Origin of the sequence: Streptomyces sp. NPDC097640, from assembly GCF_040302705.1 — a bacterium.
In the GTDB taxonomy this organism is placed as follows: domain Bacteria; phylum Actinomycetota; class Actinomycetes; order Streptomycetales; family Streptomycetaceae; genus Streptomyces.
Window position 1 is genome coordinate 114276 of sequence record NZ_JBEOSB010000004.1, and the last position, 55731, is coordinate 170006.

Sequence of the window (55731 nt, forward strand, 5' to 3'; positions counted from 1 at the left end):
GTACGGGCCCAGCTCGATCCACTCGTAGCCCGCCTCGGCGACCTCGTCGAGAAAGCGCTGCCAGGGGACCTGCTGCGGGTCGTCGGGGAACCACACCCCCCAGGAGTCGGGGGCCGAGCCGACCCGGATGCGGTCCAGGGCGGGTACGGGGGAGTCGGCAGTCATGGAGGGGATCTCCTCTCACCGGTCGTCGGTGACCGGGGAAGGGGCGCGGTGCGGATTGCGTGCGGGCGGCGAGCCGTGGTGCGTGCCCGGGTGATGTTGTTTTCGGGCAGCTTCACGGCCCGGGTGGCCGTCCGTCAAGGGTCGTCAGGACATTCGGACGTAAGGTCAGGATGTCAAGGTGAACGTACCGTCGGCGCGCGGGTTCGGAAGACGGGGCGAAAGAGGTCAGGCAGACGGGGGTCAGGCGGACGGGTCAGGCGGACGGGGTCAGGCGGAGGGGGTCTGCACCGTCTCGGGGAGCTCCTCCACATCGACCCCGCGGACCTGCGCGAGCTCGTGTTTGAGGGCGGCCAGCTCGGCCCCGCCCGCCATGTGGTTGGTGAGCTCCTCCAGGGTGACGTCCGCGCGGGCGGCGTTCAGCTCCAGCGCGCCGAGCCTGAGCACCGAGAAGTGGTCGCCCACCATGTAGGCGTGGTGCGGGTTGTGGGTGATGAAGATGACGCCGAGCCCGCGCTCGCGCGCGGCGGCGATGTACTTGAGCACCACGCCGGACTGCTTGACGCCGAGCGCCGCCGTGGGCTCGTCCAGGATCAGCACCCGGGCGCCGAAGTACACGGCCCGGGCGATGGCCACCGACTGGCGCTGGCCGCCGGAGAGGGTGCCGATGGGCTGGTCCAGGTCGTCGAGGTGGATGCCCATGGCGGACAGCTCCTCGTCGGTGGTCCGCTTCATCCGCTCGATGTCCAGGCGGCGTACGGGCCAGGGGCCGCGGGTCAGCTCGGAGCCGAGGAAGAAGTTCCGCCACACCGGCATCAGCGGCACGGTGGCCAGGTCCTGGTAGACGGTGGCGATGCCGAGGTCGAGGGCCGCGCGCGGGTTGGAGAGCCGCACCGGCTTGCCGTCGACGAGGAACTCCCCGTCGTCGTGCTGGTGCAGCCCGGACACGATCTTGATGAGGGTGGACTTGCCGGCGCCGTTGTCGCCCAGGACGCAGGTCACCCGGCCCGGCCGGACGGTCAGGTCGATGCCGTGCAGCGCGCGGACGTTGCCGTAGAGCTTGCCGACGCCGTTCAGCCGGACCACCGGCTCCGGGTCCTGCCCCGGGGCGGCTTCCTTGATCTGGTTGGTGGTCATTGCCATCACCTCCTGGTCGCCTGGCGGCGCACCCACAGATTGACCAGCGTCGCGAGCAGCAGCATCACGCCGACGAAGAACTTGAACCAGTCGGGGTTCCAGTTGGCGTAGACGATGCCCTGGTTGACCATGCCGAAGATGAAGGCGCCGAGGACCGCGCCGATCGCCGAGCCGTAGCCGCCGGTGAGCAGGCAGCCGCCGATCACCGCCGCGATGATGTAGTAGAACTCGTTGCCCACGCCCTCGCCGGCCTGCACGGTGTTGTACTCGAACAGCAGGTGCATACCGACGAACCAGGCCGCGAAGCCCACGGTCATGAACAGCGCGATCTTGGTGAAGGTCACCGGGACGCCCACGGCCCGGGCGCTCTCCTTGGAGCCGCCGACCGCGAAGATCCAGTTGCCGAACTTGGTGCGCAGCAGCACCCAGGTGGCGATGGCCGCGAAGAACAGCCACCACAGCACGGTGATCTTCACATCGACGCCGCCGATCGAGACCTCGGAGGCGAAGACCGACTTGGCCTGGTCGAAGCCGTCCATGTCATTGATCGCGTCGGAGGCGACATTGTCGGTCAGCAGCTTGGTGACGGCCAGGTTGGCGCCCTGGAGCATCAGGAAGCTGGCGAGGGTGACCAGGAAGCTGGGCAGTCCGGTCTTGATCAGCAGCACACCGTTGATCAGGCCCACCGCGAGCGAGACGGCCAGGGCGACCACGACTCCCACCCACACATTGGTGGTGAGCTGGAAGCTGAGCATGCTCGCGGTCAGCGCCGAGGAGGTGACGGCGACACCGGCCGACAGGTCGAACTCGCCGCCGATCATCAGCAGGGAGACGGCCAGGGCCATGATGCCGATGGTGGACCCCTGATAGAGGACCGTGGCGAAGGCGTCGGCCTGGCGGAAGGTCGGGGCGACGGCGAAGAAGAAGAGGTACACGCCGACGGCCGCGACCAGCGCGCCGATCTCGGGGCGGGCCAGCGTCCTGCGGACCAGCGAGCGCTCGGTGGTGCGGGACGTGGGAACGGTGGGGGAGGCCGGCGGCGTGGCGGCCGCCGGCGTCGTGGCCTGGGTCATCGGGCGATCACCGGGTGCCCTTCTCGGCGAACTTGGCGATGGTCTCCACGTTGTCCTTGGTGACGAAGGCGGGCCCGGTCAGCACCGGCTGCTCGCCGCCGCCGCTGAAGTTGCCGTTCACCTTGTAGAGCCACAGCGAGTCGATCGACAGATAGCCCTGGAGGTATGGCTGCTGGTCGACGGCGAACTGCACATCGCCGCTCTTGACCGCGTTGACGAGGGTCTTGTTGAGGTCGAAGGTGGCGACCTTGGCCTTGCCGCCCGCTTCCTTGGCGGACTGCACGGCGGTGAGGGCGAAGGGGGCGCCGAGGGTGACGACGTAGTCGATGCTGGAGTCCTGCTTGAGCTTTGCGCTGATCGTGGACTTGACCGACGGCATGTCGGTCCCGTTGACGTAGAGGTTCTCCGTCTTGCCCTTGAAGGTCTTCTTCACGCCGGCGCAGCGGGCCTCGAGGGCGACATGGCCCTGATCCTGGATCACACAGATGTTGTGTTTGGCGCCGAGCTCGTTGAGACGCTTGCCGAAGGCCTGGCCGGCGATGGACTCGTCCTGGCCGAAGTACTCCAGCAGGCCCATGTCCTTCCAGTTGTCGAGTCCGGCGTTGAAGCCGACGACCGGGATGCCGGCCTTCTCCGCCTTCGCTATGACGCCCTTCATGGCGTCGGGCTTGGCGAGGGTGACCGCGATGCCGTCGACGTGCTGGTCGATGGCGTTCTGGATGTAGTTGGCCTGGTCGGCGGCGTTGGCGCTGCTGGAGTACACCAGCTCGACGTTGTCCTTGGCCGCCGCGGCCTGCGCGCCCTTGCGGATGGTGTCCCAGAAGGTGTCTCCGGGAGGGGCGTGGGTGATCATCGCGATCTTCAGCCGGGGGGTCTTCGCCTTGCCGCTGACGGCGATGTCTCCCGAGTCTTCCTGGGCCTTCTTGCCGCCTTGGCTGCTGCACCCGGTGGCGACGAGGACGCCTGCCGTGACCAGTGCGGCCAGGGCCGTCGCTCTGCGGGTTCGGTTGATTCTGAGGTCCATCTGTTCCAGCACCTCTCCAGCCGGGACCGTTGTTGACACGGCCGTTGCAGAAGGGGAGCCAACTCCCCGGGGCCGTGGGCTGTCAAGGGTTTGTCATGACAACATTTCATCTGGACGTAACGACGTGATAACGTCACCCCCCAGTGCGCATGGTAGGTCCGAATGTAAGGACAAATCCTTGACAGGGGGTGGGCGGCGCGTCTAGACCTGAAGGGCCACAGCCGCCCCGGCGTTCGTGGGCCATCAGTCTGAGCTGCGTCTTTCCTGAAGGGGTACGCATGAGTGAGCCGTACGACCTGATCACGATGGGCCGGATCGGGGTGGACATCTATCCCCTTCAAACCGGTGTCCCACTGCCGCAGGTCGAGACGTTCGGCAAATTCCTCGGCGGCTCCGCGACCAATGTCGCGGTGGCCGCCGCCCGGCTCGGCCGCCGCACCGCGGTGATCAGCCGCACCGGGGCGGACCCCTTCGGCGAGTACATCCACCAGGCGCTGCGCGAGTTCGGCGTGGACGACCGCTGGGTCACCCCGGTCGACGCCTACCCCACGCCGGTCACCTTCTGCGAGATCTTCCCGCCCGACGACTTCCCGCTGTACTTCTACCGTCGGCCCAAGGCCCCCGACCTGGAGATCCACCCCGGCGAGCTGGACCTCGACGCCGTGCGCGCCGCCCGCATCTTCTGGATGACCGGCACCGGCCTCAGCGAGGAGCCCAGCCGCACCTCCACCCTGGCCGCGCTGGAGGCGCGCGCCAAGGCCGGCCCGACCGTCTTCGACCTCGACTGGCGGCCGATGTTCTGGCCGGACCCGGCCGAGGCACGCGCCTACTACAAGCAGGCGCTGAGCCACGCCACCGTCGCCGTCGGCAACCTCGACGAGTGCGAGGTCGCCACCGGGGTGCGAGAGCCCGCGGCCTGCGCCGAGAGCCTGCTGGAGGCGGGGGTGGAGCTCGCCGTCGTCAAACAGGGCCCCAAGGGCGTCCTCGCCGTGCACCGCGACGGCACCACGGCCGAGGTGCCGCCGGTCCCCGTCGAGGTCGTCAACGGCCTGGGCGCGGGCGACTCGTTCGGCGGGTCCCTGTGCCACGGCCTGCTGTCCGGCTGGGACCTGGAGCGCATCATGCGGTACGCCAACGCCGCGGGCGCCATCGTGGCGTCCCGCCTCGCCTGCTCCTCCGCGATGCCCACCGAAGCCGAGGTCGAGGCCCTGCTCGCCGGGGACTGACACACCGGCGCCCAGCCATCCCCCTCTCTTGATCACCCGCCCCTACGGCCCCCGGCCGGCCCGGACCGCGCGGCCCGGGCGGACGGCGTGATCTCATGAACGCGACTGCGAGGAGCACAACGTTGAGCATCAGCATCTCCGACCTCGTCACGGTGCGGAGCCGGCACCCGGAGGCGATCGCCGAGGCGGCCGCCCACCGCGTCCGGCGCCCCCTCATCGGCGACAGCGGCCGTCTGATGATCGTCGCCGCCGACCACCCCGCGCGCGGCGCCCTCGCCGTCGGAGGCCACAAGCTGGCCATGGCCAACCGCGCCGAACTGCTGGAACGGCTGTGCGTCGCGCTGTCCCGCCCCGGCGTCGACGGAGTGCTCGCCACCGCCGACATCCTCGAGGACCTGCTGCTGCTCGGCGCCCTCGACAACAAGGTCGTCATGGGCTCGATGAACCGCGGCGGCCTGGCCGGCGCCTCCTTCGAACTCGACGACCGCTTCACCGGCCACCGCCCCCAGGACATCGCCCGGCTCGGCTTCGACGCGGGCAAGCTGCTGCTGCGCATCGACTACTCCGACGAGGGCTCGCTGGCCACCATGGTCTCCACGGCCAGAGCCATCGACGAGATGGCCGAGCGCCGGCTGCCCATCTTCGTCGAGCCCTTCATCTCCCGCCGGATCGACGGCAAGGTCACCAACGACCTGCGCGCCGAGGCCGTCACCAAGTCCATCGCCATCGCCTCCGGGCTCGCCGGAACCTCCGCGTACACCTGGCTGAAGGTGCCGGTCACCGACGACGCCGACGACATGGCGGCCGTCATGGAGACCTCCACGCTCCCCGCGGTGCTGCTCGGCGGGGACGTCGGCAAGAGCCCGCAGGACCAGGAGGGCGCGTACGAGAAGTGGCGCAAGGCGCTGCGCCTGCCCACCGTCCAGGGCCTGGTGGTCGGCCGCGCGCTGCTCTACCCGGCGGAAGGCAGCGTCGAGCAGGCCGTCGACACCGCCGTCGGCCTGCTGTGACAGCAGGGGCCAGGGCATAGCGCGGACGGGCACGGGCGAGCGCCGACAAGACGTGACAAGGCGGAGACTGACGACATGACCACTACGGACCCTTCCAGCTTCCATCTCCAGGCCGGCAAGGCGGCCGCCGGGCCGTACGCCGTGGACATCGACCCCGAGCGGGCCGGCTGGGGCCACTCCTCGCTGCGCGTCCTCGACCTGCCGCCCGGTGGCTCGCACCGGCTGGCCACCGGCGAGAGCGAGTGGATCGTGCTGCCGCTGAACGGCGGCTGCACCGTGGTGACGGAGGGCCAGACCTTCGAACTGCACGGCCGGGAGAGCGTGTTCAGCGGCGTCAGCGACTTCGCGTATCTGCCGCGCGACGCGCACGCCGAGATCGCGAGCGAGGCGGGCGGGCGGTTCGCGCTCACCGGCGCCCGCTGCGAGCGGCGGCTGCCCGCCCGCTACGGACCGGCCTCCGCCGTCCCCGTCGAGCTGCGCGGCACCGGCAACTGCTCTCGCCAGGTGAACAACTTCGGCGCCGCGGGCGTCTTCGAGTGCGACAAGCTGATCGCGGTCGAGGTCCTCACCCCCGGCGGCAACTGGTCCTCGTACCCGCCGCACAAGCACGACGAGTGCCGCCCCGGCGAGGAGTCCGAGCTGGAGGAGATCTACTACTTCGAGATCGCCGAGGCGCACGGCAGCGAGGGCGTCGGCTACCAGCGGGTCTCCCCCTCCGGGCGCGGCCGCGGCACCGATGTGCTCGCCGAGGTCCGCTCCGGCGACCTGGTCCTGATCCCCGACGGCTGGCACGGCCCGTCCATCGCCGCCCCCGGCCACGACATGTACTACCTCAACGTCATGGCGGGCCCCGGGCAGGACCGCGACTGGCTGATCTGCGACCACCCCGACCACGCCTGGATCCGCGCCACCTGGCCCGACCAGCCCGTCGACCCCCGCCTCCCCCTCTACGACGCCCCCTTGGGAGACCCACGATGAGCGGAGCCACCCGCAGGCTCACCACCGCCCAGGCACTGGTGGAGTTCCTGACCCACCAGTACACCGAGCGCGACGGGAGGCGACAGCGCCTCATCACCGCCTGCTGGGGCATCTTCGGGCACGGCAATGTGGCGGGCCTCGGCCAGGCCCTGCTGGAGACCGGCCAGGACGCCATGCCGTACCTCCAGGGCCGCAACGAGCAGGCCATGGTGCACGCGGCCGTCGGCTACGCCCGCCAGTCCGACCGGCTCGCCGCCCAGGCCGTCACCACCTCCATCGGCCCGGGGGCCACCAACCTGGTCACCGGCGCCGCCCTGGCCACCGTCAACCGGCTGCCCGTGCTCCTGCTGCCCGGCGACACCTTCGCGACCCGCCCCGCCGACCCGGTGCTCCAGCAGCTGGAGGTTCCCTTCGCGGGCGATGTGTCGGTCAACGACTGTCTGCGGCCGGTCTCCCGCTACTTCGACCGGATCGTCCGCCCCGAGTCGCTGATCCCGGCCGCGCTCCAGGCCATGCGGGTGCTCACCGACCCGGCCGACACCGGCGCCGTCACCCTCGCCTTCCCGCAGGACGTCCAGGCCGAGGCGTTCGACTGGCCCGAGGAGTTCTTCACCGACCGCGTCTGGCACGTACGCCGCCCGGCGCCCGAGCCGGCCGAGCTGGCCGAGGCCGCGCGGGCCGTGCGCTCCGCCCGGCGGCCGCTGATCGTCGCGGGCGGCGGCATCCACCACAGCGAGGCCGAGGAGGCCCTGCGCGCGCTCGTCGACGCCACCGGCATCCCCGTCGCCTCCACCCAGGCCGGCAAGGGCTCGCTGCGCCACGACCACCCCGCCGACATCGGCGGCATCGGACACACCGGCACCGCGGTCGCGGACGACCTCGCCCGCGCCGCCGACCTGGTCATCGGCGTGGGCACCCGCTACAGCGACTTCACCACGGCCTCCGCGACCCTCTTCTCGAACCCCGGCGTCCGCTTCCTCAACCTCAACATCGCGCCGTTCGACGCGCACAAGCTCAGCGCGACGACCCTGGTCGCCGACGCCCGCGCCGGCCTGGAGGCGCTCAACCAGGCGCTGGCCGGCCATCGCGTCGAGGAGGCGTACGAGGCCGAGTACGCCGCCGGGAAGGCGCGCTGGGAGCAGCGGGTCGACGCCGCGTACGCCGCCGGGGACGAGTCCGCCCGGCCCTCCCAGACCCAGGTCCTGGGCGCCCTGGACGCGACCGTCGGCGACGAGGACGTGATCATCAACGCGGCCGGCTCGCTCCCCGGCGACCTGCACAAGCTGTGGCGGGCCCGCTCGCCGCGCCAGTACCACCTCGAATACGGCTACTCCTGCATGGGCTACGAGATCCCGGCCGCCATCGGCGTCCGGCTCGCGGCGCCCGACCGGCCGGTGTGGGCGCTGGTCGGGGACGGCACGTACCTGATGATGCCGACCGAGATCGTCACCGCGGTCCAGGAGGGCGTCAACATCAACATCGTGCTGATCCAGAACCACGGCTACGCCTCCATCGGCGGCCTGTCGGAGGAGACTGGTGGTGAGCGCTTCGGCACCGCCTACCGCTTCCGCGCCGCCGACGGCACGTACTCCGGCGACCCGCTCCCCGTCGACCTGGCCGCCAACGCGGCCTCGCTCGGCATGGAGGTGATCCGCGCCGGGAGCGTGGCCGAACTGCGCGAGGCGCTGGCCGCGGCCCGCGCCTCGGACCGGCCCACATGTGTCTATGTGGAGACCGAAACAGCCGACACAGTGTCCGGCGCGCCCGCGGCGCAGGCGTGGTGGGATGTGCCCGTTGCCCAGACCGCGACCCGCGCGGCAGCCGTCAAGGCCCGTGAGGCGTACGACCGGCAGGCCGCGGCCCGCCGCCGCCACCTCTGACCGCCGACTTGTGACTGAAGAGAAAGGCTCCGCACCCATGAAGACCGTCAACCACTGGATCGGTGGCAAGCCCGTCGAGGGCGCGTCGGGAGACTTCGGCCCGGTCTACAACCCGGCGACCGGCGCGCAGGAGACCCGGGTGGCGTTCGCCTCCGTGGCGGAGGTGGACGCGGCCGTGGCCGCCGCCAAGGGCGCGTTCGCGTCCTGGGGCACCGTCTCGCTGGCCAAGCGCACCGCGATCCTCTACAAGTACCGCGAGCTGCTGGACGCCCACCGCGACGAGGTCGCCGGGCTGATCACCGCCGAGCACGGCAAGGTGCACTCCGACGCCCTGGGCGAGGTGGCGCGCGGCCTGGAGATCGTCGAGCTGGCGTGCTCCATCGCGGAGAAGCTGAAGGGCGAGCTGTCCACCCAGGTCTCCAGCGGGGTCGACGTCGCGTCGATCCGCCAGCCGCTCGGCGTGGTCGCCGGCATCACGCCGTTCAACTTCCCGGCCATGGTGCCGATGTGGATGTTCCCGGTGGCCATCGCCTGCGGCAACACCTTTGTGCTCAAGCCCAGTGAGAAGGACCCCTCGGCCTCCTGGCGGCTGGCCGAGCTGGCCGCCGAGGCGGGCCTGCCGGACGGCGTGCTCAACGTCGTCAACGGCGACAAGGTGGCCGTCGACCGGCTCCTGGAGCACCCGGATGTCGCCGCGGTCAGCTTCGTCGGCTCCACGCCGATCGCCCGGTACATCCAGGCGAAGGCCATCGAGCACGGCAAGCGGGTACAGGCGCTCGGCGGCGCCAAGAACCACATGCTGGTGCTGCCCGACGCCGACCTGGACTTCGCCGCGGACAACGCCATCAACGCGGCGTACGGCTCGGCCGGCGAGCGCTGCATGGCCGTGTCGGTCGTGGTCGCGGTGGGCGACACGGGCGATGAGCTGGTGAAGAAGATCGCCGACCGCGCGGCCAGGCTCCGCATCGGCCCCGGCGACGACCCGGCCTCCGAGATGGGCCCGCTCATCACCAAGGAGCACCGCGACAAGGTCGCCGCCTATGTGCACGGCGCCGCCGCCCAGGGCGCCGAGGTCGTGGTCGACGGGACCGGCTACACGGTCGAGGGCCACGAGAACGGCTTCTTCCTCGGCGTCTCGCTGCTGGACAAGGTGCCCACCACCGCCGACGCCTACCGTGACGAGATCTTCGGCCCGGTGCTGTGCGTGGTCCGCGCCGAGACGTACGACGAGGCCATCGAGCTGATCAACAGCTCGAAGTGGGGCAACGGCACGGCCATCTTCACCCGCGACGGCGGCGCCGCCCGCCGTTTCCAGCTGGAGGTGGAGGCGGGCATGGTCGGCATCAACGTGCCGATCCCGGTGCCCGTCGGCTACCACTCCTTCGGCGGCTGGAAGGACTCGCTCTTCGGCGACCAGCACATCTACGGCAACGACGGGGTGCGCTTCTACACCCGCGGCAAGGTCATCACCACCCGCTGGCCGGAGCCGTCGGAGGAGGTCGGGATCAACCTCGGCTTCCCGAAGAACCACTGACGGTGCGTCAGTGAGGTCCCGGGGCGCGGCAGGTCCGCTCGCGGGCCCGATCTGATCGACCACCCGTTCGAGTGAAGCCCCCCGCCGGTGCGGAACCGGTGGGGGGTTTCGCGTGTATCAGAGAAGGGGATCCCAAACGGACATTCGCGCACGGGGGAACGGCGCGCTGAGGAACTTGGGGGCGATCGCGGTGCCGATGAGCGGGCGTCAGGTCGGGGCGAGATTTCTGGAGGGGGAGGGCGCCGACGAGTTCATGGCGGCGTTCAAGCGGGCGGTGGTGCCGGCGGACCGGCGGGCCGCGGCGCGCGATGTGCTGCCGCCGGTGGTGCTGCTCGCCGAGGGCGGGGAGAGCGGCGAGGGTGACGGTGGGGGCGAGGATCCGGGCGGGCGGGCGCACCGGGCCATGCGCGGACTGGAGCGGTGTCTGCGCCGCGAGCGGGGCGGCAAGCTGGTGCCGTACGCGGCGCTGGGGGCGGCCGAGGCGGCCCGCGCCGTCCGGGGCCGCCGTCCATTGACGCTGGCCGTCGGGCAGCGGCTGGGTGAGGACGTTCCGCCCAGGACCGGGCGGCTGCGCCTGCCGGACTTCCAGCTGATGCGCGATGTCGTCGAGTGCGCCCTGGAGCAGGGGCCCGGGGCTCAGTCGCTCACCGGCGAGCAGATGCGCGACCGTTGTTACGAGGGGCGTCGCAGACGAGGCCCGGTGCTGCGGGCGCTGTGGCAGCTGGGCGGCGGTGATCCGCCGACGGCGCAGAGTGCCGCGCAGGGCCCCGGCTGGTTGGCGCTCGCGCTGGCCGCCGTCGCCCGCCCGGCGTTTCAGGTCTTACCGCGCTGGTGGTGGGCGCGCCGTTGCACCCGTCGGCTGCTGTGGTCGGGCACCACCGGCTGGTTCGCCGACTGGCGGGGGAGCGGCCATGGGAGGCGCTCCGAGGAGTTCTTCGAGAGCGCCGCGCAGCTGGTGGAGTTGGACGCGCCGGAGGGCGAGCGGCAGGACGAGAGCGAGGCGGGACACGGGCCGGAGGGGGAAGAGTGGCTCTCCACCGTTGAGCAGCTGCTGCTGCGCGCCCTGCTGGCGGATCTGAAGGCCGCGGCCGGGCCCGGGCGGGTCTCGCCGTGGCGGCGCCGGAGAGCCACGCGCTTCACCGTGCTGTTGGAGCGTGGCGCTGATGGCGGAAGTGGCGATCCGGCGGCGCGCTTTCTGAGCGCCTACGGGACCGCGGCCGAGGAGCTGGAGTCCGCGGCCACCGTCGTGGTGGCCACGAGCCCGGCAGGGGTGGCGGTCCCGGGGGAGCGCTGCGCCCGGCTGTCGGACGCCGCCACGGCGCTGGACCACGCCACCGGGGCGCCGGAGGGCGGCCTCGAGCCCCTGCTGGCGCCGCTGGTGCCGCTGCCGCCCGGGGTCAGGCCGGGCACCGCGCCCCGTTCGGGCCCGGTCTCTCCGCGGGACTTCCGGATGGGCCCGGTCGCCGAGGTGGTGCTGGAGGGGGTGGCCCTGGTGGCGGTGCTGGGTGTGCTGGGGGCGTGGCTGATCCCCATGACGAGGGCCGGCGAGGACGAGAGCTGTCTCGGCGGCGCGTCCGGTGGCCCCCTCTCGGGCCGGGCGGAGCTGGGTGCCACACCGCCCCGGCAGCAGTACGAGGCCGCGGCGCTCATGATCGAAGAGGAGAACAAGCGGGTCGACGAGGCGGTGCTGCGGCGCGGAGCCGAGGCCCGTACGGTCGTGCACATCGGCGCGGAGGTCGCCAAGGACCAGGAGGGCCAGCGGTACAACGGTGCCGTGCCGGAGCTGCGCGGCATCGCGCTGGCCCAGCGCGCGCTCAACGACGAGGCGCGGAACGACTCGCAGAAGGTATGGCTGCGCGTCCGGATGCTCAGCGCGGGCGAGGGGTACAAGGACGCCGAGCGCCGCGCGCGGCAGGTCGTCGAGGAGGCGGGGCGGAAGGGCTCCGGCATCATCGGCGTGGTGGCCTTCTCGCAGAGTCTGAAGCAGACCCAGGCGGCCGTCCGTGAGCTGGGCCGGGCGAAGATTCCCATGGTGGGCACCACGGCCACGGCCGACGCGATGAACGTGAGCCCCTACTACCGCCGGGTGGCGCCGACCAACAGCCGCGAGGCGCGGATCGAGGCCGACTTCGCCCATCGGGGAAACATCATGGACGGCGGCTCGGGCGGGTGTTCCCCGGCCGAGGCGGCGGTGGTGGTCCAGGACCCCGCGGACCTGTACAGCAAGGAGATCGGAGACTTTTTCGCCGAGCAGTTCGGCGGGGACTGGTCCAAGCTGGAGTACTCGCCCGGCGGCCGGTCCGGGGGCTCCGAGTCGGGCGCCCCGGGGTCGGGCGGCAACCGCGTCACGCACGAGGACAGCATCAAGGACGTGGCCGACGCGGTCTGCGAGCGGATCAAGGCCCAGCCCCGTACGGTCCTGTACTGGGCGTCCCGGGCGCGCGAGTTCACCGCGTTCCTCGATGTCTTCGGGGACGACACCTCCTGCGAGGGGCGGAAGCTCACGGTCCTGGGCGGCAATGAGCTGACCACCGCCGCCCTCTCCGGCGAGTACGAGGCCCGGCCCTGGCTGCGGCTCTATCACACGGCCCATGTGCTGCCCGCCGGGCATCCGCGCGGCAGCGACGTCACCCAGGAGTTCAACGCGGAGTACGCCGCGGCGTTCGGCGCCAAGGACCTGTGGCGCAACGACGGCCGGGCGGCGCTGGCCCATGACGCGATGCAGCTGATGGCCGCCGCGGCCAACGAGGCGTTTGCCAGCACCGGTGATGTGGAGCGGTCCAATGTGCAGATCAGCCTCGACAACGGCATCAGCAAGGAAGGAGCCAGCGGCTATCTGGAATTCGGGCGAGGCGCCAAGGTCTCGCGCGACAAGCCGCTGGTGATCCTGCATCACACGGCGAAGGGCTCCGAACCGGTCCTGTTCTGCGGCTCGTTCGCGCAGAACACCGGGCGGGTCGAACACTGGGGGCCGAAGGGCGAGTTCGCCTGCCCGAAGGACGGCTGAACCACCGATGCGCTGGACAGCGGGTGTTTAGCCCTTGGCGTTGATGAGTTGGAAGCTGTATCCGGTGACACGGACGCGCTTGCCGGAGGGCGGTACGACAGCCATGGTGAGCGACGAATCGGTGCGGGTCAGGAAGGTGGAGGTGTTCCTGCCGTCCAGGTAGACACCCGTGACCGTGGGCATGTTGTCAATCTGCATGACGGAGGTGCAGTTCACGCCATCGGCCTTCGGCCAGTTCAAGTAGTCGATGCCGAAACCGTAAAGAGCCACGGCGCCACCGTCGGCGGTCTTGAGCCCGTACACCGTGTCGTCCGCGGTGGGGGCGGCCTTGTACTTGCCGTTGACGCAGCCGTCGGGGAAGTCGGCGCGGTCCGCGTAGTCCTTCTTCCAGCCCTTCACGGCAGCGTTCTGCGTGAACGTGCTGTCCGCGCTCTTGCCGCCGGTCAGAAAGATGTCCTGGGACAGCCCATGCAGATCGGCGAGGGTGGTGCCGCCCACCTGGTCCGACTCCTTGAGTGCGGAGGCGAATCCGTCGCCGTCCAGCTGGATCTTCGGCAGTTTGGTCTTGCTGTCGAGGTTGCCGACGCCCACCGCCTTCCAGGCGGCACCCTCGTTGCCTTTCGTCTGTTTGAAGGCGATCAGCCGACGGCGGCCCTCGTCGATGTTCTTGCCGGTGATCCGGGTGTCGACGAAGAAGACATTCTCGGAGCCCTTGGGCGGAATGTAGAAGTGGGCGCCCTTGACCGGATAGTAGAAGGGGACTTTGTAGGAATCCTGTTCCTTCTCGGACAGAGTCTTGAATTGGGTGAAGGTCGCCAGACTCTGCTGCCGCAGGGCGCCGTCCTCGATCTCGGCGATCTTCTTCGGATCCCGGGCGGCGTTGGCTTCGTTGTTGACCTTCGCGTAGTTGAGCAGGACTTTCTGTGCCGCCTTGAGGGAGATGACGCCGACCGCGGCCGGCGGGGACGACGACTCGTCCTTGCCGCCCTTGGCGGAAGAGTCCGATCCACCGCCGGATCCGGAGCAGGCGGTGAGTACGACGGCGAGGGCGACTGCGGAGACAACCGTTCGCCCAGATCCGGAAATGTGGTGGCGCATGTTTACGAGTCCCCTGAGGTGGTTCCAGGACGATGACCGCCACAGGCTAACGGATGGGTTTTCTCCGTTGAATGGGGAGGCCACCTGTCGGGCACCTGTTGGGCGCGCGGAACCATCCGGCTCCGGCATCGAGTCGGGCCGCGGCCGTGCTGTTACACGCCTGTAGCGGAGCGGAGGAGCAACCATCCGATGTCCGTGCGGGTCTTTCTTGGTGTTCGACCGATCAATGGTCAGATGACCGCTCACCGATCGAAACAGCACTTCACGGGGGTATTTCTTATGCTTCGTACTCTGCGCCGCTCCGCGGCGCTCGCCGGGGGCTGCGCGGCCGCGCTCGGCCTCGGCCTCATTCTCGCGGCCGGCTCGCCCGCGGCCGCCTCCGCGCAGACCGACCCCAACAACCGCTACACCGCCGAGGAGATCCACCACTTCCTGGAGGGCTTCTACGGCAACCACGGCCCGACCGCCTGGGAGCGGAAGCACCTGGTCTCGGCACAGCTCAAGGAGAAGGCCGCCCAGAACCCGGACTTCGATGTGCTGCTGTGTGCGCAGAACACTCCGCGGGACATCGAGGTCGGTGAGGTCACCACCGCCCAGTCGGCGCGGGTGGGCTGGGCGACGATCACCACCACCTGGGGCGGCGAGCCGCGGACCGCGTCCTTCACGGCGTATGTGGACCTCGACGGCAGCAAGCCGATGAAGCTGCTGGACGTCTACTGCGGGGCGGAGGACTGAGTGATACGCGGACGCGGATCCGACGAAGCCATGCCGCGGGTGTGATGCGGCGGATGTGACGAACCAGTGCGGAACGGCTGGTTCAGCTCTGTGGATCAAAACCGTAGTCTCGGCGTATGACCTGGTCACACGCGCTGAAGGCGACCGCACGCGCCGGGCTTGCGATCGAGCGGACCCGGCTGGAACCGCTCGTCGCACTGCGCGGCGCGTGCGGGGTCGCCCTGGTCATCGGCCTGACCATGTGGCTCGGCTCGCCGACGCTCGCGGTGTCCTCCGCGTTCGGCGCCTTCTCCTCGGGGATCGCGACCTTCCAGCGCAGCTGGCGGCCGCGCCCCGCGCTCGCGCTGGCCGCCGCGGGCGGGCTGGCGGTGTCCACGTTCCTCGGCTATCTGGCCGCCGCCCACACCGTCACCTTCCTGATCATGCTCGCCGTCTGGACGCTGCTGACCGGCATGGCCTGGGCGGTCGGCCCGGTGTCCGGGCTGGTGTCCACCCAGATGGTCGCGGTGATGCTGGTGACCGTCACCCTCCCGACCTCGGTGCTCGGCGCGCTCCAGCACGCCGCCCTGATCGGGTTCGGCGGCGTGGTGCAGGCCGCGCTCATCGTGCTGTTCCCGGTCCGGCCGTGGGGGGTGCAGCGCGACGCCCTCGCGGACGCGCTCGCCGCGGTGGCCGACTACGCGCGCCGGCTGCGCTATGACCCGGTGGCGCCGTTCGACCCGCAGCCGCTGATGGAGGCCCGCAGCGCCGCCGCCCTGACGCCCCGCCAGGCCCGGCGGCGCCCGCGCCAGCTGCGCGGCTACCGGCTGCTCGCCGAGCGGATCCGGCCGGTGCTGGCCTCGCTCGCCGACCCGGTGGTGGGCGCCGCGCCCGAGGGCCCGGAGCGCGACCGGGCGCGCGCCCTGCTCGGCGCGACCGCCACCGTGCTGGACGCGGTGGCCCACGCCATCCGCTGGGGCAAGCCGGTGCGGCTGCCGCCCGATGCCATGGCGGTGCTTGAGGTGCCCCCGACCGGGCCGATGCTCAGCGGCGCCGGCCGCCGCGCCGCGCTGCGGCTGATGGCGCTGGTGGCCGATGTGGTGGAGTCCTCGGACGAGCCGGTGGAGGCGGTGACGGCCGAGGGCGCCAAGGACCGCCGGTATCTGCCCCGGCCCACCGTCCCCGGCATGGTGCCGGTGGCGCTGCGCGCCCTGCGGCGCGAGGCGCGCTGGTCCTCGCCCGTGCTGCGCCACGCGGTGCGGGTGTCCGTGGTCGCCTCCTGCGGCTATCTGCTGGGGGCCGCGCTGCCGTGGGGCCATGGCTACTGGGCGCCGCTCACCTCGGTCATGGTGCTGCGGCCGGACTTCGCCCAGACCTTCTCGCGCGGTGTCGCGCGCTTCATGGGCACCCTGGGGGGTGTGGTGATCGGCGCTGCGGTGATGGCGCTGGCCCACCCCGGTCCGTATGTGAGCGCGGCGCTGGCCGTGGTCTGCGCCGCGCTGCTGTACCTGCTGCTGCGCACGGGCTTCATCGTGGCCTCCGCGTGTGTGACCGCGTATGTCGTCTTCCTGCTGGGCATCGCGGGCGAGGGCTGGTCGCAGACGGTGGCGGCGCGGGTGGCGCTGACCCTGCTGGGCGGGCTGCTGGCGATGGCCGCCTATGTGATCTTCCCCGCCTGGGAGACACCGCTGCTGCAGGACCGGCTGGCCGACTGGCTGGAGACGAACGGCCGTTACGCCGTGGCCGTCTTCGACGCCCATGCCCGCCCCGCGGACCGCCGCCCCCGCCAGGTGCGGGAGGCGCTGCTGGACGCCCGGGCGGCGCGGTCGGCCTGGGAGCGGAGCGAGGCGCGGGCCCATCAGGAGCCGGTGCGCCACCGCGGGTTGTCCCGCGGCGCGGCGCGGGCGGCGCAGACGGCGCTGTCCACCATGGGCCGGGTCACGATGCTGCTGGAGGCGCATCTGCCCGCCCGGGACGCGCCCGCCTCGAAGGAGGCCGCGGAGTTCGCGGCGGCGCTGCGGGAGTCGCTGCCGGAGGCGGTCTCGGCCGTACGGGAGCGCCGGCCGCCCGAGTGGGGCACGGTGCACGAGGCCCTGGAGCGGTGGCAGATACGGGAGGGGGAGCGGCAGGGGGTGGCGGTGCGCGGCGCCGAACTGCTGGTCGAGGCGCTGGACGATCTGCCGCAGGCCCTCGCGATCAAGCCGGGCCGGGGCGGGCACAGCCGCTAGGGCCCGGCGTCGTCGTGCGGTGACCTCAGGCGGCGCCGCCGGTGTCTTGCGCGGCGCCGCTGAAGAGGCGCGCCAGATGCAGGTCGAGCAGGTCCAGGGCCCCCCGCGGGCTGTCGTACTCCATCAGGGCGGCGGCGGAGAGCCCGTCCGTCAGCGCGATCAGCAGCGCCGCCTCGCGGTCTGGATCGCGGTTCGCGGACACCTCCCCCTGGGCGATGGCCGCCTTCAACTGGTCGGCGAAGAAGGCCCGTAGGGACGCGATGCCCTCCTGGGCGTGGGTGCGCAGCCGCTCGTCGTGGACGGCGCGCACGAAGTAGGAGATCTGCACCAGATAGCCGGTGCGGCTCGCCTCGTCCAGGGGCAGCATCTCCGCGAGCGTCTCGCGGAGGACGCCCCGGGGGGTGGGCGCGCCCGGCAGCGCCTCGATGCGGGTGCGGATGCGGTGCTGGGCCAGCCGCTCGATATGGCCGAGCGCGAAGACGATCATGTCGTCCTTGCTGGTGAAGTAGTGCTGGAGCTGTCCGAGCGAGATGCCCGCCTCCGCGGCCACATCGCGCAGGCTCGCGCCGTCGAGGCCGCGCGCGGCGGCGATCCGCCACAGCGCCTCGGCGATCTGTCCGCGCCGTTCCTCATGGTCCACCCGCTTGGGCACCCCGGCCTCCCTTCCCACTTTCGCAAGTCAATCGTATTGCTATACCGTGGCGGGTGCGTGCCAATACAGTTGACTTGAAAAACCTCGGGGGAATCTCCCATGTCCGTCCCCATGCCCGTGCCGCCCAGGCCCCAGCTCGGGGCGCCCCGGCTCAGGGCGCCGCTCCACAGCGTCGACCCGCGCGCCCGCCGCTGGTGGACCACGCAGGCGCTGCTGATGGTGAGCGGGCCGATGCTGCTGACCGCCGCCGCCCTGCTCGTCCTCTCGCTGCTCTTCTTCCCCGGCGCACTGCCCTGGCTCGGCCCGCTGCTGCTGGTCACGCTGGTGCTGCCCGGGCTCGGATACGCATGGGCCATGCCCCGGTGGCGCTACCGCACACACGCCTGGGAGCTGGGGGAGCGCGCGGTCTACGCGGCGAGCGGCTGGCTGTGGCGCAAGCGGCGCATCGCCCCGCTGTCGCGGGTGCAGACCGTCGACACCGTGCGCGGCCCCCTCCAGCAGGCCTTCGGGCTGGCCACCGTCACCGTCACCACCGCCTCCACGGCGGGCGACGTACGCATCGCGGGGCTCTCCGACGCCGATGCGCAGGAGCTGGCGCGGCGCATCGGCGACGCGGCGCAGCTGGTGCCGGGTGATGCCGCGTGACCACCCACCTCACCGGCGCCGACTCGCCGGGCGCCGACCAGCAGGGTGCGGACCACCCGGGCGCCGACTCGCCGAGCGCCGCGTGGCGCGCGCTGGACCCCCGCACCATCGCCGTCCACTGCGCCTGGATGGCGGCCCCGCTCGCCTCGCTCGCGCTCACCGCGCTGGCCACCGGCGGCCGGCTCGGCAGCCGGGCCTGGATCACCCTCGCCGCCATCGCCGTCTCCTTCGCCTGCGTCACCGTCACCGGGCTGATCAGCTGGTCGCGCACCCGCTACCGCGTCACCGCCGACTCCTTCGAGCTGCGCACCGGCCTGTTCACCCGCCGGCTGCGCGCCATACCGCTGCACCGGGTGCGCAACGTCGACCTGACGGCCAACCCCGTACAGCGGCTCTTCGGCCTCGTCGTGCTGCGCGCGGGCACCACGGGCGCGGGCGGCGGCCGTGAGCTCACCCTGGAAGCCCTCACCCGCCCCGCCGCCGAGCGGCTGCGCGCCGAACTGCTGGCCCGCGCGGGCACCGGCGACACCGCCGACGAGCCCGTCCTGTCCACCGGGGACCCGCGCTGGCTGCGCTACGCCCCGCTCACGTTCTGGGTGTTCGGAGGGGTGGTCGCGGCAGTGGGTGCGGTGTGGCGGGTTCTGGACGACCTCGGTGTGCAGCCGTGGCGCATCGGGCCCGTGCGCCGCGCCTTCGAGGACTTCGGCAACAGCGCCCTGTGGCTGACGATCCCGCTCGCGCTGCTGGCCGTGGCCGCCGTGGGCGGCGTCGGCGCGGTCGTGCTGTACGCCGAGAACTGGTGGCGGTACCGCCTGGAGTGGGCGGACGCGGGCACCCTGCGGGTCCGGCGCGGGCTGCTCACCACCCGCTCGGTCTCCATCGAGCGCGCCCGGCTGCGCGGCGCGGTGCTGCGCGAGCCGATGCTGCTGCGCGCGGGCGGCGGCGCGACCGTACGGGCCGTGGCGAGCGGCCTCGGCGACTGTGAGGAGAACCGCACCCGCTCCACGCTGCTGCCGCCCGCCCCGCGCGCCGAGGCCCTGCGGGTGCTGACCGGCGTGCTCGCACGGCCCGCCGCGCCCGCCGCGCCCGCTGAAAACTCTGTCGGTGAAGCCCTCTTCGACCGGCCCGAGCTGACCCGGCACCCGCGCGTCGCCCTGCGCCGCCGTGTCATGCGCGGCATGGTGTGGGTCGTGGTGCCGGTGACGGCCGTCCTCGCGGTGCTCGGGGCGCTGCTGACGCCCGTACTGCTCTACTGTGCCGGGGGCTTCCTCCTCGTCGCGACCCCCGTCGTGTACGCCCTGGCGCGCGACGCGTACCGCGCGCTCGGCCACGGGCTGGCGGGCGGTCACGGCGGCCATCTGCTCATCCGCTCCGGCACCTTCAGCCGTGACACGGTGGCCCTGGACCGCCGGGCCGTGCTGGCCTGGACGTTCACCGACAGCCCGATGTCGCGGCGGGCCGGGGTCACCACGCTGACGGCGGCCGTCGCGGCGGGTGAGGACGGCTACCGCATCCCCGACATGGCGGCCGGGGAGGCGGCGGCGTTCGCGCACGAGGCGGCTCCGGGGATCCTCGACGAGTTCCTCGCGATGTGACACGCGGCAAAGGCGCGGCACCCGGCAAAGGCGCGGCACCCGGTAAATCCGTGGAAGCGGTCCGCCGGGGCTGCTACCGTGCTCGACCATGTCCAGCCCGGAGTCAGACAGACCGTAGCCACCGGCCCCGTCCGGTGGCAGTGACGCCCGCCCCGCCGCACACCCCGCCCCTGAGGCCGTGCGGCGCTCCGTGGCGTGCCCCCGGTGGCCGGATCTCCGCATCACGGCAGCGGACGACTCCGACCGGACGTCGATTCCCTCTCCTCAGTCGCGCCCCCTGGGTGTGGCGTGCCTTGGCGCGTCACCGCGCATCGTGGCGAACTCTCCCGTCGGCGAACGCTGCCCGCTCGCAGTCCCATCGGATTCACTCGGGGAGTTCCCGTATGCCCTTTGCCGTCTACATGCTCGGGCTGGCCGTATTCGCCCAGAGCACTTCGGAGTTCATGCTGTCCGGCCTGGTGCCGGAAATCGCCGCCGACCTCGGGGTGTCCATCCCCCAGGCCGGCTTTCTGACCTCGGCGTTCGCCATCGGCATGGTCGTCGGCGGGCCGCTGCTGGCGATGCTCACGCTGCGCTGGCCGCGGCGGACCGCGCTGGTGGCGTTCCTGGTGGTGTTCGCCGCCGTCCATGTCGCCGGGGCACTCACCTCCGACTACGGCGTGCTGCTCGCGACGCGGATCGTCGGCGCGCTCGCCAACGCCGGTTTCTGGGCGGTGGCCGCCGGGGCCGCGGTCGGGATGGTCGAGCCCGGCGCCAAGGCCCGCGCGATGTCCGTGGTGATGGGCGGGGTCACGCTGGCCTGTGTGGCGGGTGTGCCCGGCGGTGCGGTGCTGGGTCAGCTGTGGGGCTGGCGGGCGGCGTTCTGGGCGGTGGCCGTGCTGTCCGCCGCGGGCGTGGCCGCCGTCCTGGCCTCGATCCCGGGCGGGCGCCCCGAGGCGCCCGCGGCCGGGCTGCGCGCCGAGCTGCGGTCGCTGATCGGCGGGCAGCTGCTGATCGCGTACGCCATGAACGCCCTGGTCCAGGGCGCGACCTTCTGCACCTTCACCTATCTCGCGCCGCTGCTGACCGACGTCAGCGGCTACGGCGCCGGGTGGGTGCCCGCGATGCTGGTGCTGTTCGGTGTGGGCGCGTTCATCGGCATCACCGTCGGCGGCCGGATCGCCGACGCCCGGCCTCATCTGACGCTGCTGACCGGTATGGCCGCGCTCACCGTGGGCTGGGCCGTGCTGGCCCTGTCGGCCGGGGCGGCGGTGGCCGTGTTCGTGCTGGTCTTCGTGCAGGGCCTGCTCGCGTTCGGCATCGCGCCGGCGCTGACCTCGCGCACGTTCTACCTGGCCGACGGCGCCCCCACCCTCGCGGGCGGGTTCACCACGGCGGCGTTCAACGTCGGTAACACGGCGGGCCCGTGGTTCGGCGGGCTCGCCATCGACGCCGGTCTCGGGTTCCGTTCGCCGGTGTGGACCAGCGCGCTGATGATGGTCGTCGCGCTGGCCACGTTCGGCCTGGCCGCCGCCCTGCGCCGGCGCGAGGCGCGGCGCGAGACCCCGGTGGTGGCGGCGGCCTGAGCCCGGCCGCCGCCTCGCCCTGCTGACGGTACGAGGGCTCTCGTACCGTCAGCTGCGGCCGCCGCCGCCCTTGACGCTCGCCCGCAGGAACTCCCGGTTCATCATGGAGATGCTCTGGAGCGGGATCCCCTTGGGGCAGGCCACCGCGCACTCGCCGGTGTTGGTGCAGCCGCCGAAGCCCTCCTCGTCCATCGCGCCGACCATGTCCAGCACCCGCGACTCGCGCTCCGGCTGGCCCTGCGGCAGCACGTTCAGGTGGACGACCTTGGCGGAGGTGAAGAGCATCGCCGAGCCGTTGGGGCAGGCCGCCACGCAGGCCCCGCAGCCGATGCACTCGGCGTGCTCGAAGGCCGTGTCGGCGACCGGCTTGGGCACCGGCGTGGCGTGGGCGTCCGGGGCGCTGCCGGTCGGGGCGGAGATGAAGCCGCCGGAGCCGATGATCCGGTCGAAGGCCGAGCGGTCCACGACCAGGTCCTTGACCACGGGGAAGGCGGCGGCGCGCCACGGCTCGACGTCGATCGTGTCACCGTCGGAGAAGTGCCGCATGTGCAGCTGGCAGGTGGTAGTGCGCTCGGGGCCGTGCGCCTGGCCGTTGATGACCATGCCGCACGCGCCGCAGATGCCCTCGCGGCAGTCGTGGTCGAAGGCCACGGGCTCCTCGCCGCGCAGGATCAGCTCCTCGTTGAGCGTGTCCAGCATCTCCAGGAAGGACATCTCGGGCGATATGCCGTCGACTTCGTACGCGGTCATGGCGCCCGGCTCGTTCGGGCCGTGCTGGCGCCAGATCCGCAGGGTGAGCCTCATGCGTAACTCCGCTGCGTGGGGTGGACGTACTCGAAGACCAGGTCTTCGCGGTGCAGGACGGGGGCGCCGCCGGTGCCGGCGAACTCCCAGGCCGCGGCGTACGAGAAGGACTCGTCGTCGCGGGCCGCCTCCCCGTCGGGCGTCTGGCTCTCCTCGCGGAAGTGGCCGCCGCAGGACTCGGCGCGGTGCAGCGCGTCCAGGCACATCAGCTCGGCGAGCTCCAGGTAGTCGACGATGCGGTTGGCCTTCTCCAGCGACTGGTTGAGCTCTTCGCCGGTGCCCGGGACCTTGATCCGACGCCAGAACTCCTCGCGGAGCGCAGGGATGCGGTCGAGCGCCTTGCGCAGCCCGGTCTCGGTGCGGGCCATGCCGCACTCGTCCCAGAGCAGTTCGCCGAGCTCGCGGTGGAAGGAGTCGGGGGTGCGGTCCCCGTCGTTCTCCAGGAGGCGCCGCAGGCGGTCCGTCACCTCGGAGACCGCCTCGGTGACCGCCGGGTGGCCGGGGTCCACCTCGCCGTGCGGGTGCCGGGCCAGGTAGTCGTTGATGGTGGAGGGGAGGACGAAGTAGCCGTCGGCCAGGCCCTGCATCAGCGCGGAGGCGCCGAGCCGGTTGGCGCCGTGGTCGGAGAAGTTGGCCTCGCCGATCGCGAACAGGCCGGGCACGCTGGTCTGGAGGTCGTAGTCGACCCACAGGCCGCCCATCGTGTAGTGGATGGCGGGGTAGATGCGCATCGGCACCCGGTACGGGTCCTCGGCGGTGATCCGCTCGTACATCTCGAAGAGGTTGCCGTACTTCTCGGACACCGCCTTGCGGCCCATCCGGGCGATCGCGTCGGCGAAGTCCAGATAGACGCCCTGCCCGCCCGGGCCCACCCCGCGCCCCTCGTCGCACACGTTCTTCGCGGCGCGCGAGGCGATGTCACGGGGCACCAGGTTGCCGAACGACGGGTAGATCCGCTCCAGGTAGTAGTCGCGCTCGTCCTCGGGGATCTCGGCGGGCGGGCGGGTGTCGCCCTTCGCCTTGGGCACCCAGATGCGGCCGTCGTTGCGCAGCGACTCGCTCATCAGGGTCAGCTTGGACTGGTGGTCGCCCGAGCGCGGGATGCAGGTGGGGTGGATCTGGGTGAAGCAGGGGTTGGCGAAGTACGCGCCGCGCCGGTGCGCCCGCCAGACGGCCGTGGCGTTGCTGTTCTTGGCGTTCGTGGACAGGTAGAAGACGTTGCCGTAGCCGCCGGAGGCCAGCACGACGGCGTCCGCGAAGTAGGTGGAGATCTCGCCGCTGATCAGATCGCGGGCCACGATGCCGCGGGCCCGGCCGTCGACGACGATCAGGTCGAGCATTTCGGTGCGGGGGTGCATATCAATGTTGCCCGCGGCGATCTGCCGGGTCAGCGCCTGGTACGCGCCGAGCAGCAGCTGCTGGCCGGTCTGGCCGCGGGCGTAGAAGGTGCGGGAGACCTGGACGCCGCCGAAGGAGCGGGTGTCCAGCAGACCGCCGTACTCGCGGGCGAAGGGCACGCCCTGGGCCACGCACTGGTCGATGATCTCCACCGAGACCTGGGCCAGGCGGTGCACATTGGACTCGCGGGCGCGGAAGTCGCCGCCCTTGACGGTGTCGTAGAACAGCCGGCGGATGGAGTCGCCGTCGTTGCGGTAGTTCTTGGCCGCATTGATGCCGCCCTGGGCCGCGATCGAGTGGGCGCGCCTGGGCGAGTCCTGGTAGCAGAACTGCACCACGTGGTAGCCCTGCTCGGCGAGGGTCGCCCCGGCCGCGCCGCCCGCCAGGCCCGTGCCGACCACGATGACGGTGTACTTGCGGCGGTTGGCGGGGTTGACCAGCTTCGCCTCGAAGCGGCGGCGGTCCCAGCGCTCCTCGATGGGGCCGTCCGGGGCCTTGGCGTCGGTGATCGGCTCGCCGGTCGTGTACTCCGCAAAGGTGCTCATGTCAGCTCACTACTCCGGTCATGACCCCGATGGGCACGGCGACGAACCCGCCGGCCAGGACGACCGCCACGGCCGTCGAGACGATCTTGAGTGCCCGGTCCCGGCCCGGGCGGCCCGCGCCGAGGGTCTGGACGGCGCTCCACAGGCCGTGCCGGATGTGCGCGCCGAGGGCCAGCATCGCCACGATGTAGATGGTGTTGCCGTACCAGGTGGAGAAGGTCGCCACCACGTTCTGGTACGGATGGCCGGGCTCGGCGCGCTCGTTCACCGTGAGCGTGGTCAGGTCCAGGATGTGCCACACGATGAACAGGCCGAGGATCACTCCGCCCCAGCGCATGGTGCGCGTGGCGTAGCTGGCCTTCCGCCTGCGGCGCGCGTTGCCGTGCGCGTACTTCTGCGGCCGTGCGGCCAGGTCGCGGCGGCTGAGCTGGTACGCGGCCACGCCGTGCAGCACGACCGAGGCCACCAGCGCCACCCGGACCACCCACAGGAACCACTCGTAGTGCAGCGCGGGCTCGCCGATGGTGCGCAGCCAGTGCGCGTAGTGGTTGAACTCGCCGGGGCCGAAGAAGATCTTCAGATTGCCGAACATGTGGGCCGCCAGATAGGCCAGCATGATCAGCCCGGTGACGGCCATCACCGCTTTCTTGCCGACGGTCGAACGCCACACGGAGCCGATGAGTGACGGGCTCCGCGCGGGCTTCCGCGGCGGTTCCGGCCGCTGTCGCGGCCCCTTCTGGGCGGGCCGCTCAGGGTCCGTCCGCGTCGCCAGTGCCATGTGACAAGACGCTAAGCAGGCTTTTGTGATTCGTCCAAGACATGGAATGGCTCGATTCCATAGGCGATAGCTATCATGGCTGGGTGAGACTCCAGCAGCTGCGCTATTTCGCCACCGTGGCCGATACTCGCCACTTCACGCGCGCGGCGGAGATCCTGCATGTCGCCCAGCCCTCGCTGTCCCAGCAGATCCGCACCCTGGAGCGGGAGCTGGGTGCCGAGCTGTTCCACCGCGCCCGCGGCAACATCGCCCTCACGGACGCGGGCGAGGCCCTGCTCCCGCTGGCCCGGCAGATTCTCGCCGACACCGAGACCGCGCGCCGCGAGGTGCAGGAGGTCGCCCAGCTGCGGCGCGGCCGGGTGCGGCTCGGCGCCCCGCCGAGCCTGTGCGCCAGCCTCGTCCCGGATGTGCTGCGCCGCTTCCACGACGAGTTCCCGGGCATCGAGCTGATCGTGGACGAGGGCGGCTCGCAGGACCTGGTGCGCACCCTGGCCGCGGGCGAGCTGGACCTGGCGCTGATCATCACCCCGCTGGCCGGGCAGGCCCCGGCGCTGGCCACCACCGAGCTGCTGCGCGAGGAGCTGGTCGTGGCCTCCTCGCCCGCGTCCCCGCCGCCCGTGCGGCGCCGCCACATTCGCGTCGAGGATCTGCGGGACCAGCCGCTTGTGATGTTCCGGCGCGGCTATGACCTGCGGGAGTTCACCACCTCGGCCTGCCGGGCGGCCGGCTTCGAGCCCTCGTTCTCGGTCGAGGGCGGGGAGATGGACGCGGTGCTCGGCTTCGTCCGGGCCGGGCTGGGGATCGCCGTGATCCCGGGGATGGTGGCCGCCAGATCCGGGCTGCGGGCCACGCCCTTCGCGGACCACGGAATGCAGCGCACCATCTCGGTCGCGCACCGCAAGGACGTCGCGCCGCCGCGCGCGGCGCGGGAGCTGCGCCGGGTGCTGCTGGAGCATCTGCGCTCGGCGAGGGCGGGGGAGGAGCTGACCCCGGGCACCAGGCTGCTGCCGCCCGTGCCCGACTCCGACTCCGGCTGAGCTGCTTCCGGCTGGGCTGCTTTCGGCTGTGCTGCTTCTCGTTGGGCTGCTTCCGGTTGGGCTGCTTCCGGTTGGGTGGCGCTCAGCCCCAGATGGCTCGGGCCAGCGCCACACCGCCGAAGGCGGCGCCGACCCCGGCCGCCACACTCACCACAACATTCGCGGCCGCAAAGAGCCGAGCACCGTCCTCGGCCAGTCGCAGCGTCTCGTACGAGAACGTGGAGTACGTCGTCAGCGCCCCGCACAGCCCGGTGCCCAGCAGCAGCTGGAGGTGCGAGGAGGCGGCCCCGGCGGTGACGGCGCCGGTCAGCAGGCCGAGCACCAGACAGCCCGAGAGATTGACCACGAAGGTGCCCCAGGGGAACACCGAATCATGCCTGGCCTGCACCGCCCGGTCGGTCAGATAGCGCAGCGGCGCCCCCACCATGGCGCCGGCCACCAGCAGCAGCCAGTTCACCGGGCCTCCTCCTCGTGGTCGCTTCCGCCCTCGTCGTCTCCGTCGCGGCCCGGGAAGCGAAGCACCTCGACCGGGTCGAGGGCGACGAGCCCCTCGCCGACGATCTCCTCCAGCTCGGGCAGAAAGGCCCGCACCCGCTCCTCCGTATCAACGATCACAATCGCGACGGGCAAATCCTCGCTCAGCGACAGCAGCCGCGAGGTGTGGACGACCGACGTCCCGCCGAACCCCTCGACCCCGCGGAAGACGCTCGCGCCCGCGAGCCCCGCGCGGTGGGCGCGGTGCACGATCTCCGCGAACAGGGGCCTGTGGTGCCAGGTGTCGCACTCGCCGACGAAGGCGGTCAGCCGCAGGCCGTTCATCACGTAGCCCCGCCGCTCTCGCCGCGCGCCGCGAGAGCCCCGACGGTGCGCCGCGTCGCCGCCACCGCCGCCCACACCGCCGCCAGCGCCGCCAGCGGGGTGGCCGCCAGATAGGCCAGCCCGGTGGCCGGATGGCCCCCGTCGATCAGGCGCTCGAAGTCGACGGTGTAGGTCGAGAAGGTGGTGAACCCGCCCAGCACCCCGGTGCCGAAGAACGGCCGCACCAGCCGGTGGGCGGCCCACACCTCGGTGATCAGCGCCAGGAACACGCCGATGAGCGCACAGCCGACGGCGTTGACCGCGAATGTCGTCCAGGGGAACCCGCCCGTCTTGGCCGGCCACAGCAGCGACGCCCCGTACCGCGCGACCGCCCCGGCGGCGCCGCCCACCGCCACCACGCAGACCACCGGGCCCTGCCCGCGCCAGGTGCCATGGCGGGCGGACGGGGCGGAGCCGGCACCGGGGTTGGTGACCCCCTCGACCAGTGGAGACCGTGAGCTGCCCATGACCTCAGACTACGGGGCGCCCATCCGGCTCCCCACGGCACTCCGGGCCCGCCCACGACCCGCTTCAGGCCCACCGGCATGCCCGCTGACGCGCCCGGAACGCGCGCCTCCGCGCCCCCGTACCGCCACGGCGTTACGTTGCCCCGGTGGCGCAGGCGAATCCAGACATCCCAGGGAAAATGCGGGCATGGGTGGTGCGGACCCCGGGTCGGCTCGACCGGGTGGAGCTGCCGGTTCCGCAACCCGCCGAGGACGAGCTGCTGGTGCGGGTCCGGGCCTGCGGGGTGTGCCGCACCGATCTGCATGTCCGCGACGGCGATCTGCCGCCGCACAAGACCCCGGTCGTCCCCGGCCATGAGGTGGTCGGGGAGGTGGTCGCGGCGGGCCCGGCGGCGGAGGGGCCCCCGCTCGGGGCGCGGGTCGGGATCCCCTGGCTGCGCCGGACCTGCGGCCGGTGCCGCTACTGCCTGCGGGGCCGGGAGAACCTGTGCCCGTCCTCCGAGTACACCGGCTGGGACGCGGACGGCGGCTACGCCGAGTACGCCACGGTCCCCGCCTCGTACGCCTACGAGCTGCCCGGCGGCTACGCGGACGAGGAGCTCTCCCCGCTGCTGTGCGCCGGGATCATCGGCTATCGCGCGCTGCGCCGCGCCGAGCTGCCGCCGGGCGGCCGGCTCGGGATCTACGGCTTCGGCGGGTCCGCGCATCTCACCGCCCAGGTCGCGATCGGCCGCGGCGCCGTGGTCCATGTGCTGACCCGGTCGGCGGCGGCGCGCGCGCTCGCGCTGGAGCTCGGCGCGGCATCGGCGGGCGACGCGTACGGGCGGCCGCCGGAGCCGCTGGACGCGGCGATCCTCTTCGCCCCGGTGGGGGATCTGGTGCCGGTGGCCCTGGAGGCGCTGGACGGCGGCGGCACCCTGAGCGTCGCCGGGATCTACCTCTCCGACATCCCGTCCCTGGAGTACGAGCGCCATCTCTTCCGCGAGCGCACCCTGCGCAGCGTCACGGCGAACACCCGGGAGGACGGGCGGGAGTTTCTGAACGCGGCGGCCGCCCACCGGCTCCGGGTCACCGTGACGCCGTATCCGTTCGAGCGGGCGGACGCCGCGCTGGACGACCTGGCGGCCGACCGGGTGCACGGGGTCGTGGTGTTGACGATGGAACGGGGCACGCCGTCCTGATGCCTTTGCTGTCAAAACAAAGGCTTTTGTTCAAGCCGGTAGGACTCAAGGACTCCCATGGACCTGAATAAGCACGTCATCGAAGAATTCCGGGCGAACAACGGAAAAGTGGGCGGCATGTTCGAAGGCGCCTCCCTGATCCTGCTGAACACGACCGGCGCCAGGACCGGCAGGCCGCATACGACCCCGGCCGTGTATCTGCGCGACGGGAACCGCTATCTGGTCTTCGGCTCCAACGCCGGCGGCCCCAGGCATCCGCACTGGTACCACAACCTGCTGGCCGATCCGCATCTCACCGTCGAACTCGGCACCGAGGACGGGGCCGTCAAACCGTTCGCGGCGCGGGCGGTGCCGCTGGAGGGCGAGGAGCGCGACCGCTACTGGGAGCTCCAGTGCTCGCGCGACCCGGGCTTCCGCGCCTACGCGGAGCAGACCGAGCGGACGGTACCGGTCGTCGCCCTCCACTTCCTGGACCTCGGCGCGAACAACCCGGAGCGCAACCGGATGATCGGCCGGCAGCTGGTCCAGCACCACAGCGAGCTGCGCGCCGAGCTGCGCCGCGTCCGCGCCGGGATCGACCGGGTGCTCGCCGGGGAGCACCCGGCGGATCTCCCGGAGCCGGAGGACCGGCCCGGGGCCGACCTCGCGAGCCGGTTGAGGCGGCACTGCCTGACCTTCTGCTACGCGCTCCAGACACACCACATCCGGGAGGACGGCTCGTTCACCGCCTTCGAGAAGCAGTTCCCGCACCTCGCCCCGGCCATCGCCCGGCTGCGGCGCGAACACGAGGCGGTGGAGCGGGGCCTGGCGGAATTCGAGGCGCTGGTGAACGGGGACGGCGGGGAACTGCCCGCCGATCCCGCCGACGCGGAGAAGCTCCGCGCCGAGCTGGACCGGGTGGTCGCGGGCCTGGAGGAGCACTTCGCCTACGAGGAGCAGCACCTGCTGCCCGCTCTGGAGGCGCCCCTTCGGTAAACGCCCCTGTCGCCCGGCGGCGGCGCGCCCCGGGATAGCTTTGCCGTGAAGGTGACGGCACGAAGCCAGCTGCGAGGGGGCCGGGAGGCATGTCGAAGGAGCACGAGCCGGGGTCCGGCCCGGAGGCCGCCCTGAGTACGGATCAGGCGATCCGGGCCATGCTGCTGGTGATGCCGCGCGTCGCCGCCCGGCTCAAGCGCACCAGGATCCCCGAGCGGCTGCGCTCCTTCAACCTGGCCCCCCGGCATCTGTCGCTGCTCTCCTACCTGCTGTTCGACGGCCCGATGCCGGTCAACGAGCTGGCCGCCCGGCTCGAGGTCGCCCCCACCACGGTCAGCCTGATGGTCGGCGACCTCAGCCGCCAGGGGGTCCTGGAGCGCCGCACCGACCCCGCCGACCGCAGGCGCAGCATCGTCACCATCACGGAGGACGTGGAGACCCGCTCGGCCATCGAGGCATGGCTCGCTCACGGCGCGAACGCCTGGCGCCGGGCCTTCGAGCAGCTCACCCCCGACCAGCGCGCCATGTTCGTCCGGACCATCGAGACGTACGAGCGCGAGTTCTCCGGCTCCGCGGACTGAGCGCGCCCGCACCGCTTCCCCGGCCTTGCGCCGTACAGGGCCTATGGCGCGTGCGCGTCGGCGAAGACCAGATAGGCGCCGTACAGTGCGGACAGGGCGGCGGCCGTGCTCAGCAGCGCGACGCGGACGCCGCCGGAGCGCACCCGGGCCAGGCATGCCGCCACCGGCAGCAGCAGGGGAAAAGCGGGCAGCAGGAACCGGGCCCGGACGCCGAAGAACGACGAGTCCCCTACGGCGATGGCCAGCAGCACCACGCTGTACACCAGCAGCGGCAGGGGCTGCCGCCGGGCCACCACCACGACGCCGAGGAACACGGCGGCACACAGGACCAACGTCACGACCACCCAGGTGAGCGGCACCGAGGTGGGATGGAGGCAGGCCCGCCACACCTGACGGACCGTGCTGACGCCCCAGTCGAACCGGGAGTGCCACAGCATCTGGACGGCGAAGTAGCCGTCCCAGCGGCCGAGCCGGTCGCCCACCCACGCGATGAAGCCCAGCCAGCCGAGCGGGGCGATCGCCGCCCCCAGACACGGCCGCCACCGGGCCTCTTCCGGCGCCCGGACCTCCTCCGCCCACCGGGCTTCTTCCGGCCGCCACCGGGCTTCCTCCGGCCGCCGGACCTCCTCCGCCCACCGGGCTTCCTCCGCCCACCGGGCTTCTTCCGTCCACCGGGCCTCCTCCGCCCACCCGCCCGGCTGCCCGCGCGGCCGTACCACCGTGGCGACCGCGGTCGCGACGACCGCCGCCACCAGGGCCACGGCGGTGGGCCGGGTCAGCCCGGCCAGCGCGCACAGCACACCGGCCCAGATCCAGCGCCGGGTCAGCACCGCGTACAGCGACCAGGAGGCCAGCGCGGTGAACAGCGCCTCCGTGTACGCCATGCTCTCCACCACGGCGTGCGGCAGCACCCCCCAGAGCACCGCGGCCAGCACCCCGACGCGCCGGCCGTGGCACCAGGCGGCGACGGCGAAGATCCCCCACGCGGCGGCCAGGGACGCGACCCAGGTGATCAGCAGGGCGGCATGCGTGACGGGCAGCGGCGTCATCTCGTGGACGAGCCGGATCAGCGCCGGATAGAGCGGGAAGAACGCCAGATTCGAGTAGTCATTGTCCGTCGGCGCGCCGGTCAGGCCCCCCGCGGCCGGCAGCCCGTGGTCGTACCCGGCCACCGCGATATCGATGTATCGCTGGGCGTCCCACAGCGTCGCCATTCGCTGCGCCGCCGGATGCCCGAGCCGATGCCCCCAGTAGGCGAGCATCGCCACCCCCAGGGTCCGCACCGCGGCGAAGCCCAGCAACGCGGGCGCCGCCTCTCGGGCGGCCGCACGCAGTCGGCGAAGTCGGACGGGCACGGTTGCCCCCTCAGGTCATGCCGTCACCGTAGGCATGACCTGGCCGCCGCACGCGCGGGAGTCGGCCATCCGGCTCTACACGCCGCGCCGGGGCTTTTTCACTGACACACTCCCTCTACGGGCGTAGAGGAGGCGGTGAAGGGCGCCCCCGGCAGGACTCGAACCTGCGGCCAAGTGCTTAGAAGGCACCTGCTCTATCCACTGAGCTACGGGGGCCGGACGCTTGTCACGCAACTGCTGAGCCCCCGGGTGCCTGCGGTTCCGACGGTGCGGGGCCGTGGTGCCGGTGGCCGGGCTCGGCGGATCCGTGACCTTGCCGGGGACAAGGATAGGGCTCTCTGCGCCTCGCCCCGGTTGCTTCACCTCCGTGGCACGTTGTGGAGGTTCGGTGAAGCGGTTTGATAATCGCAGGCAGGTGCGAATCCCGCATCGTTTTTCACGCCTCAGAGTGCGGGTGTTGTCTACTCGTTATGCCCGAGCCCCAGTCGCCACGCCCGCCCCTTGCCCAATCTGAGGTAATCCGGGTGGGTCTGTTTGACGCGCACGAGTGAGCATACGCTTCAAAAAGAGATCAAAAACGGGCATTCTTCACCCGTGGCGATCTTGGACGTACGGCCCCGACTGCTCGACGCACTGACCGCACTGCGCGATCGCGTTGATGCCGCACGGTTTCCGCTCCCCCTCCCCGGCGCCGACCGCGCTCGCCGCGGCCGAGCCGAATTGCTCGCCCAACTGGATGACTACCTGGTGCCCCGGCTGCGTGCCCCCCAAGCGCCCTTGCTGGCGGTCATCGGCGGATCCACCGGCGCCGGGAAGTCAACGCTCGTCAACTCGCTGGTCGGCCGCCGCGTCACCGAGGCCGGAGTGCTGCGCCCGACCACGCGCACGCCGGTGCTCGTCTGCCATCCGGAGGACCGCCAGTGGTTCGCCGGCCAGCGGGTGCTGCCGCAGTTGACCCGGGTGTGGGTGCCGGCGCAGGGCGAGCGGGCCGACGGCGGGTACGAGGAGGAGGCGTACGAGGGGGCGTACGAAGGCGCGGCATATGAAGCGGCGTCGTGTGAGGGGGCGTTGGGCGAAGGGGCGTCGTACGAGGGGGCCGACAGGGCGGCGCGGACCGCGGGGGGGCTGCGGGTCGAGACCGACCCCGGGCTCGCGCGCGGGCTCGCGCTGCTGGACGCGCCGGACATCGACTCCCTCGTCGCCCGCAACCGCGACCTCGCCGCCGAGCTGATCTGCGCCGCCGACATCTGGGTACTGGTGACCACCGCCACCCGCTACGCGGACGCGGTGCCCTGGCATCTGCTGCGCACCGCAAAGGAGTACGACGTCACCCTCGTCACCGTGCTGGACCGGGTGCCCCACCAGGTCGCCGCGGAGGTCTCCCACCAGTACGCGGCGCTGCTCACGGCGGCCGGGCTGGGGGACGTGCCCCGCTTCACCATCCCCGAGCTCCCCGAGTCCGCGGGCGGCGGCAGCGGGCTGCTGCCCGGCACGGCCGTCGCGGCGCTGCGCGACTGGCTCACCCGGCACGCCCAGGACCCCGGCGCCCGCCAGGCCGCGGCCGAGCGGACCGCCGTCGGGGTGATCGCCTCGCTCCGCGCCCGGATGCCCGCGCTGGCCGGGGCGGCGGCCGCCCAGCACGCGGCGGCGGTGCGGCTGGTGCAGCACGTCGAGGGCGCGTACGGGGAGGCGGCCGAGCGGGTGCGGCGCGAGCTGGCCGGCGGGACGGCGCTCGCGGGGGGCGCGCTCACCCACTGGCACGGCCGCCCGTACGACAGCACGCCCGAAGAACTCCTCACCGCCCTCGCCGAGTCCCTCGCCACCCTGCTGCGCAGCGCCACGGCAGCCGCCGACGAGCGGGTCGGGGACGTCGGGCGGCGCGAACCCGCCGCGCGCGCCGGGCTCGCGCCGTGCGACGCGCGCGGTGCCGGGGAGCGGATCGGCGTGGCCGTACGGCACTGGCGGCGCTGCGTCGAGGAGCTCGCCGAGGAGGAGGTGGCCGCACGGGCCGCCGAAGGCGGCGCCGGCTGCGCCCCGGACGAGGCGGCCGCGCTGCTCGTGGCGTCCCTGATCGGCGGGCGCCGCACCCGTACGGCGGGCGAGCGGCTGGCCGAGACGCTGGGCGCGCACGGGGCGCTGCGCCTGCGCGACCGGGGCCGCCGGCTGCTCGACGAGTGCGTCGGCCGGGTGCTGGCGGCGGAGCGGGACCGGCGGCTGGCCCCGCTCGACGCCCTCAACGTGACCCCGGACCACCAGGTCCGGATGATCGCCGCGCTGTCCGTACTACAGAAGGAGAGGTGACGGTGGTGACGGCCACTGCGACGTCCGGGCCTGAAGGCGCGCCCTCCCAGGAGAGCGCCGCCAGGCAGACGTGGGACGACGGTCTGATCGCCCGGCGGACGCGGGGCCGGCGGCCCGGAACGCCGGCCGCGGCGGAGCCGGAAGCGGAGGCGGTCGCGCCGGGGCGGGAGGCGGCGTACGGCGGTGGTGGTGCGGCGTACGGCGGGCCTCATGGGCACGGGCCTCAGGGCCAAGGGCATGGGCCGGGACACGGCGAGGGGCAGGGCGGGGGATACGGCCAGGGAGGGGGATACGGCCAGGGCGGGGCAGGCGGCCTCGGTGGTGGTGGCGGCGCGCGCGAGCCGTACGCGCCGGCGTACGAGCCCGGCGGGCGCGGCTTCGTCACCGGCGCTCTGCGGCCGCGCCTGGACGCGCTGCGCGAGCTGGTCGGGCTGTCCCGCACCCGGCTGGACGGGCGCACGCTCGGCGAGGCGGGACGGGTGCTCGACGAGGCCGTCGCGCGCGGGCGGCATCCGCTCGGACACACCGTCGTGGCCCTCGCCGGGGCCACCGGAAGCGGCAAGTCCACGCTCTTCAACGCCCTGGCCGGGGCGTATCTGTCCGAGGCCGGGATCCGCCGCCCCACGACCGCCGCGCCCCTCGCGTGCGCCTGGACCGACCACGCCGACGGCCTGCTCGACCGGCTGGACATCCCGCACCGGGACCGCCGCCGCCCCGCCTATCCGTACGACCCCACGCTGCGCGGGCTGGTGCTGCTCGATCTGCCCGACCACGACTCGGCGGCGGCGGGACACCGCGAGCGGGTGGACCGGCTGCTCGGGCTGGTCGACGCGGTGGTGTGGGTGGTGGATCCGGAGAAGTACGCGGACGCGGTGCTGCACGAGCGCTATCTGCGGCCGCTGGCCGGATACGCCGAGGTGACCTTTGTGGTGCTCAACCAGGTGGACCGGCTGCCGGGCGACGCCGCCGACCAGGTGCTGGACGACCTGCGGCGGCTGCTGGACGAGGACGGGCTCGCGCTCGGCGAGCACGGGGAACCGGGGGCGACCGTGCTCGCGCTGTCCGCGCTGACCGGCTCGGGCGTCGGGGAGCTGAGGGAGGCGTTGGGCCGGCTCGCCGCCGAGTGCGGAGCGGCGGAGCGGCGGCTGGCGGCGGACGTGGACGGCGCGATGGAGCGGCTGCGTCCGCAGTATGTGGCGGACGGGGCGCCGGTCGGCTTCTCGGCGCGGGCCCGGACGGAGTTCGAGGAGCGGCTGGCGGACGCGGCGGGGGCGGTGGCGGCCGGGCAGGCGGCGGAGCGCGCCTGGCTGCGGGACGCGCGGTGGGCGTGCGGCACGCCCTGGGGGCGGCTGAGGCAGCTGAGGCGGGCGGGGGCGGTGTGGTCGTGGGAGCGGGACGCGGAGGCGGAGGAGGGCCAGGGCGCGGCCGGAGGACGGTCCGGGGGACGGGCCGGGACCGCGCTGGACATCCCGGGCGCGCGGGCGAAGGCGGCGGCGGTGGCCGCGGTCACCGCCCGGCCCGCGGTGGAGGAGGCGGTACGGAACCTGGCGGACGAGGCGACCGCGGGGCTGCCCGCGCCCTGGGCGCAGGCCGTACGGGAGGCGGCGGCCTGGGGCGGCAAGGGGCTGCCGGACGCGGTGGACGGGGCGGTGGCCGCGACGGCGGAGCGGCGGCTGTCCCGGCCTGTGTGGTGGTCGGTGGCCGCGACGGCGCAGCTCGCGCTGGCGGGGGTGCAACTGCTGGGACTGGTGGGCCTGGTGGCGGTGGCCGCGGGGGCGCTCGGCGCTCCGGCGTGGTGGGTGGCCGCGCTGCCGGCCGTGGTGGTTGTGGCGGCCGTGGCGTGCGGGCAGGCGCTGGCCTGGGCGTGCGGTCTCGCGGCTCGGGGGCCCGCGCGGCGGTACGGGCAGGCGGCGGAGCGACGGCTTCGGGAGGCGGCCGCGGAGTGCGGGCGGGCGCGGGTGCTGGAGCCGGTGGCGGCGGAGCTGTCGCGCTACCGGGAGGTGCGCAAGCAGTACGTGATCGCGGCGGGTGGCGTCGCCGCGGGCGGGATCGGTTCACCCGGCCGGGGGGCCGAGTTGTCCACAACCGGGGAGTAGCCCACAGGCCCCGGCGGACTTCGGCGATCGCGTGCAGCATGAACCCGGAAGGGGACGGACGCGGGCGCGGTGAAGTGAACGGGGAGGCGGCGCGGTTGAACGAGACCTGGCTGACGGTGGTGGGCAATGCCGCGACGCGGCCGGACTATCGGGAGACGGCGGCCGGTGTCGCGGTGGCCCGGTTCCGGCTGGCGGTGACGGCGCGGCGCTGGGAGCGGGCGCGGGAAGCGTGGACGGACGCGTACACGAGCTTCTACACGGTCTGGGCCTGGCGGGGGCTCGCGGCCAATGTGGCGGCGTCGGTCTCGCTCGGCGAACCGCTGGTCGTGCACGGCACGTTGCGGGTGCGGGAGCGGACGGGAGAGCGGCTTCCGGACCAGCGGTCGGACCAGTGGTCGGACCGGCCGTCGGATCGACCGGGGGGTCGACCGGGGGAAGACGGCGGCGGGTCCAGGCGGTGGATCACCGCGGATGTCGACGCGATGGCGGTCGGACACGACCTGGCGCGGGGCACATCCGCGTTTCGCAGAGTCTCGCGGGCTAAACCTCTTTTAAACGCACCGACTGGGGCAACACCCCCGTGATTCCCGGCGATTTGTCGATAAAGCCAGGTCAGGTGGGGTGGTGTGATGAGATAACGATTTCGATTCGGATTGGTTGGCCCTTGGTATTCCTGGGGAACGGGACGAGGGTTCTCCCTAGGATCCCTGATGCCAACGGGGGCTCCTGAGTTTTGAGTTCGCTGGCGAGGCGCACCCACAGATTGGCGCTCGCCCGGAGGGGAAACCATGATTTCTGTAAAGGGGCGGGGCTCTGCCCGCCTTGCCGCCGCGCTCCTGGCCTCCGGCCTGGTCGCGGCGGGCGCGATAGTCACGGCCGGTGCCGCAGTCGCGGACGACGCGCCCCCGAGCCAGGGCGGTGCGACCGCCACGCTGAGCGGTCTCAAGACCTTCGACAGGGCGGTCATCCACGAGGACGGCAAGGACCAGCGGGTCGGCGCCGGTCTGTTCGAGATGGCGGTCGACAACGGCGGCACCATCCAGACGTACTGCATCGACCTCCACAACCCGACGCAGAGCAAGGCGAAGTACGAGGAGAAGCCCTGGAGCGCCACATCGCTGGCGCACAACACCGAAGCGGGCAAGATCAACTGGGTTCTCCAGAACTCCTACCCGCAGGTCAACGACCTCTCCGCGCTTGCCGCCAAGGCGGGCTCCGGCCCCCTGACGGAGAAGACCGCGGCCGCCGGCACCCAGGTCGCCATCTGGCGCTTCTCGGACGGCGCCGACGTCGACGCGGTCGACCCCGCGGCCCAGAAGCTGGCCGACTACCTCGAGAAGAACGCGCAGAGCCTCGAGGAGCCCAAGGCCTCGCTGACCCTGGACCCGCCCGCGGTCTCCGGCAAGTCCGGTGAGCGCCTGGGCCCGGTCAAGGTCCACACCAACGCGGACAGTGTCACGGTCACCCCGGGTGACACCGCCGCCTCCGGCGTCAAGGTCGTCGACAAGGACGGCAAGACGGTCACCAGCGCCGCCGACGGCAGCGAGCTGTACTTCGACGTGCCGGCCGGTGCCGCCGACGGCAGCGCCTCGCTGACCGCCCAGGCCGCCACCAAGGTCCCGGTCGGCCGCGCGTTCGCCAGCGCCACCAAGAGCCAGACCCAGATCCTGGCCGGCTCCAGCGAGTCCACCGTCTCCGCCACCGCCACCGCGGACTGGGCGAAGAAGGGCCCGATCCCGGCGCTGTCCGCCGAGAAGAACTGCGCCAAGGGCGGCGTGGACATCACCGCGACGAACAAGGGCGACGAGGCGTTCACCTTCGAGCTCCTCGGCGAGAAGCACACCATCGAGGCCGGCAAGTCCCAGACCATCACCGCCCCGGTGAAGGAGGACCAGGCCTACAAGTTCACGATCACCGGTCCGAACGGCTTCGAGAAGACCTTCTCCGGCGTGCTGGACTGCAAGACCGCGAGCACCGGCGGCGGCAGCGGTGACAAGACCCCGTCCTCCCAGCCGAGCCCGGCCTCGGCCGGCGGCGGCAGCGCCGACAGCAGCGGCGGCGACCTCGCCGAGACCGGCTCCAGCAGCAACACCCCGATCATCGCCGGCGTCGCCGTGGCGCTTGTCGTGATCGGTGGCGGCGCGGTCTTCTTCGTCCGCAAGAAGAAGGCGGCTCCCGCGGGTGAGTGATCGTTGACCCGCAGTAATCGCTGAAAGGGCCGGGGCCTCGTAAAGAGGCTCCGGCCCTTTCGCGTGCGCGGCCGACGCGAGGGCCCGGCATGCGGTTGATATGTGGCCGTTATGTGACAGCCATGAGGCAGGAACGAGGCCGGACCCGGGCAGAGGGGGTAACGGGTTTCCGTCGCGCGCTTGGCGTACGGCAAGATGGGGTGTTACTTGCCGGAGTTGAGGTCAAAATGGCCCCTCACCAGTATGTTTCTCGCCAGTGAGGGGCCGTCTCAGGCTGCTTGGGCCGTCTGTGGGCCGTCATGGATTTGACCGGCCGTCTTGTACATGGCGCTGATGGCTGCTCGCGTCCGCGTCTCGCTGCTCGGCATGAGGTGCGTGTACACCCGCAGCGTGAAGCCTGGATCACTGTGTCCCAGGTACAGACTCAGTGCCTTGATGTTCTCCCCGGCGTCCAGCAGCACCGAGGCGTAGAAGTGCCTCAGCGCATGCATCCCGTGCTCGCGCGCGACCGCGTACCGCTGGCCTCTCTCCGGCCTCGGGATGATCCCAGCGGACGCCAACGCCGGTTTCCATGCCTGCGCGTTGAACGCGTTGCTCCACAGAGCAGTGCCCGCCGATGCCGTGAAGACGAGCCGCTTGGTGACCTTGGGGCCGGTCGGCGTGATCCATGGCAGGGACACCTCCACGGGCGGGAACGCCTTCATGTGCTCCGCCAGTGCTGCCGACACCTCGTGGTCGAGCGGCACGTCCCGTAGCTTGCCACGCTTGGGTGGAGCGAAGACCAGCGTCCCGCGAACCTTCTTGACCTGCTGGCGTACGTACAGCCAACCGAGGTCCCCGATGTTGTCGATGGCGAGACCGAAGATCTCCCCCTGCCGCAACCCGCACCCGCCGCCGACATCGGCCATCGCGCGGTAGCGCTCTGGGAGCCCAGCGCGGACCGCGAACAACTGCTCTGCCGTCCAGGGGTGCACCCGCGTCGGCAGCGCACGCGGAGCCTTGACGGACCGCGCTCGGCAGGGATTGGAGGTCAACAGCTTGTCGTCAACGGCCGCGTTCAGTACGGAGGACACAACCTCGAAGATGTGGCGTCGGTACGCCGGGGCTTGAACGGTCTCTTCGAGCTGGCTGATCCAGTCGCGAATGTGCTCGGCCTGGAACGATCCGACGGGGCGGTTGCCGAGGTGCGGCAGCGCGTGCAGCCGGATGCGTCCTTCGACCGCCGCGCGGCTGGTGAGATCCGTTGTCAGGGCAGCAAGCCACTTCTCGGCGTACTGCCGGAAGGTGATTCGGCCGGCGGTCGGGTCGATGTACTGCCCGCGTGACATGTCGGCCTCGATGTGCGTCAGCCACTGCTCGGCGAGGCGCTTCTGTCGGTCGGGGAAGCTCTTGGACTTCTCGGTGCCGTCGGGGCCGATGTAGCGGGCGCGGTAGCGCATGCCGGTGCCGTGGCGGTCGGTCTTGACCTTGACGGGCTTGCCGTTCGGGCCGGGCTCGGTCTTGTACCAGCGGTCTTGAATGTGGCCTGCCATTGAGGCTGTGGTCCCTTCTCGGGCAGATCGGAGCGGGGCGGGGCCGTGTGGCCCCGCCCCGCGGGTGTCGTGCTGGGCTTGGTTGTCTGCTGTCAGGCGGCCATGTCGACGGCTTTGCGCTCCCGGACGTAGCGGCGTATGTCGGCGGGGTCGTAGCGGACGTACTTGCCGATGCGGAAGCCGGGAGGGCCGATGCGCTTCTTGCGCCACTGATAGACGGTTTCCAGGGGCACTTCGAAGAGATCCGCGATGTCGTCGGGGGTGAGGTAGCGGTCCGGGAGTCCTGAGCGCAGGGTGTCGGTGATCGGCGGTGTTGCCATGGGCGTCTCCTGGGCGGCGGGTGCCAGCGTGCCTATGGAGGGGCAGGGGCTTACGGCGGCGCGGGCAGGGTCTGTCCGAGGTGCGGATTTCTGCGTCATTGCGTCATCAGCGTCATTCAGGCTTCTGATCTGCGGTTTTGTGTGACGCAGCGGTTTGGGTGTGCGTCATCGGTGCGTCATGGGCTGCGTCATTGGGTGACGCAGATGACGCAGGATGACGCAGAGGCCGCCGTCTGCGTCATGCCTGTAGCCGCAGGTCAGAGGCCGTTTTTCCGTCCGCATGACGCAGATGACGCAGCGTCTTCCCTCTTAGGACAAAAGAGGGGGTGTCTGTTGTGGTGCGGTGCGCCTCACAGCGTGAAGAAGGAGCCGCTGCGCGGCGCGACTATCGGGCGGCGTTCGCCGAACAGCAAGAGGAGCACGGGCTCCCCCCCCTCGGTGCCCCCGTGCTCTTCTTGCTTGTCCGGAGCGACCGCGGTCGCGGGTCAGAACATCGGCTTCTGCTGGTGTGGGGGCGGGGCCGGTTGGCGGGTCATTTCGAGGTAGCGGCCTTCGCTGGTGCGTCCCGAGTCGATGAGGACGCCACGGGCGGCAAGCGTCGGCTGGAGGCGCTTGAGACGGTCGGAGAGGACCTTTCCCGTGGTCGGCCAGCCCTTGGGCAGGGGCCGCTGTTCGTCGCCGCTGTAGAGGCGACTGAGGCAGTGCAGCCACTCGGTGGAGGTCATCCGCTGCGCCGCGCCCGGCTCGATGGTGTCGGCGTGCATGAGGACGGTCTGCGCGAGGAGGTCACCCTCGATCACGTCGTCGTTGAGGTCATCCAGGCTGGCCCGGTAGGCGGTGAGCGCTCCGAGGCCGGTGGCCGAGTCGAGCTGCGCGCACAGGTGGGCGAAGTCGGCCATGCGCAGGTCGGTGGGGGTCTCTGCCTCGGCGGCGCGGACCTTGACCGTGAGGTCCAGGAGCGAGCCGAGAACGACGGGCAGAACCTCCGCGTACTCCGCCCATAGTTCCGCCTCGGTGCGCCGGACGCGGGGCCGCTCCAGCCGCAGGGGCAGGAGCCGTTCCGCGAGGTCGGGCCGGATGACTCCCACGTCGATGCCGGTCAGGAGCAGGGGGCGGCGGTAGCGAGCGCGGAACACGTCCCCGTCGGTAAAGAGAGCACGCTTGACGTTCTCGGCGCCCGTGACGATGCAGCACATGGCGTCGGACAGGTCCGGGGTCATGTGCGAGAGGTTGTCCAGAGCGGTGACCCAACCGGCCGCCACCGCCGCAATCAGATTCTCCTCGTCCTTCGGAGCCCGGCGCAGATCCCCGCTCATGCCCTCGATGATCCGCACGAGCATCCGCCCCCCGGTGGACTTGCCTGCTCCCTGCGGTCCAGTGAGAAAGGGAGCTGGGACCGGTACCGACGGCCCGAGGCAGCCAATCAGCCAGGCCACAGCCAGGCATTCGGTTTCCGCGTTGGCGAAGTTGCACAGCCGCAGCAGCAGATCGATGCCCTTGCCATTGGTGTCCTTGGCTGGCAGGGGCAGTTCCCCAGTGAGCTGTGTGCGCCGCCAGCACACCTCGCGCGGGTCGGGGATGGCGATGTCCCAGCCGGTGGGGTGGATGCGGACGGACTGCCCGTCACTGCGGCCCAGGTCCAGCCATGTCGCTCCGTCGAGTCCGGGGGCGACGCGGATGTGGACGGGCTGCACGTCCTCGGTCAGCGCGAGGGCTTCGATCAAGTCCAATGCCTCCTTGAGCGCGGTCCCGTTGAACACGCCGATCCCGTCCTTGAACAGGCCGACCATGAGTTCCTGGCGGTGGCTTCCCGTGGTGCCCTGGGAGCGGATCGGGCGGGCCACAGGGTGGCCGTTCTTCTGCGCGTACACGGTCCCGTCGGCGGTGCGGAAGTACCGGAAGTGGGACTGCGCGTAGTTGGTGATGACCTCGCGGGCGGGGTTCTTCTCGTCGTCGGACATGGTCACAGTCCCAACTTGGCGCGGGCGTTGGTCCATGCGTCGATGCAGTGCCGGGGGGATTCGCCCTTGGTCTGAGCGGCGGTGAACAGTCGCGCGATGTGGGCCTCGGTGAGGCAGCCGCACCGGCCGTGGGTGGAGAGCACGGCGAGGAAGGTCCGGTAGACGGTGGTGTGGACCGCGCTGCGGGCGTCGGTGATGCGCTGCTCGGCCATGGCGATGCCACGGTCCAGGTAGGTGGGCGTGCGGTGAGGGCACACCCCTTCTCCAGCCCATGCGGGCACGGTGATGGCCTGCGGGGCCGCCCGGACCGTCGCGGGTTCCTTCACAGCCAGCGCGCGCACGATGTCCGGCAAGGCCGTCATGGTGCCGATGCCGGGACCGAGCCACCGCGCGTAGGCCATCGTGGACTTGATGTCGACGCCGTCACGGACGCCGTTCACCGAGCGCATCGCACCCAGGTAGATCCAGTGCTCCCCACGGGTGGTGGGCACAATCCGGGTGGGCGGCAGGGTCTGACGCGCCCATGCGATGGCGGCGGTGTCGTCGAGGTCCACGACGGTCAGCCCGGCGCCGCCGGGGTGGTAGGCGACGGTCACGGCCTCCCGCCACGCCGACGCCCACGCGGGCGAGGCGATGACGGACGGGTCGGTGGTGGCGGCGGCCCACGCGTGGCAGACATCAGGGCAGGTGCAGGGGCCGGGGGTCTTCATGTTCGGCCGCCCGCCGCATGCGGGCGGCTGGCCGGCACACGCGCGGCAGTTCCCGAACGGGACCTTGCCCCTTAGGGGCAGCACCGGCAGACCGGCCGCGGCCAGCTCCAGCGCGGTCCGCACGGGCGACAGGGCGGGAAGGTCTCGCCGAATGACGGCAGGTTGGGTCATGCTGGAGGTCTCCAGTTCTCTGATGGGATTGCTGGACGAGGGCGGCCCCGCTTCATTGGCGTGAGAGGGGGCCGCTCGTCGTTTTCCTGGCTGTGGAGGGGTGTGACAGGGGGCCGCACGCCCCCCTTTACCCCCGTTACCTTGCAGGTCAGAGCCCTTTACCTCCCCCTCTACCGGGGTAAAGGGCCCCCGCTACCCCGGCGACCGGTGAAGATCGGCCGAACCGGGGCGCGGGAGGGGTCTGGGCCGGGGACGGGTAGAGGGGGACCCCTTTACCCGGTGGTGCCGAGGAGGATTTCGGCGGGTACGGCGTCTTCGATGTCGCGCCGCTGGTACCCGGCGCCGTTGGCACCCGAGATCTTGACTTGCTTGCTGGTGCGCTTGACTCCGGCGGTCTCCAGCTCGGCGGCGAGGCGTTCGGCGTTGAAGTCGCCGTAGGTGTCCTCGTCGAGGTTGACCAGGGCGGCCAGCAGGTCGGTGGTGAACATGCGCGGGGAGTGCCGCATGACCTCCAGGACATCGGAGACGATCGGAGGCACGGTAACCCCGGCGGCGTCCGCGGCGGCCGTCACGTCCCCGGCCGCGTCCCCGGTGAGCTGTCCGGCGGCCTCCCGCAGCGCGCGGCCCCTGCGGCACAGGGCGGCGAAGGTGGGCCCGTCGAGGTAGTCCGCGCGCACGGTGACGTAGGAGGCCGGGCCGGTGACCAGTACGCCGACACCCTTGTGTTCCTCGGACAACACGGAGGCGTCCGCGCCTTGGGCGGCCTTGCCCTTGCCGAGGACCATGTCACTGCTGGTGCGGTCCACGACCTGGGTCGAGTAGCGGATGGTGATGATCTCCCGCAGCTTCGGCGGCACCGATTCGGCGTCGGGGCGCTGGGATGCGAAGTTGGAGATGAATCCGGCGGCCGGGCCGCGGCGGGCGATGCGGCACAGGTCGTTGATGACCTGCTCCCGGTCGTCCTTCTCCATCGCGGTGAAGTACTCCTGAAGCTCATCGATCGTCACGAAGATGACCGGCAGGTTGTACTTGGCGACGATGTCCGGGGTGAGCTTGCCCTCCGGGCATACGGAGGTGGGCAGGTCACGCAGGAGCGCGAACCGGCGTTCCATCTCGGCCAGCAGCTCGGCGAGCATCGCCTTGAGCGCGTCGATGGCGTCGTCTTCGGCGCCCATGACGAGCCGGTGCGCGACGGCCTTCATGGGCATCCAGTCCGCGCCGCCCTTGCCGTCGGCGACGTAGTGCCGCACGTAGGCGTCGAGCAGCCCGGCCGCGGTGAGCAGCCGCTGGGAGAACGTCTTGCCGCGCCGGGGCAGGCCGCCGAAGAACATCGACTGCCACATCACCGGAATGGCCACGCGGGTGCCGCGGGCGTCCTGGCCGAAGGGGATCGGGTCCCAGATGGAGAACTGCTCGGCCTTCTCCAGCGGGGAAGGGTTCGGGGTGCCCAGGTAGGGGTCATCATCGGCGACCCACATCGACACCCGGCCCGCATTGCCGCCCTTGGCGGCGCGGACACGGGACATGATGACCTGGATCTCGTCCACGCCGAGTTCTTGCGCGATGACCTCGCGCTTGGCCAGCACATCCGAGGCTGTCTTGCCGCCCCCACGTGGGAGGTCGAAGATCACGGCCCAGCCGCGGCCATCGCGGACCGGACCCATCGAGCAAGAGACCTTCGGCGCGTCCTGGCCTTCCTTGCCGCTTTTGAGGAGGCCAGCGGCCCGAAGCGCGTCGTTGAGCTGCTGCGCGGACATGTCCACCCGGATCGGCGGCGCCGCCTGGTCGAGCAGGTGGGTCTCTTTGCCGCGGCCGAGGTAGGCCAGAGGTGTGCCGACGGCCGCGGCCATCCCGACCTGCACCAGCGGGGGTGCGATGGTGAAGCCGACCACGGCCGTGGTCACCGCGATCGCGGCGGCGCCGAACCGCCAGCGGCGGGTGCGGGTCCGATCGGCGTGCGCGGCTTGGAGCCGCACGGCAAGTTCGACGTCTTCTGGGCGTACCTTGCTCTGCGCCTTGAGCGCGCGCACGGCGGCGGTGTGGTCCTGGGCGGACAGGGTCGGCCACAGGCCGACGCAGGCCCGGTAGAAGCCGCGCGCGGCCAGCAGCACGGCCTTCATCAGGTACTTGGGGGAACGGATGCCGTGGTAGCGGGTGTGCCACCACGTGAGGCGGCCCAGCGCGGTGACGTTGGCCAGGACCGACGCGCGCGAACGCGCCCACACCGGCAGCATCGGGGCGTCGGGGACGGTCAGCCAGTCGGCGAGCGGGTTGTCCGGCCGGTCAACGGCCTCCCCCGCCGGGGCGGGGGCCGGTTCGGCCGGCACGGTCTCCTCGGGGGCGGGGGTGGGCTTGACCAGCGTCACCGGAGCCGCGGCGGTTGCGGCTTCCTTGGCGGCGCGGTGTTCGTCGAGGTTGTGCAGGCTTCCCATATCGGGGGCCTGAGTCATGATGGGGTTCCTCCTGCCTGAGGCTGAAAGCGGGTGGGTGGGCCCGGGGCGGCCGGTGTCCTTGGCCGGGTACGGCCGCCCCGGGGCGTGCTCAGAGACCGGCGCGGCGGATCGCCTGCTCGGTGGCCCGCGCCCGCTTCTCGGCCGTCTTACGGGCCTCACGGGCGGCGGCGCGGTCTTCGCGCGGCGCGGCGCGCTCGGCCGCACGGGCGGCGGCGAGCTCGGCCTTGGCCTTGTCGTCCTGGCGGTGCAGGGCCGCGGCCTCCAGCTGTCCGCGCTCGGCGGCGCGGGCGTCGATGCGGTCGATCTGCCGGTCGAGCTTCGGGTCGACGGCGTCGGCGAGAGCCTGCTTGGCGCCACGCAGCACCAGGAAGGCGCGCTTGCGCTTCTCGGCCGAGGTGTAGGAGCGGTAGATGTCAGTCACTTCGGTGGCCTCTTTCCTGGTCAGCGGTTGCGGATGGTGGTGCTGGACTTGCCCCACCACCGGTTCGTGACGTGGTGGTGGGTGATGTAGGTGTCGCCCCCGCCGCGCCGGCCGGGGGTCGCGATGGCGACTCCGGCGGCGACGGCCGCGGCGATGAGGGCCTGGACGAGGGAGTCCAGGGCGATGGCGACGGCCCCGGCGGCGAAGTACGCCCCGACACCGGCCCCCGCGGCGAACACCCCCTTCGCGGCGAGCCGCTGCGCGTGCGGGTCGACACCGGCCGGGGCGGGCGTGGGGTCGGGCACGTGGATGGTGGGCAGGTCCTCCCGCCGCACGGCCACGAACCCGCCGTGCGCGCCCGGGACGTAGACGACCGGGCCACGGTCGGCCGCAAGCTCCACGGCCCCGCTCAGCGGCTGCGCGGCGGGGCCGTAGGGGTCGAGGGCGGGCCAGTCGGTGACCGGCTCGCCGGGCGGGCGGTAGGGCAGGGGCTCGTTCATGCGGCCACCTCCATGGAGTTGTCGGGGTAGGCGCAGGGCACGCACACCCCCAGCGACGTGGGGATGCAGTAACCCGCGTCCGTGAGGCACTGGGGGCAGGTGCGGCGGGCGGTCATGGCCTTGTCCAGCGCCACCCACCGGGCCGCGGTCATCGGACGGACCTGCTTGGCCTGGTTGATGCGGTAGAGGTAGGCGACCTGCGCGCCGGACTTCCGGCGGCGGGAGCGCCGCATGATCTGAGCCGTTATCGGCTGGCCGCCCGGACGGAGCCCGCGGGCCCGTAACTGCCGCCTCGTGGCGAGCCCGTCCGGGGCCAGTTGCCACGGGTAGGTGGGCAGGCCCCAGGTGGCGCCGGTCGGGTCGTAGCACTTGCCGAACGCGGGGGACATCAGGCACCCACCGCCGCTGTGTCAGGCTGACGAGAATCGGTAACGGCGTCGTCCGGCCCGGACTGCTCGGCGCGCTCGGCCCGCAGCGTGTCCCGCAGACCGCGCGCCTTCTCCGCCGACGTGTGGACCGCTTTGCGGATGCGGTCGGCGGTCAGTTCCTCGTCGGTCCAGTCGGCCGTGACCGACCGTGCCTCGTCGAGGAGTTCGGCGGGGGTGCGCTTGGGTCGGGTGGTCCGGGCAGAGTCGGGGACCCGACCGGTCGCCCGACGGGACCGGGGCGACTCAGCCGCAACCGGCACGGTGACCGGCTCCGACCGGTCGGGTCCGGTCGGAGCAGGCTGGTCGGCCGGTTCCAGGGCCGGAAGGGGCTCCGGGTCGGCGACCGGGGCAGGCGGCTCGTCGGCCGACTCTCCCAGGTCAGACATAGACCGATTGCTGTTGATCTCTGCCGTTTTCTCCGCATTTATGGTCGGCTCTGGTCGGTGGTGGAGCACCTTGGCGACCAGATCGGACCCGAAGTAGATCGAGCCGACCGGAAGCGACGTGGCGAGCAGCACCAGGACCCAACCGACCTTGCCCAAGTCGGTCAGCCGACCGGCATCGACCGAACCGCTATGAAGCTCGGGCACCAGTCCGTGAACGTAGTTCAGGACCAGTGAGGCGGTCGTGTAGGCGGCCAGCACCCGCAGCGCGAATTTCCGGTCGCGGCCGACCAGCACCAGCGTGGCGATCAGCGCCAGGGCCATCAGACCGTCGACCACGAACGCGTACAACCGTGCGGCCGTCGGGTCGGCACCGGTCGCCGCGGCGATGTCCCGCAGCGCGTTCCATGACACCCGGAACGCCATCCCGACCACGCCCACCAGAGCGAGAACAAGGGCCCCCTTCGCCGTGCGGCTCATGCCGGGGCCCCCTTGTCCTTCCAGGGGGTGTAGGTGACCGGGTCGTCGGCGATCCACCAACGCAGGCGCTCGGCAGCCCTCGCTACGTCGTGGTCCTGCTCCAGGACACCGGCCAGGACGACCCGCGCATCGGTCGCCCGGCTGATCAGCAGCGCGCGGTGTTCCCGCTCGTCCTCGTCGGTGATGTCCGGCAGGGGCAGGTCCAGCGCGTGATGCACGGCCCGCAGCAGCGCCGTAACCGCGTCCGTCTCAGCGGGGGCCGTCTTGGGGGTGATGGGCTCGCTCACAGCGCACCCCCCACCGCGATACCGGCCGCGGTGATCAGCAGCACACCGGCCACGCAGGTCAGATCGACCGCGCGACGCAGGTTGGCGAACTTGGCGACCGCGATACGCGAGAGGTTTGCGATGTCCTGCTCGCGCCGATCCTCAGCGCGCTCGGCCCGGATTTGCTCGGCCGTGAGCGTCGCCCACAGCGGGAAACCCATCGGGTTGGCCCCGCCCAGGTTCGGCCGCACCGCCCGCAGCAGCAGCGCCGCGGCAGCGACCAGCACAGCTACACCCGCGCTGCCGACCACGTAGGCGGCGGCGGGAACGCGTGCGTCGCGAGCGACGGTCCACACACCGGCCAGCAGCGCGCCGACGAAAGCGAGCAGCAGCCCGGTCTTGCTGTCGGTCCGGGCGATTTCCGCCTTCACCTCGGCGTGCGCGGCGGTGAGGTTGGCGTCCAGGGTGCTCACGCTCCCACCCCCGACGTGCCCACCGTGGCGGCGCGGTTCGAGAGCTCCCGGCGGGCGGCCAGCACCCGGCGGCGGGCCCGGCGGATCCGGCGCTCGTCCAACTCGGACACCGGCCGGTCGAGTGTCATGATGACGACATCCAGCAAGTCGACCTCAGCCGTGATTAGCGGCATCTCAAGCTCGATCGCGTCCAGCTCGGCGGCCGACGGCTCGCGGTCGGACAGGTTGGCGGTAACGCCTGTCTGAAGTGCACCGATGTGCTTCATGGGTCGTGGTTCCTTCCAGGGTGAACGGCCCGACAGCGGCCCCGGTGTTCCAGCACCGGGGCCGCGCCGTTTCGTGGGATGGGTCAGGGTCAGTCGCTGTCCTCGGGCGGGGTGATGCGGTGGGTCTCGGCGACCGTGACCACCCCGCCCGGGGCGGCGGTCACGATCGTGATCTCGCTGGCCTGGTCCTGAATGTCGTTGCGGAACTCGCCGTCATCGCCGAAACCAATGACCAGACGGGCCATGAGCAACTCCCTCATCGAACGGGCCGGACCATCCGGCTCCCCTCAACCCCGCCCGTACGGCACCGCTCATGGCGGCCCGGACGGACGGAGGAGGCAACCGGCCGCCGCGGACAGCGCGGCGGAAAGGTCGAGGAGTGCGCGGGCCTTGCTCCGCGCGGGCCGCCTTCTTGGCTCATCACTGAGCTGAGGACAGGCGGTAGATCCTCGGTCCACTGTTCAGTTCTCAAGGAACAAACGCTTCCTTTCACCCCCTCGTGAAGGGCTTCCGGGCGCTGTCAGTACAGGAGGGCACACTTGAACTAGTTGGACCTCCTGCGCAACTTGTTTGAACAAGTTGCATGAGTAGATGCTGCACCGGGGAACTCCATGGCGTCAAGAGATTGGGGCTCACATGTACCAACAAGTTCAGCGAGTGCGTCATGATGGGGTCATGAACAAACAGCCGAAGTACCGGCAGGTGGCCGACGCGCTTCGTCGCGAAATCGCTGGTGGCAGCTACCCGCCGGGGGCGCGGCTACCGTCGGAGAGCGAGCTGTCAGCGCGCTTTGACGCGTCTCGCAACACGGTTCGGGCGGGGTTGAACCTGCTGGTTACCGAGGGGCTGATCTCATCCAGTCAGGGACTGGGATACGAGGTTCGCTCACACGAAGTGTTCGAGCTCAACGCGTCTCGGTTCGAGAACCTGAGCTTCCCGCAGAACGGCGACGCGTACCGCACCGACGTGACGAATGCGGGCCGTCGGCCACACCAGACCTTCCGCGTCGAGATGCTTCCGGCGCCGGAAGAGGTCGCGACGCGGCTGAAGGTCGAAGCGGGGACAAAGGCGGTGCTCCGCTTCTGCCACCGGTACGTAGACGACGCGCCATGGTCCACTCAGGCCACGTACTACCCGGGCTGGCTCGTGGAGCAGGCGCCGAGACTGGCAGAGCCTGGGGACATCGCGGAGGGGACTACTCGCTACCTCGCCGACCACGGGATCAAGCAGCTCGGGTACTTCGATGAGATCTCCACCCGGATGCCGACACCTGAAGAAGCGCGACTTCTGGAGATCGGCGCCGGGGTCCCCGTGCTGCTCTGGATGCGTACGGGCTACTCCGAGGAGAAGCCCATTCGGTGCACCATCACCACGTTCCGCGGAGACCTGAACCGCATGAACTACGAGATTGGCGACCTGGCCGGCCGAAACGAGGATCTGTGATCATTGTCCCTGCTCAGCCCAGCGAACTGCCCAAGCTGATTGCCTTCCGCAAAGAAGCCGCATCGTGGCTGAGCGAGCTCGGCACAGACCAATGGGGCCGCCCGTACCCGGGTGACCTGCTGCTCGCCAGCATCGAAGCGGGGACCGTCTTCATGGTGCGCGACGGAGAGCAGACCGCGGCGACCATCACACTCACTCCAGAGGCGGAAGAAGGGCTCTGGACTGAGGGGGAGCTGAGCGAGCCGTCCATGTTCGTCAACAAGCTGACGGTTGCTCGGACGCATTCAGGTCAGAACCTCGGGGGCCGGTTGCTGGACTGGGCAGGGGATCGGGCCTACAGGGCATCGGCCAAGTGGCTCCGGCTGGACGCGTGGACCACGAACGAAGGGCTCCAGCGCTATTACCTGCGCCAGGGCTTCGAGCACGTTCGTACGGTCCACGAGGGCGGCGCGGTCAACGGCGGGCCGCGTGTTTCCGGATGGCTGGCGCAGCGTCCCGCACTCCCGGCGGACCACGGATTCCGGGACGAGACGACCGCGCCGGCGCCGGTGCCCGCCAACCGGTGATCGTGCGCCGATCGGTGTGCGACGGTGCGACCACGGGGCCGTCTGTGGGCCGTCCGAGGGCGGCCAATGACGGCCAACAACGACCCATGACGACCATCACCAGGTGGGGCGCGGGCCGCCCCACCTGGTGATCAGGCCACTCTGAGGAACGGGTTTCCGCCTCGGGCTGGCCGTACGGCAAGATGGGGTGTATCTGACGACGCGGCGCAGCCGCGTACCGACCCACGCGGCGACCCACGCGGTGACCCACGTGGCAAGGCCGCACTTAGACCTACGATTGCCGGACGGTTTCTCTTGGCTGAGTACATCTACACCATGCGCAAGACGCGCAAGGCTCACGGCGACAAGGTGATCCTCGACGATGTCACGCTGAGCTTCCTGCCCGGCGCGAAGATCGGCGTCGTGGGTCCCAACGGCGCCGGTAAGTCGACGGTGCTGAAGATCATGGCCGGTCTGGAGCAGCCGTCCAACGGGGACGCCTTCCTCTCGCCCGGATACAGCGTCGGCATCCTGCTCCAGGAGCCCCCGCTGGACGAGACCAAGACCGTGCTGGAGAACGTCCAGGACGGTGTGGCGGAGATCAAGGGGAAGCTGAACCGCTTCAACGAGATCGCCGAGCAGATGGCGACCGACTACTCGGACGCGCTGCTGGAGGAGATGGGCAAGCTCCAGGAGGACCTGGACCACGCCAACGCCTGGGACCTGGACGCCCAGCTCGAGCAGGCGATGGACGCCCTCGGCTGCCCGCCCGGCGACTGGCCGGTCACCAACCTCTCTGGTGGTGAGAAGCGCCGCGTCGCCCTGTGCAAGCTGCTGCTCGAGGCGCCCGACCTGCTGCTGCTCGACGAGCCCACCAACCACCTGGACGCCGAGTCCGTGCAGTGGCTGGAGCAGCACCTCGCCAAGTACGCCGGCACCGTCGTCGCCATCACCCACGACCGGTACTTCCTGGACAACGTCGCCGAGTGGATCCTGGAGCTCGACCGCGGCCGCGCCATCGGCTACCAGGGCAACTACTCCACCTACCTGGAGACCAAGCAGACCCGGCTGAAGGTCGAGGGCCAGAAGGACGCCAAGCGCGCCAAGCGGCTCAAGGAAGAGCTGGAGTGGGTCCGCTCCAACGCCAAGGGCCGCCAGGCCAAGTCCAAGGCGCGACTGGCCCGTTACGAGGAGATGGCCGCCGAGGCGGAGAAGACCCGGAAGCTGGACTTCGAGGAGATCCAGATCCCGCCGGGCCCGCGCCTGGGCAATGTCGTGGTCGAGGTGGAGAACCTCTCCAAGGCGTTCGGCGAGAAGGTCCTCATCGACGACCTCTCCTTCACGCTGCCGCGCAACGGCATCGTCGGCGTCATCGGCCCCAACGGCGCGGGCAAGACCACGCTGTTCAAGATGCTCCAGGGACTGGAGACCCCGGACGCGGGCAACATCAAGGTCGGCGAGACCGTCAAGATCTCCTATGTCGACCAGAGCCGCGCCAACATCGACCCCAAGAAGACGCTGTGGGCCGTCGTCTCGGACGAGCTGGACTACATCAACGTCGGCCAGGTCGAGATGCCCTCCCGCGCGTATGTGTCCGCGTTCGGCTTCAAGGGCCCGGACCAGCAGAAGCCGGCCGGGGTGCTCTCCGGCGGTGAGCGCAACCGCCTGAACCTCGCGCTCACCCTCAAGCAGGGCGGCAACCTGCTGCTCCTCGACGAGCCGACCAACGACCTCGACGTGGAGACCCTCTCCTCGCTGGAGAACGCGCTGCTGGAGTTCCCCGGCTGCGCCGTGGTCGTCTCCCACGACCGCTGGTTCCTCGACCGCGTCGCGACGCACATCCTCGCGTACGAGGGCGAGTCCAAGTGGTTCTGGTTCGAGGGCAACTACGAGTCGTACGAGAAGAACAAGATCGAGCGCCTCGGCCCGGACGCGGCCCGTCCGCACCGCGCCTCGTACAAGAAGCTGACCCGGGGCTGAGCGTGGCCCGTCATATCTACCCCTGCCCCCTGCGCTGGTCCGACATGGACGCGTTCGGCCATGTCAACAACGTGGTCTACCTCCGCTATCTCGAGGAGGCGCGCGTCGACTTCATGTGGCGGCTGGCGCCGGGGGGCGACAGCCAGGCGTTCACCGGCGGCGTGGTCGTGGCCCGGCACGAGATCAGTTACCTCAAGCCGCTGGTCCACCGGCACGCGCCGGTGACCATCGAGCTGTGGGTGAAGGAGACCGGCGCCGCGTTCATCACGCTCGCGTACGAGGTCAAGGACGAGGACACCGTGTACGCGCGGGCCTCCACCGTGATCGTCCCGTATGACCTGGAGCGCGGCCGTCCGCGCCGCCTCACCTCCGAGGAGGAGGGCTTCCTCGCGAAGTACCGGGAGGACGGCGCGGCAAAGGCCGCCGGTGCCGCCGGTACTGCCGGTGCTGCCGAGGACGTCGGGCGGGACGAGCAGCCCGAGGGGGCCGTGACCGTATGACGGGGCAGGGGGAGGAGCTGCGCCTCGCCGACCCGGGGGAGGCGGCGGACCTCGCCGCCTTCCTGGCGCGGCTGATCCACTACGACCGCGCCGCGGCGGTGCGGCTCCAGGCGGGTGGCGGAGTGCTCGCCGTCTTCGGCCGCCCGCCGTCCTTCGAGGTGCTCGCCATCCGCACGGCGCGCCTCACGGCCGACACCGTGCTGGACACGACGGTCTCGGCCGGGCAGTTCGCGGACGCGCTGGACACGGGGGCGCGGGGCCTGACGGGCGGCGGCCCGGTACCCGAGGGGCTGGCCGTCGCCGTGCCCGAGGCCGTCACCGGCCCGCCGTGGGCCGGGCTGCTGCCGCCGCGCGGCGGCTGGCGGCGGATGCCCGGGCTGCCCGCCGTGGACGAGGTGCGGGGGGCGGTCACCGCGGCCGTCGCCGAGTTCCGGGCCCGGGACGCGGCGCTGCCCGAGGAGCGCCGCACCCGCGCCGAGCGGGACCGCATCGGCCGCGAGATCTGGTCCCGCACGCTCGGCGAGACCGGCCTCCCGCTGCGCGTCGTCCACGCCGCGCAGTCCCTGGGCTTTCTGCGCCCGGCCCGGACCCCGGTGGCGGTCGCCGCGGCCGTGGCGACCGGCTCATCGGGCGGCGGCGCGACGGCACCCGCCCCGGGGGCCGAGCAGCTCGCGCTGCTCGCCGCGGGCGGCTGGCTGCGGCTGCGCACGCCGTACGGCTCGATAGCGGTGCGCAGGACGGGACTGACCGGGCTCTCGGGCCTGTCGGTGACGCCCACCTGAGCGGGTGATGGCCCGGTGGGGCCACACCCCACCGGGCCATCAGTCCGATCCGCCGGGTCAGCCCGCGGTGTTGACCATGGACGCGGCAGCGTAGGTGAGGTAGTCCCACAGCTGCCGCTCGTGCTCCGGCGCCAGCTCCAGCTCGTCCACGGCGTCGCGCATATGACGCAGCCAGGCGTCGTGGGCCGCGCGGTCCACGGTGAAGGGCGCATGGCGCATCCGCAGCCTCGGGTGGCCACGGTTGTCGCTGTAGGTGCGGGGGCCGCCCCAGTACTGCATGAGGAAGAGCCTCAGCCGGTCCTCGGCCGGCCCCAGGTCATCCTCGGGATACATGGGCCGCAGCAGCGGGTCCTCGGCCACCCCCTGGTAGAAGCGGTGCACCAGGCGCCGGAAGGTCTCCTCGCCGCCAACCTGTTCGTAGAACGTCTGCTCCTGAAGCGTGCCGCCGGAATTCTCTGTCACGCCTCCATGCTCTCAGACGGCCCGACCGACGACTTCGGGCGTAGGTCGCGGCTGGGGCGTGGGCGCAGGACAGTGGAGTCATGGGGAGCGCGCGCACGGGAAGGCGCGGCGCGCAGGGCGCGGACCGGAAGTCCGATCCGTACGCCGCGACGGCCGCGACGCTGCGGGCCGCCCTGGTGAGGGAGATCACCGCGGGCGGCGGGCTGAGCGACCCGGCCTGGCGGGCGGCCTTCGAGGCGGTGCCGCGCCATGTGTTCGTGCCCCACTACTACGAGGCGGGCGGCTACGGCTCGCCCAGCGGGGCGGCGGTCTACGAGCGGCTGGGGCGGCACGACCCCGACCCGGCGCGGCGGGCGCGCTGGCTGGCCGGGGTGTACGCTGACGCGCCCCTGGCCACGCGGGTGCGCGACGGCGAGCTCGTCTCGTCCAGCAGCCAGCCGTCGCTGATGGCACGGATGCTGGAGGCCCTGGAGGTGCGGGACGGGCACAGCGTGCTGGAGATCGGCACGGGCACCGGCTACAACGCGGCGCTCCTCGCGCACCGGCTCGGCGACGACCGGGTCACGACCGTCGACATCGACCCGGTCATCACCGACACCGCCCGCGAACACCTGGCCACGGCCGGATACCACCCGGCGGTCGTCGCCGGGGACGGGGCGCTCGGCTGCCCCTCTTGCGCCCCCTTCGACCGGATCATCGCCACCTGTGCCGTGGCCACCCTGCCGCCCGCCTGGCTGGGCCAGTGCCGGGCCGGCGCGCTGATCCTCGCGCCGCTCGCCACCGGGCTGGTCGTGCTGCGGGTCGCCGACGCCGGGCACGGGGAGGGGCGCTTCCTGGCCACCCCCGCCTACTTCGTTCCGCTGCGCGGCGCCGAGCCCCCGCCCCCGGTCAGCACGAAGGGCCTGCCGAGCCGGCCGCTGCTGGACGACTCCTTCCGCTTCCTGCTGAACGTCGTCACGGCTCGGATGGACCCGCTGGAGGCGCTGGCGCTGTGGGAGCACGAGGGCCGGCCGGGGCGGGAGCGCTACGGGGTGACGGTGCGCGAGCGGCGGCAGTGGGCGTGGCTGGACGACCCGGAGGGCACCTACGCCTGGACGCTGGGACCGCTCCATGTCGAGCAGGCCCCATAGGGCGCGGCCCGTGGCGGGCGGCCGAAGCCGACCCCGCCACCGGGCGCACGCCCGTGCCAGGTCCTAGCCCCGGCGCACGGTGATCGTCGTCCAGGCGCCGACGTGGACGCGGTCGCCGTCCTGGAGGGGGATGGGGACATACGGCTGGATCGGGTCCTCGGCGCCGTTGATCGTGGTGCCGTTCGTCGAGTCCTGGTCGACGACCGCCCAGCCGCCGTCCGGCTGCTGGACGAGGACCGCGTGCTGGTGGGAGACCCCGGGGTCCTCCGGCGGGCGCGCCAGGTCGATGTCGGGCGACTCGCCGGTGCTGTGGCGGCGGCGGCCGATGGTGACCTGCTGGCCGGTGAGCGGAAGCTGCTGCTCGGGGGAGTAGGCCGGGAGGTTCAGTCCGGCCGCCTCCGGGCCGCTGCGGTGCATCATCGCCATGAAGTA

Annotated in this window: 53 protein-coding genes and 1 tRNA gene (2 of these 54 running past the window's edge); 25 read left to right on the forward strand and 29 right to left on the reverse strand. The window is 71.7% G+C overall.

Annotation, left to right across the window (positions count from 1 at the left end; all coding sequences use genetic code 11):
- The 4 genes from ABTY62_RS07020 to ABTY62_RS07035 all read right to left on the reverse strand — a co-directional run.
- On the reverse strand, positions 1–165 hold the start of the coding sequence (locus tag ABTY62_RS07020) for a sugar phosphate isomerase/epimerase family protein (protein ID WP_352128369.1). Its footprint begins 753 nt before the window's first position; only the first 165 of its 918 coding nucleotides appear in the window; it begins with the start codon at positions 163–165; the stop codon falls past the left edge of the window.
- Positions 166–432: 267 nt separating this feature from the next.
- Positions 433–1299, reverse strand: a complete 867-nt coding sequence (locus ABTY62_RS07025) for an ATP-binding cassette domain-containing protein (RefSeq protein ID WP_352128370.1) — start codon at positions 1297–1299, stop codon at positions 433–435.
- A gap of 5 nt (positions 1300–1304) precedes the next feature.
- Complete coding sequence (locus ABTY62_RS07030) at positions 1305–2372, reverse strand: ABC transporter permease (RefSeq protein WP_352128371.1); 1068 nt, start codon at positions 2370–2372, stop codon at positions 1305–1307.
- Positions 2373–2379: 7 nt separating this feature from the next.
- Positions 2380–3396, reverse strand: coding sequence for a sugar ABC transporter substrate-binding protein (locus ABTY62_RS07035; RefSeq protein ID WP_352128372.1), 1017 nt, complete (start codon positions 3394–3396; stop codon positions 2380–2382).
- Positions 3397–3674: 278 nt separating this feature from the next.
- Here ABTY62_RS07035 and iolC point away from each other — a divergent pair, with 278 nt between their 5' ends.
- From iolC to ABTY62_RS07065, 6 genes are all read left to right on the forward strand, one after another.
- Entirely contained in the window at positions 3675–4622 is a 948-nt protein-coding gene (gene iolC / locus ABTY62_RS07040) for a 5-dehydro-2-deoxygluconokinase (protein WP_352128373.1), read from the forward strand.
- 122 nt (positions 4623–4744) lie between these two features.
- The gene (locus ABTY62_RS07045; RefSeq protein WP_352128374.1) at positions 4745–5632 is read left to right on the forward strand and encodes a Cgl0159 family (beta/alpha)8-fold protein; all 888 of its coding nucleotides are present in this window, start codon (positions 4745–4747) and stop codon (positions 5630–5632) included.
- 75 nt (positions 5633–5707) lie between these two features.
- A complete protein-coding gene (iolB, locus tag ABTY62_RS07050; RefSeq protein WP_352128375.1) occupies positions 5708–6610 on the forward strand; it encodes a 5-deoxy-glucuronate isomerase in 903 nt (300 codons plus the stop codon).
- Complete coding sequence (iolD, locus tag ABTY62_RS07055) at positions 6607–8490, forward strand: 3D-(3,5/4)-trihydroxycyclohexane-1,2-dione acylhydrolase (decyclizing) (protein ID WP_352128376.1); 1884 nt, start codon at positions 6607–6609, stop codon at positions 8488–8490. The genes iolB and iolD overlap by 4 nt, the downstream gene beginning before the upstream one ends.
- A gap of 37 nt (positions 8491–8527) precedes the next feature.
- On the forward strand, positions 8528–10024 hold the full coding sequence (locus tag ABTY62_RS07060) for a CoA-acylating methylmalonate-semialdehyde dehydrogenase (protein WP_352128377.1): 1497 nt from the start codon (positions 8528–8530) through the stop codon (positions 10022–10024).
- Between the two features lie 196 nt (positions 10025–10220).
- Positions 10221–13031: a hypothetical protein gene (locus tag ABTY62_RS07065; protein ID WP_352128378.1), complete on the forward strand. Its 2811-nt coding sequence runs from the start codon at positions 10221–10223 to the stop codon at positions 13029–13031.
- A gap of 27 nt (positions 13032–13058) precedes the next feature.
- On the opposite strand, the gene ABTY62_RS07070 is transcribed toward ABTY62_RS07065, so the two are convergent.
- Positions 13059–14129 (reverse strand): DUF8094 domain-containing protein, encoded by a 1071-nt coding sequence (locus ABTY62_RS07070; protein ID WP_352128379.1) that lies wholly within the window; start codon positions 14127–14129, stop codon positions 13059–13061.
- Positions 14130–14408: 279 nt separating this feature from the next.
- Here ABTY62_RS07070 and ABTY62_RS07075 point away from each other — a divergent pair, with 279 nt between their 5' ends.
- Positions 14409–14864, forward strand: a complete 456-nt coding sequence (locus tag ABTY62_RS07075) for a hypothetical protein (RefSeq protein ID WP_311729613.1) — start codon at positions 14409–14411, stop codon at positions 14862–14864.
- Positions 14865–14980: 116 nt separating this feature from the next.
- Positions 14981–17071: an FUSC family protein gene (locus tag ABTY62_RS07080; protein WP_352128380.1), complete on the forward strand. Its 2091-nt coding sequence runs from the start codon at positions 14981–14983 to the stop codon at positions 17069–17071.
- 25 nt (positions 17072–17096) lie between these two features.
- Here the strand turns inward: ABTY62_RS07080 and ABTY62_RS07085 are convergent, their stop codons facing one another.
- Positions 17097–17723: a TetR/AcrR family transcriptional regulator gene (locus tag ABTY62_RS07085; RefSeq protein WP_352128381.1), complete on the reverse strand. Its 627-nt coding sequence runs from the start codon at positions 17721–17723 to the stop codon at positions 17097–17099.
- Positions 17724–17822: 99 nt separating this feature from the next.
- Between ABTY62_RS07085 and ABTY62_RS07090 the strand changes: the two genes are divergently transcribed.
- From ABTY62_RS07090 to ABTY62_RS07100, 3 genes are all read left to right on the forward strand, one after another.
- Positions 17823–18368, forward strand: coding sequence for a PH domain-containing protein (locus tag ABTY62_RS07090; RefSeq protein WP_352128382.1), 546 nt, complete (start codon positions 17823–17825; stop codon positions 18366–18368).
- Positions 18365–19963, forward strand: coding sequence for a PH domain-containing protein (locus ABTY62_RS07095; RefSeq protein ID WP_352128383.1), 1599 nt, complete (start codon positions 18365–18367; stop codon positions 19961–19963). Before ABTY62_RS07090 ends, ABTY62_RS07095 begins: the two co-directional genes overlap by 4 nt.
- Positions 19964–20346: 383 nt before the next feature.
- On the forward strand, positions 20347–21528 hold the full coding sequence (locus ABTY62_RS07100; RefSeq protein WP_352128384.1) for a Cmx/CmrA family chloramphenicol efflux MFS transporter: 1182 nt from the start codon (positions 20347–20349) through the stop codon (positions 21526–21528).
- Positions 21529–21576: 48 nt separating this feature from the next.
- On the opposite strand, the gene ABTY62_RS07105 is transcribed toward ABTY62_RS07100, so the two are convergent.
- From ABTY62_RS07105 to ABTY62_RS07115, 3 genes are read right to left on the reverse strand one after another with little or no spacing between them, the layout of a single operon-like run.
- The gene (locus ABTY62_RS07105; protein WP_311722370.1) at positions 21577–22332 is read right to left on the reverse strand and encodes a succinate dehydrogenase/fumarate reductase iron-sulfur subunit; all 756 of its coding nucleotides are present in this window, start codon (positions 22330–22332) and stop codon (positions 21577–21579) included.
- Positions 22329–24275 carry a fumarate reductase/succinate dehydrogenase flavoprotein subunit gene (locus ABTY62_RS07110; protein WP_352128385.1) on the reverse strand — a complete coding sequence of 649 codons (1947 nt, stop codon included), beginning with the start codon at positions 24273–24275 and terminating at the stop codon, positions 22329–22331. Before ABTY62_RS07110 ends, ABTY62_RS07105 begins: the two co-directional genes overlap by 4 nt.
- Before the next feature lies 1 nt (position 24276).
- Positions 24277–25053, reverse strand: a complete 777-nt coding sequence (locus ABTY62_RS07115; protein WP_352128386.1) for a succinate dehydrogenase cytochrome b subunit — start codon at positions 25051–25053, stop codon at positions 24277–24279.
- Positions 25054–25136: 83 nt separating this feature from the next.
- Between ABTY62_RS07115 and ABTY62_RS07120 the strand changes: the two genes are divergently transcribed.
- Entirely contained in the window at positions 25137–26090 is a 954-nt protein-coding gene (locus ABTY62_RS07120; RefSeq protein ID WP_352128387.1) for a LysR family transcriptional regulator, read from the forward strand.
- Between the two features lie 82 nt (positions 26091–26172).
- Here the strand turns inward: ABTY62_RS07120 and crcB are convergent, their stop codons facing one another.
- The 3 genes from crcB to ABTY62_RS07135 are packed head-to-tail and all read right to left on the reverse strand — an operon-like array spanning position 26173 to position 27415.
- The gene (gene crcB / locus ABTY62_RS07125; protein ID WP_352128388.1) at positions 26173–26547 is read right to left on the reverse strand and encodes a fluoride efflux transporter CrcB; all 375 of its coding nucleotides are present in this window, start codon (positions 26545–26547) and stop codon (positions 26173–26175) included.
- The gene (locus ABTY62_RS07130) at positions 26544–26909 is read right to left on the reverse strand and encodes a DUF190 domain-containing protein (RefSeq protein ID WP_352128389.1); all 366 of its coding nucleotides are present in this window, start codon (positions 26907–26909) and stop codon (positions 26544–26546) included. Before ABTY62_RS07130 ends, crcB begins: the two co-directional genes overlap by 4 nt.
- Positions 26909–27415: a fluoride efflux transporter FluC gene (locus ABTY62_RS07135; protein ID WP_352128390.1), complete on the reverse strand. Its 507-nt coding sequence runs from the start codon at positions 27413–27415 to the stop codon at positions 26909–26911. The genes ABTY62_RS07130 and ABTY62_RS07135 overlap by 1 nt, the downstream gene beginning before the upstream one ends.
- Before the next feature lie 179 nt (positions 27416–27594).
- On the opposite strand from ABTY62_RS07135, the gene ABTY62_RS07140 reads away from it, so the two are divergent.
- From ABTY62_RS07140 to ABTY62_RS07150, 3 genes are all read left to right on the forward strand, one after another.
- A complete protein-coding gene (locus tag ABTY62_RS07140; protein WP_352128391.1) occupies positions 27595–28596 on the forward strand; it encodes a zinc-binding alcohol dehydrogenase family protein in 1002 nt (333 codons plus the stop codon).
- Between the two features lie 57 nt (positions 28597–28653).
- Positions 28654–29571, forward strand: coding sequence for a nitroreductase/quinone reductase family protein (locus ABTY62_RS07145; protein ID WP_352128392.1), 918 nt, complete (start codon positions 28654–28656; stop codon positions 29569–29571).
- A gap of 89 nt (positions 29572–29660) precedes the next feature.
- The gene (locus ABTY62_RS07150) at positions 29661–30152 is read left to right on the forward strand and encodes a MarR family winged helix-turn-helix transcriptional regulator (RefSeq protein WP_352128394.1); all 492 of its coding nucleotides are present in this window, start codon (positions 29661–29663) and stop codon (positions 30150–30152) included.
- A 41-nt stretch (positions 30153–30193) separates the two neighbouring features.
- Here ABTY62_RS07150 and ABTY62_RS07155 read toward each other — a convergent pair whose 3' ends face one another.
- Both ABTY62_RS07155 and ABTY62_RS07160 read right to left on the reverse strand, forming a co-directional pair.
- The gene (locus tag ABTY62_RS07155; protein WP_352128395.1) at positions 30194–31507 is read right to left on the reverse strand and encodes a glycosyltransferase family 39 protein; all 1314 of its coding nucleotides are present in this window, start codon (positions 31505–31507) and stop codon (positions 30194–30196) included.
- 143 nt (positions 31508–31650) lie between these two features.
- Positions 31651–31723: transfer RNA gene (locus ABTY62_RS07160), tRNA-Arg, on the reverse strand.
- Positions 31724–32110: 387 nt separating this feature from the next.
- On the opposite strand from ABTY62_RS07160, the gene ABTY62_RS07165 reads away from it, so the two are divergent.
- The 4 genes from ABTY62_RS07165 to ABTY62_RS07180 all read left to right on the forward strand — a co-directional run bounded on the left by ABTY62_RS07165 (position 32111) and on the right by ABTY62_RS07180 (position 38093).
- Complete coding sequence (locus ABTY62_RS07165; RefSeq protein WP_352128646.1) at positions 32111–33808, forward strand: dynamin family protein; 1698 nt, start codon at positions 32111–32113, stop codon at positions 33806–33808.
- Entirely contained in the window at positions 33805–35904 is a 2100-nt protein-coding gene (locus tag ABTY62_RS07170; RefSeq protein ID WP_352128396.1) for a GTPase, read from the forward strand. The genes ABTY62_RS07165 and ABTY62_RS07170 overlap by 4 nt, the downstream gene beginning before the upstream one ends.
- Before the next feature lie 95 nt (positions 35905–35999).
- Entirely contained in the window at positions 36000–36488 is a 489-nt protein-coding gene (locus ABTY62_RS07175) for a single-stranded DNA-binding protein (RefSeq protein ID WP_352128397.1), read from the forward strand.
- A gap of 204 nt (positions 36489–36692) precedes the next feature.
- On the forward strand, positions 36693–38093 hold the full coding sequence (locus tag ABTY62_RS07180) for a Cys-Gln thioester bond-forming surface protein (RefSeq protein ID WP_352128398.1): 1401 nt from the start codon (positions 36693–36695) through the stop codon (positions 38091–38093).
- A 269-nt stretch (positions 38094–38362) separates the two neighbouring features.
- Here the strand turns inward: ABTY62_RS07180 and ABTY62_RS07185 are convergent, their stop codons facing one another.
- The 13 genes from ABTY62_RS07185 to ABTY62_RS07245 form a co-directional block, all read right to left on the reverse strand.
- Entirely contained in the window at positions 38363–39625 is a 1263-nt protein-coding gene (locus tag ABTY62_RS07185; RefSeq protein ID WP_352128399.1) for a tyrosine-type recombinase/integrase, read from the reverse strand.
- 92 nt (positions 39626–39717) lie between these two features.
- Positions 39718–39945, reverse strand: a complete 228-nt coding sequence (locus ABTY62_RS07190) for a helix-turn-helix domain-containing protein (RefSeq protein ID WP_352128400.1) — start codon at positions 39943–39945, stop codon at positions 39718–39720.
- Positions 39946–40430: 485 nt separating this feature from the next.
- A complete protein-coding gene (locus ABTY62_RS07195; protein WP_352128401.1) occupies positions 40431–41906 on the reverse strand; it encodes an AICE element replication initiation protein in 1476 nt (491 codons plus the stop codon).
- 2 nt (positions 41907–41908) lie between these two features.
- Entirely contained in the window at positions 41909–42787 is an 879-nt protein-coding gene (locus ABTY62_RS07200; protein WP_352128402.1) for a bifunctional DNA primase/polymerase, read from the reverse strand.
- A 272-nt stretch (positions 42788–43059) separates the two neighbouring features.
- Complete coding sequence (locus ABTY62_RS07205) at positions 43060–45237, reverse strand: FtsK/SpoIIIE domain-containing protein (protein ID WP_352128403.1); 2178 nt, start codon at positions 45235–45237, stop codon at positions 43060–43062.
- A gap of 91 nt (positions 45238–45328) precedes the next feature.
- Positions 45329–45661, reverse strand: a complete 333-nt coding sequence (locus ABTY62_RS07210; RefSeq protein ID WP_352128404.1) for a hypothetical protein — start codon at positions 45659–45661, stop codon at positions 45329–45331.
- Positions 45662–45681: 20 nt separating this feature from the next.
- Positions 45682–46161: a hypothetical protein gene (locus tag ABTY62_RS07215; RefSeq protein WP_352128405.1), complete on the reverse strand. Its 480-nt coding sequence runs from the start codon at positions 46159–46161 to the stop codon at positions 45682–45684.
- Positions 46158–46550: an RRQRL motif-containing zinc-binding protein gene (locus ABTY62_RS07220; protein WP_352128406.1), complete on the reverse strand. Its 393-nt coding sequence runs from the start codon at positions 46548–46550 to the stop codon at positions 46158–46160. The genes ABTY62_RS07215 and ABTY62_RS07220 overlap by 4 nt, the downstream gene beginning before the upstream one ends.
- Positions 46550–47452 (reverse strand): DUF2637 domain-containing protein, encoded by a 903-nt coding sequence (locus tag ABTY62_RS07225; protein WP_352128407.1) that lies wholly within the window; start codon positions 47450–47452, stop codon positions 46550–46552. The genes ABTY62_RS07220 and ABTY62_RS07225 overlap by 1 nt, the downstream gene beginning before the upstream one ends.
- The gene (locus tag ABTY62_RS07230) at positions 47449–47739 is read right to left on the reverse strand and encodes a hypothetical protein (protein WP_352128408.1); all 291 of its coding nucleotides are present in this window, start codon (positions 47737–47739) and stop codon (positions 47449–47451) included. The genes ABTY62_RS07225 and ABTY62_RS07230 overlap by 4 nt, the downstream gene beginning before the upstream one ends.
- Complete coding sequence (locus ABTY62_RS07235; protein WP_352128409.1) at positions 47736–48191, reverse strand: Pycsar system effector family protein; 456 nt, start codon at positions 48189–48191, stop codon at positions 47736–47738. Before ABTY62_RS07235 ends, ABTY62_RS07230 begins: the two co-directional genes overlap by 4 nt.
- Positions 48188–48457, reverse strand: a complete 270-nt coding sequence (locus tag ABTY62_RS07240) for a DUF6284 family protein (RefSeq protein ID WP_352128410.1) — start codon at positions 48455–48457, stop codon at positions 48188–48190. The genes ABTY62_RS07235 and ABTY62_RS07240 overlap by 4 nt, the downstream gene beginning before the upstream one ends.
- 89 nt (positions 48458–48546) lie before the next feature.
- Entirely contained in the window at positions 48547–48702 is a 156-nt protein-coding gene (locus ABTY62_RS07245) for a hypothetical protein (RefSeq protein WP_352128411.1), read from the reverse strand.
- Positions 48703–49132: 430 nt separating this feature from the next.
- On the opposite strand from ABTY62_RS07245, the gene ABTY62_RS07250 reads away from it, so the two are divergent.
- The 5 genes from ABTY62_RS07250 (at position 49133) to ABTY62_RS07270 (ending at position 53707) form a co-directional block, all read left to right on the forward strand.
- Positions 49133–49900: a GntR family transcriptional regulator gene (locus tag ABTY62_RS07250; RefSeq protein WP_352128412.1), complete on the forward strand. Its 768-nt coding sequence runs from the start codon at positions 49133–49135 to the stop codon at positions 49898–49900.
- Positions 49897–50466 (forward strand): GNAT family N-acetyltransferase, encoded by a 570-nt coding sequence (locus ABTY62_RS07255; protein ID WP_352128413.1) that lies wholly within the window; start codon positions 49897–49899, stop codon positions 50464–50466. Before ABTY62_RS07250 ends, ABTY62_RS07255 begins: the two co-directional genes overlap by 4 nt.
- Before the next feature lie 294 nt (positions 50467–50760).
- Positions 50761–52425, forward strand: a complete 1665-nt coding sequence (gene ettA / locus ABTY62_RS07260) for an energy-dependent translational throttle protein EttA (RefSeq protein WP_311722387.1) — start codon at positions 50761–50763, stop codon at positions 52423–52425.
- A 2-nt stretch (positions 52426–52427) separates the two neighbouring features.
- Positions 52428–52925, forward strand: coding sequence for an acyl-CoA thioesterase (locus ABTY62_RS07265; RefSeq protein WP_352128414.1), 498 nt, complete (start codon positions 52428–52430; stop codon positions 52923–52925).
- Positions 52922–53707 carry a DUF8185 domain-containing protein gene (locus tag ABTY62_RS07270; RefSeq protein ID WP_352128415.1) on the forward strand — a complete coding sequence of 262 codons (786 nt, stop codon included), beginning with the start codon at positions 52922–52924 and terminating at the stop codon, positions 53705–53707. Before ABTY62_RS07265 ends, ABTY62_RS07270 begins: the two co-directional genes overlap by 4 nt.
- A gap of 57 nt (positions 53708–53764) precedes the next feature.
- On the opposite strand, the gene ABTY62_RS07275 is transcribed toward ABTY62_RS07270, so the two are convergent.
- Entirely contained in the window at positions 53765–54169 is a 405-nt protein-coding gene (locus ABTY62_RS07275) for a globin (RefSeq protein ID WP_352128416.1), read from the reverse strand.
- Positions 54170–54249: 80 nt separating this feature from the next.
- On the opposite strand from ABTY62_RS07275, the gene ABTY62_RS07280 reads away from it, so the two are divergent.
- Positions 54250–55299: a methyltransferase domain-containing protein gene (locus ABTY62_RS07280; RefSeq protein ID WP_352128417.1), complete on the forward strand. Its 1050-nt coding sequence runs from the start codon at positions 54250–54252 to the stop codon at positions 55297–55299.
- Between the two features lie 63 nt (positions 55300–55362).
- On the opposite strand, the gene ABTY62_RS07285 is transcribed toward ABTY62_RS07280, so the two are convergent.
- Positions 55363–55731: the end of an FHA domain-containing protein gene (locus tag ABTY62_RS07285; RefSeq protein WP_352128418.1), read on the reverse strand. It continues 789 nt past the right edge of the window; 369 of the gene's 1158 nt are visible here — the last part of the coding sequence; its start codon lies off the right edge, out of view — the gene reads right to left on this strand; its stop codon occupies positions 55363–55365.

Excerpts from the sequence above, each read along its gene's own strand:
- ABTY62_RS07025 (WP_352128370.1), bottom strand. The coding sequence starts at position 1,299 with ATGACCACCAACCAGATCAAGGAAGCCGCCCCGGGGCAGGACCCGGAG.
- ABTY62_RS07030 (WP_352128371.1), bottom strand. The coding sequence starts at position 2,372 with ATGACCCAGGCCACGACGCCGGCGGCCGCCACGCCGCCGGCCTCCCCC.
- ABTY62_RS07035 (WP_352128372.1), bottom strand. The coding sequence starts at position 3,396 with ATGGACCTCAGAATCAACCGAACCCGCAGAGCGACGGCCCTGGCCGCA.
- iolC (WP_352128373.1), top strand. The coding sequence starts at position 3,675 with ATGAGTGAGCCGTACGACCTGATCACGATGGGCCGGATCGGGGTGGAC.
- iolB (WP_352128375.1), top strand. The coding sequence starts at position 5,708 with ATGACCACTACGGACCCTTCCAGCTTCCATCTCCAGGCCGGCAAGGCG.
- iolD (WP_352128376.1), top strand. The coding sequence starts at position 6,607 with ATGAGCGGAGCCACCCGCAGGCTCACCACCGCCCAGGCACTGGTGGAG.
- ABTY62_RS07060 (WP_352128377.1), top strand. The coding sequence starts at position 8,528 with ATGAAGACCGTCAACCACTGGATCGGTGGCAAGCCCGTCGAGGGCGCG.
- ABTY62_RS07065 (WP_352128378.1), top strand. The coding sequence starts at position 10,221 with ATGAGCGGGCGTCAGGTCGGGGCGAGATTTCTGGAGGGGGAGGGCGCC.
- ABTY62_RS07070 (WP_352128379.1), bottom strand. The coding sequence starts at position 14,129 with ATGCGCCACCACATTTCCGGATCTGGGCGAACGGTTGTCTCCGCAGTC.
- ABTY62_RS07075 (WP_311729613.1), top strand. The coding sequence starts at position 14,409 with ATGCTTCGTACTCTGCGCCGCTCCGCGGCGCTCGCCGGGGGCTGCGCG.
- ABTY62_RS07080 (WP_352128380.1), top strand. The coding sequence starts at position 14,981 with ATGACCTGGTCACACGCGCTGAAGGCGACCGCACGCGCCGGGCTTGCG.
- ABTY62_RS07090 (WP_352128382.1), top strand. The coding sequence starts at position 17,823 with ATGTCCGTCCCCATGCCCGTGCCGCCCAGGCCCCAGCTCGGGGCGCCC.
- ABTY62_RS07100 (WP_352128384.1), top strand. The coding sequence starts at position 20,347 with ATGCCCTTTGCCGTCTACATGCTCGGGCTGGCCGTATTCGCCCAGAGC.
- ABTY62_RS07105 (WP_311722370.1), bottom strand. The coding sequence starts at position 22,332 with ATGAGGCTCACCCTGCGGATCTGGCGCCAGCACGGCCCGAACGAGCCG.
- ABTY62_RS07110 (WP_352128385.1), bottom strand. The coding sequence starts at position 24,275 with ATGAGCACCTTTGCGGAGTACACGACCGGCGAGCCGATCACCGACGCC.
- ABTY62_RS07115 (WP_352128386.1), bottom strand. The coding sequence starts at position 25,053 with ATGGCACTGGCGACGCGGACGGACCCTGAGCGGCCCGCCCAGAAGGGG.
- ABTY62_RS07130 (WP_352128389.1), bottom strand. The coding sequence starts at position 26,909 with ATGAACGGCCTGCGGCTGACCGCCTTCGTCGGCGAGTGCGACACCTGG.
- ABTY62_RS07135 (WP_352128390.1), bottom strand. The coding sequence starts at position 27,415 with ATGGGCAGCTCACGGTCTCCACTGGTCGAGGGGGTCACCAACCCCGGT.
- ABTY62_RS07140 (WP_352128391.1), top strand. The coding sequence starts at position 27,595 with ATGCGGGCATGGGTGGTGCGGACCCCGGGTCGGCTCGACCGGGTGGAG.
- ABTY62_RS07145 (WP_352128392.1), top strand. The coding sequence starts at position 28,654 with ATGGACCTGAATAAGCACGTCATCGAAGAATTCCGGGCGAACAACGGA.
- ABTY62_RS07150 (WP_352128394.1), top strand. The coding sequence starts at position 29,661 with ATGTCGAAGGAGCACGAGCCGGGGTCCGGCCCGGAGGCCGCCCTGAGT.
- ABTY62_RS07180 (WP_352128398.1), top strand. The coding sequence starts at position 36,693 with ATGATTTCTGTAAAGGGGCGGGGCTCTGCCCGCCTTGCCGCCGCGCTC.
- ABTY62_RS07185 (WP_352128399.1), bottom strand. The coding sequence starts at position 39,625 with ATGGCAGGCCACATTCAAGACCGCTGGTACAAGACCGAGCCCGGCCCG.
- ABTY62_RS07190 (WP_352128400.1), bottom strand. The coding sequence starts at position 39,945 with ATGGCAACACCGCCGATCACCGACACCCTGCGCTCAGGACTCCCGGAC.
- ABTY62_RS07195 (WP_352128401.1), bottom strand. The coding sequence starts at position 41,906 with ATGTCCGACGACGAGAAGAACCCCGCCCGCGAGGTCATCACCAACTAC.
- ABTY62_RS07200 (WP_352128402.1), bottom strand. The coding sequence starts at position 42,787 with ATGACCCAACCTGCCGTCATTCGGCGAGACCTTCCCGCCCTGTCGCCC.
- ABTY62_RS07205 (WP_352128403.1), bottom strand. The coding sequence starts at position 45,237 with ATGACTCAGGCCCCCGATATGGGAAGCCTGCACAACCTCGACGAACAC.
- ABTY62_RS07215 (WP_352128405.1), bottom strand. The coding sequence starts at position 46,161 with ATGAACGAGCCCCTGCCCTACCGCCCGCCCGGCGAGCCGGTCACCGAC.
- ABTY62_RS07220 (WP_352128406.1), bottom strand. The coding sequence starts at position 46,550 with ATGTCCCCCGCGTTCGGCAAGTGCTACGACCCGACCGGCGCCACCTGG.
- ABTY62_RS07225 (WP_352128407.1), bottom strand. The coding sequence starts at position 47,452 with ATGAGCCGCACGGCGAAGGGGGCCCTTGTTCTCGCTCTGGTGGGCGTG.
- ABTY62_RS07240 (WP_352128410.1), bottom strand. The coding sequence starts at position 48,457 with ATGAAGCACATCGGTGCACTTCAGACAGGCGTTACCGCCAACCTGTCC.
- ABTY62_RS07245 (WP_352128411.1), bottom strand. The coding sequence starts at position 48,702 with ATGGCCCGTCTGGTCATTGGTTTCGGCGATGACGGCGAGTTCCGCAAC.
- ABTY62_RS07250 (WP_352128412.1), top strand. The coding sequence starts at position 49,133 with ATGAACAAACAGCCGAAGTACCGGCAGGTGGCCGACGCGCTTCGTCGC.
- ABTY62_RS07270 (WP_352128415.1), top strand. The coding sequence starts at position 52,922 with ATGACGGGGCAGGGGGAGGAGCTGCGCCTCGCCGACCCGGGGGAGGCG.
- ABTY62_RS07280 (WP_352128417.1), top strand. The coding sequence starts at position 54,250 with ATGGGGAGCGCGCGCACGGGAAGGCGCGGCGCGCAGGGCGCGGACCGG.